We start from the raw sequence: 57,671 nt of genomic DNA, 5'->3' as shown, positions 1-57,671 counted from the left end.
CGCCGGTGTGGATAAAAGCGTAATCCTCAATAGCTTCTTCAACCAGATACTGGGTCATTCTATCTCTCTCAACATCACTTTACTGGCCCAGACCTCAATAGTATTAGTACCACCGGATTCCAGGCGAAATTGGCAGAGGATAATATCACTTTCCGGGCACTGAAGGATAATCGCTTTTGCACCGCTGTTTGCCTTGAAACAGCCTTCTGTTGGCGGTTTTCCAACGCCGTAGAGTGAAAAGTTTAGTAATTGGCGATAGAGCTGTTCAGAGAGGCATACCTGATAGCTGTCATCGATTACCTCGTATTGAGGGATGTTATGTAGATTTTGCCTTGTTTTGTCTGCAAGCAGAGGAATAGGCTGTAGCAAAAAGCTTATTGTTAATAACTGAATCAGGTATTTCATCCAGAGTCCAGGTGAGTGATCAGTCAGCTGAGGAGTGGATCAGTCTGATGAGTTGTCTGGTGACGGTTATGTGGCAAAAGGCCTCTATGCGCCATCCTTTGGTCTGAGTATAAGGCATTTTTTAAAGCGCATATCTATTTATGCCATAGGTTGAGACTGAAAAATCCCTTACAATATCAGTTCTCATATATAAGTAATCTGGAGTATCACCTTGGAACCGCTGATTCTGTTTCTTTTTTCCGGTTTTGTGTCTATGTCTTTGGCGTTGAGTGCCGGGCAGCTGAATAAACAGGCCGATGAAGATAAATCCGCTTTTTTGCAAAGCAAGAATGGCATGGTGGTGGTGATTATGGCCGGTAATATAGGCGCCCTGACACTGATTGGTGCCTTAGCTTACGGTTTTCGTTTGCTGGAGTGGTGGATTCCGCTGAGTAGCATTTTTCTTACCTTCCCGGCGCTGTCGGTTGGTATTGCCCAGCGTATGTTTGGTAATAAAGTAAACCTGTTTATCATGCTGCCATTAACGCTTATTTCGGCTGGATTGCTGTTTCGTTTCTGGTAAGTAAACACATAGTGACACTCTCTGTTGGGGATGCCGATGACTTCTGCTCAGCTGACTGAATTACTCAATGACCCGCTTATAGGTTCCATTATTGGTGCGGGACTAGGCTTGTTGTTTGGTCTGATGTTGATGCAGTTAATGAAACTGAAGCTTAAAAATCGGCATGAAACATTACTGCAGCAACAGGATGCAGAGATTCTGAAAATACAGGATCGGCTGGAGCGCTATCAGGCAGAGGAAAGTATCGCTAGCGACAAAAATCAGTATATGGAGCAGAAAGTACAGCAGATTAGCGTTCAGGTACGTGAGTTGGAGCTGGATCAGGTACGATTGCAACAAGTGGAATGCCAGAAGTTTGATCAGGATGAACAACTGGCAGAGCAGCAGGAGCAACTGGATAACCTGCAACGGCTGCTAAGCCAGCGGCAGGCACGTATTGCTGAACTGGAAAGTCGATTAGAAAGCGAGCGCGAATCGCAGTCAGAAAAACTACAACTGTTGACGGAAGCGCGTGATCAGCTGAAATCTGAATTCCAGAATCTGGCGAATAAAATCTTTGAAGAGAAATCAGCCAAGTTTACTTCTGCGAATAGAGACTCTTTGGGCTCTTTGTTAACCCCTCTGAAAGATCAGCTGGGTGAGTTCAAACGTAAAGTTGAAGATGTTTACGATAAAGAAGCGAAAGACCGCCGCTCTTTGTACGAGCAGATCAGCCACCTGAAAGAGCTGAATCAGCAGATGAGTGTTGATGCGGTAAATCTGACCAATGCGCTTAAAGGTGAAAGCAAGACTCAGGGCAACTGGGGCGAGGTCATACTCGAACGAGTGCTTGAACAATCAGGTCTGCGTAAAGGTTATGAGTATGAAACACAGGTCTCTCTGAATGAAGAGGGGCAGCGCTATATGCCAGATGTCATTATCCGGCTGCCAGATGATAAAGATGTCATTGTTGATGCGAAAGTATCGCTGACGGCCTATGAGCAGTATTGCTCCACTGATGAAGTTGCAGAGCAAGAGCGCGCATTGGCGGAACACCTGCAATCGATTCGCAACCATGTGCGAGGTTTGAGCGATAAAGCCTATCAAAACCTGGAAGGTGTTCGTTCACTGGATTTCGTGTTGATGTTTATTCCAGTTGAAGGGGCGTTCTTATTGGCCTTGCAACAAGATAAAGATCTGTTTAGTTCTGCATATGACCGCAATATTATTCTGGTGAGTCCCTCTACACTGTTAGTGACCCTGCGTACGATCAATAATATCTGGCGTTACGAACGACAGAACCGTTTTGCCCAGGAGATCGCCCACCGCGGTGGTGAGCTACACGATAAGTTTGTTGGCTTTGTCGAATCACTTGATGACGTGGGTCGTCATCTGGGAAGAACCCAGAATGCCTTTGATACGGCGCATAAGCGACTTAGTAGTGGTCGGGGTAATCTGGTCAACCAGGCTGCCTCACTGCATAAGCTCGGCGTGAAGAATAAGAAAGAACTCGATAAAACCCTGGTTCAGCGTGCCTCTGAATCAGACCCGGATGCGGAACAGCTTGAGATCCTCGACTGATGATCTCGGTGATTGGTTATGGTTCTTTATTATCTGAGGCGTCTGCCAGACAGACTGTGCCAGCGTTGCAAAACTTTCGTTTAGTTAGAGTTCCCGGTTATCGACGTATCTTTAATAAAGTAGGTGTTGTGTTTCTGAGTCGTCATGGCGCTGATCAGACGAGTCGGGAACTGGCTTCCTGTTCTACTGAGCCTGCTGATCACTGTGAGATTATCTGTAGTCAGTTCGAGTGTTCCCCGGAAGACTTTGTTGAACTCTATGAGCGTGAGCATCGGTTTCGCTGGATAGAGGTCGACACTTTGCCGCTCGAAAGCGTAGTAACAGAGGGTGGTGTTTCCAATAAAATCCGGGGGCGTGGCCGTATGTGTACCGGCTATGATGATACGGAGTATCGTCTGAATAAATGCATAACCCCTGCTGAGTATGAATTGAGAGTAGGGCGCTACTATACCGGTGCGCTCTGGCGCAACGATATCCTGCCATTTCCCCGTTACCTTGCCTTTTGTCTTCAGGCAGCCTCCTCTCAGGGGGATGAGGTGCTGAATAACTTTCTTGATAGTAGTTACCTGGCAGATGGTACTACCTGCATTAGAGACTACCTGGAGCAGTCAGAAACGTTGCAGAACTGGCGTAGCGTTGATGCGGGTTATAGTTACTCTACTGACCGTTGAGTCAATTTATTTCCTGCGTTAATTGTCTTCTGATCTCTCAGTAGTTAGAAATAATTTATATCAATATTCGCATTTGATTTTTTTTGAAAAATCAAAAATAGATTTTGAAATTTCTAAAAAACATCAAAATTAAATATTGAAAAATCTTAAAAACGTCAAAATTAAATATTGAAGTGTATATTAATAATCAAAACTTAATATTGATTTTTGTATATTTTTTGTACAAAAAAGTTGCGAAATATGATAAAAATAGAGGGGTAAGTAAATAAATGGTATATTTGCCGCAAAGTCAGAAGCGGCAAGGGTATTTAGCGCTAAAGGTGGCAAATATTTGCCGATATAGATAAATAGAGCGTTTTTTAATAAATTATTTAATTGCTAAAGCGTTGTCTTAAAAGAAATACCGATTTTTAGTAATTATTTGGTTTATTTTTTGCTTTAGTTGTAAATAATATCGGTTGCGGCAAACAAAGCGTACTGATCGGATGAAAAACATCCGTAATTGACTAGATAATGTGCAGAGCTGGTAAGAAAGGGTCTGCCAATTCCGTTTTTGAGACTAAAACGGAAATTTAAGGTGAAACTGGTTGGATATGGCAATGACGAGCAATATGATCGTGGCACTGGATATAGGCACCTCAAAGGTGGTGTGTCTGGTGGGCGAAGTTGGCCTTGATGGCACGATCGATATCGTTGGCATTGGTTCCCATGAATCGCGCGGCTTAAAACGAGGCGTGGTGGTAAATATTGAATCCACGGTCCACTCGATTCAACGGGCGGTGGAAGAAGCCGAGCTAATGGCAGGCTGCAAGATTCATTCGGTCACGGTGGGTGTGGCCGGTAGCCATATCAACAGTATGAATTCCCACGGAATTGTCGCGGTGCGTGATGGTGAAGTGATGGAGCATGATCTGGAACGGGTGATTGATGCTGCCCGTGCGGTGGCTATTCCCGCAGATCAGAAAATCCTGCATATATTACCGCAGGAATATGTGATTGATAATCAGGAAGGCATCCGAGAACCACTGGGTATGTCCGGTGTGCGACTGGAGGCTAAAGTGCATTTGGTAACCGGCGCCGTTAATGCCGTACAAAATATTGAAAAGTGCGTACAGCGTTGTGGTCTGGCGGTGGACAGCTCCGTACTGGAACAGCTGGCTTCCAGCTATTCGGTACTGACAGAAGATGAGAAAGAGTTAGGCGTATGTATGGTTGATATGGGTGGTGGTACCACCGATATCGCAATCTTTACCGGTGGTGCGATTCGCCATACGGCGGTGATCCCGATTGCCGGTGATCAAGTAACCAATGATATCGCTATGGCGCTGCGAACTCCGACGCCGCACGCGGAAGATATTAAAATTAAGTACGCTTGTGCTTTGGCTCAGCTGGCCAGCGCTGAAGATACTATCAAGGTTCCCAGTGTTGGAGACCGGCCAGCCAGAGACTTGTCTCGACAAGCATTGGCTGAAGTTGTTGAGCCGCGCTATGACGAACTGTTTACCCTGGTTCAGGCAGAGTTGCGCCGTAGCGGATTTGAAGATTTAGCCGCGGCGGGTATTGTCCTGACGGGCGGTACCGCAAAGATGGAAGGGGCGGTAGAGCTGGCGGAAGAAATTTTTCATATGCCGGTTCGATTGGCGTTACCAAAAGGGGTTAGGGGGATGGAAGATATCCTTTGTAGCCCTATTTACGCTACGGGCATTGGTTTGTTGCAGTATGCCAAACAGGATAATCAGCATGTGGGCGAGGCGGTTGTTGTAGAAGACGACAGTGCCGAGCGTCCAAATGTATTGAACCGGATGAAATCCTGGTTCCAGGGGAATTTCTAAAGCTTTTAGAAAGGCTCCTCTTTAAAAGAATAAAAGGTTCTGACAAGTTGGCGAATGACAGTTTCGCTGGGTGTGACAGAAAATAGATGAATAAAACGCAATACAACAGGTGCGGGTTGGGCACTGAACCTGGAGGAAAGGGACATGTTTGAATTAGTTAATAACATAGCGCAGAACGCGGTCATCAAGGTGATCGGCGTTGGCGGTGGTGGCGGTAATGCCGTACAGCACATGGTATCCAGTGATGTGGACGGAGTGGAATTTCTCTGTGCCAATACAGATGCTCAGGCATTGAATCATATGGATTCACGCAACGTTTTGCAGTTGGGTGGTGAGATCACCAAAGGGCTGGGTGCGGGCGCGAATCCGGATATTGGCCGGCAGGCTGCATTGGAAGACCGGGATCAGATCGTTGAGATGCTCAGCGGTGCGGATATGGTTTTCATTACGGCAGGCATGGGTGGCGGTACCGGTACCGGTGCTGCACCTATTGTGGCTGAAGTTGCTAAAGAGCTGGGTATTCTGACTGTTGCGGTCGTGACTAAGCCTTTTCCGTTTGAAGGAAAGAAACGGATGCTGATCGCCGATGAGGGGATCAAAGAGCTATCTGAGAATGTCGATTCCCTGATTATCGTGCCCAACGAAAAGCTTCTCCAGGTGCTGGGTAAAAACTGCACCCTGATGAAGGCGTTTGATGAAGCAAATGATGTTTTGAAAGGCGCGGTACAGGGCATTTCTGACCTGATTATTCGTCCGGGTATGATCAACGTCGACTTTGCCGATGTACGTACTGTGATGTCTGAAATGGGTACCTCAATGATGGGTACCGGTTCAGCTCGCGGTGATAATCGCGCGATTGAAGCGGCCGAAGCGGCTGTACGCAGCCCTCTGTTGGAAGATGTTGATCTGATGGGTGCTCGCGGTATTTTGGTGAACATCACTGCAGGTCTTGATTTGGGGCTGGGTGAATTCAGCGATGTAGGTCAGGTGATTGAAGAGTTTGCTTCGGATAATGCGACCGTTGTTGTAGGTACGGTTATCGATCCTGAAATGACGGAAGAGATTAAAGTGACGGTTGTTGCAACTGGTCTGGGCGGTGTTGCTGAACAGGATATCCGGGTAGTGAGTAATGCCACTACAGCGGCTGTCGGTTCTCGCCGGGCGGCCAGTGCTGTGAGTGATTACAGCCAGCTGGAACTGCCAACGGTTATGCGTAATCGTAACGAATCTGTGCGCGCACAGGATAACCCGGTTGTAGAACCGGAGCCTGTTGTTGAAACACAGAAAACCGGTACCGACGATATGGAATTCCTGGATATTCCAGCGTTTCTGCGTCGTCAGGCTGACTAAAAAGGTAGCCCTTAGGGATATGTCCCATCCCTTACCTTTTTAAAGCCAAACTTACCCCGCCAGTGGAGAGATCCGCGGCGGGGTTTTCTTTTTTCTCCTTTAGATTCTGTGCTCAGTTAATGTTTTTAACGAAACCTAAAAAAGTCGTTAAAAAGCTTTCCATATGTTTGATTTAAGCCCCGAATTCCATTAAAGTACGCGGCCTCTGATATCCGTATCGGAGAGCTGGTGAGGTGTCCGAGTGGCCGAAGGAGCACGCCTGGAAAGTGTGTATACCGCAAGGTATCGAGGGTTCGAATCCCTCCCTCACCGCCATCAAATTTAAAACGAAAAAGCCTGGTCTGACGACTGGGCTTTTTTGTGTCTGAGATTTGAGGTGAGGGTGAGAGCCGAACGTAGTGAGACAGCATCGGAGCTTGCAACGATGGCCTCGAAGGGGTGAGGAGTGAAACGACGAGCAATCCCTCCCTCAGCGTTACCTTTCTGGTTTGTTTTTTAAATCCTATAGTTATCTTTTATTTCTATATTCAATAATGCGCAAGTGTGACACTTAACTCTGACAGTTGAGAGATTCCACGTATTTACTACGCGGAATTGATTTACAGAATATGCTAATCCATACCCTGAATAGTACCTATCAATTGAAAGGTGCAGGATCATTTAGTTATGATCATCCACAACGCTATGATTATGAGGTGGGTATCTCAATCGTGCGGGCTGCTGGGTTGACGAGAAAAACCACTATTCATTGATTCTTTAAAGGTTGCACTCAATTAGCGACTCGCTGAGCCGCGCCCGTCATTTCAATATCTGTTTCAAGCATCAAGCATCAAGCATCAAGCTCTACTCAAAATTACTGTGTAATTTTTCCGTTCCAGCTTGACCCTTCCCACAGCCATTTTCATTAAGGGCAGGGGGGCTCACCCCTCTCCGCTCCTTCGTCGTTACGGGGGATTCCGTCGCCGGTACCCGTCGAACACCCCCAGACTTGCAATGGCAAGTCTGGGGGGAAGGTGTAGGTGCAAGTATGCCTAAGGTTTGGATTAATATACTTAACTAGCATATTTGTTATTAGAAGTATCTTCCGAGGATTCCCTAAACTGAGTGGGAGTTTTATCACTCCATATCTTGAAAGCTTTACTGAAATTCGATGAATCACTGTACCCTAGTTTGTATGCAATCTGGTCTATGGAATCTGAGCTGTTCTTCAGTAAGTCGCGAGCAACAGAGTATCGTACCTCAGCAACAATATCAGAAAATGATGTGCCAAAACTTTTCAGACGACGATTTAATGTTCTTGAAGATATATTGAAGCGTTGAGCAACTTTTTCGTTCGATATCATCTCCCCCTCACTCTCCAGAATCATCTGTCGGATAGGTAGTGTGATAGCTAGTCTTTTATCATGAATTCTAAGAATTTGTTTTTCTAAAATTTTCTCAGCCTGTTCAACCGTTTGTGGATTAAAAGTAGGTAAGCTCCGTTGACTAGAATCAAGAGGTAGACTGAAACTGTTAGTATTTGTCTCAAACTGGATTGTTGCATCGGGTAGGTTGATTTGGTAATAAGAAGGAGGCGCCTGTACGGGGTGCATGAAGTTGAATTTCATTTGCTGGATTATGAGAGGGTCTAGCAAATTGATAATGCTAGCAAGTACGGCAAAAGCGGTATCCACCATAAAGTGCCCAGTATCCCCCCAAGGTAGTCGCTCAATGATCTCCAGGGTGAGGCAGCTACCTTTTGGTTTTATTACAAAGGAAACAGACGGATTAATGACCTCCGTGGTGCGCTCACAAAATAGCAGTGCATCATGAATGTTACTTGCCGCCATAATTCCCATATTAATAACTCCCGAGCCTGAAATATTCAGGCGATGCCCGAATTCTAATCCCAAGGCTGGGTTGTTGGTAAGCGAGATAGCATTTTGTATAAGCTGTCGGTATTGACTATACGTTATTTGGTGGTTTGCACTTTTTAGAAGTTCTGGATTAATGCTTGTCAATGCCAGTATCTGGGAGAGACCAAATCCCTTCTCCTTCAAGAGACCTACTAAAGCGATTGGATGGATAGTATTGAGTCGTCGGTTCAGAAAGTTCTCAGTATCCAAGATTTAGACCTCTTTGATTATTACTAATATCTACCCTAGCGTAACTATGAATTCGATAATATAGCTTCTTTTTACATAGTTTATTATCGGCATGTATCTCTAAATTATCAATTTCACAAAAATGACTAATTGATTCCAGGGAGCGGCAGGGGTAATGATTTTTCGGTTTCATCTGTTGTGTACTAGCAGTGCTGCTTTCGGTCAATGAAGGTGCATCTAATAGTTATGCAACGGAATCAACTGGGAAGCGCTTGGTAGCATGGTCTTTATAAAGTGAAGTAATATTTATAACAGATGTTTTTCCAATTGATTAGTTATTTATTTGTAGATTCATGTATAGGGGCGCCGGTATTTATCGGCAATGCTTTTGTTAAGAAGATAGGCTACGGATTCTTATGTTCGCTAAGTCTTCTCGGTGTATGCATTCAACTATCGTTGCACCACGGCCTCATAAAAAGGCTGAATTTTGTTAATTGAAAGGGCGATTATCAAAATAAAACTCTGGATAGGAAATGGTTGTATCTGGCACCACTCATAGTGCCATTCTCTTTGTCGAGAGGTGACAACACGATAATCAAGCATCCAAATTCACTATGACGCTACACGGAAATACATGCAGATCAGATACAAAATAAGGAAAAGCTGAGGCTGACATAGGAAATCAGGCCTAGTGACGCATCGCTTTTGTTACAGAGCGATGCGCTACTAATCATGCCAGCGCATGCCGGTCTTAAATTAACTCGATTGCCATAGCTGTCGCTTCACCTCCACCGATACATAGCGCAGCAACTCCTTTAGATTTTCCTTTGACTTTAAGGGCATTAATCAAGGTAACAAGTAATCTGGAACCGGTCGACCCAACAGGATGGCCCTGAGCACATGCACCACCAAAGATGTTTACTGTTTCAGGATCTAAATCTAGATCAGTAATAGGCATCATTGCTACCATGGCGAATGCTTCGTTGATTTCATAAAGATCGACATCTTTCTTGGTCCAGCCTGTTTTATCAAACAGATTTTGAATGGCCCCAACAGGGGCTATGGTGAACTCTTTAGGGTGTTGAGACTGGGTAGCATGACCTACAATGCGTGCAACAGGTTTCAGTCCACGAGCTTCTGCTTCACTTTCTCTCATCAACAATAAGGCTGATGCACCGTCCGAAATGGATGAGGCATTTGCAGCCGTGATTGTTCCGTCTTTAGTAAATGCTGGACGAAGACTTGGAATTTTTTCGATATTGGCATTGAAGGGTTGTTCATCATCTTTAACAACGACTTCGCCACGACGGGATTTAATAGTAACGGGAATAATTTCAGCTTTTAGCTGACCTGCTTCAATTGCTGCTTTAGCTCGAGTGAGAGATTGAATCGCATAGTTATCCATCTCCTCCCTGCTGATGTTCCTTTTATCAGCAACTTCCTGTGCATATGAACCCATCAGGTCACCGGTTTCTGGATCCTCTAGCGCATCAAGGAACATATGATCCATTACCTTATCACCATGTCCCATTCTGTAGCCCTTACGAGCATTAGATAAGATGTATGGAGCATTAGACATAGACTCCATGCCACCAGAAATCATTATGTCATTCGTGCCAGCTTTAATGAGGTCATGAGCTAGCATAGTTGCTTTCATGCCGGAGCCGCATAGCTTGTTTATCGATGAGGCGCCGGTAGCATCAGACAAGCCTGCTTTTCGCATCGCCTGACGTGCTGGCCCCTGCTTTAGACCTGCAGGTAAGACGTTCCCCATGATGACTTCTTGCACATCTTCAGGCTTAAGGCCTGCTCGTTCAACGACTTCCTTAATAACGATTGCGCCCAGTTCAGGTGCGGAAACAGCCGCCAGGCTTCCATGAAATCCACCCATTGGTGTGCGTACACCGCTTACAATAACAACTGAATCTTGCTTAGACATAAAGACCTCTTTTATCGCTTGTAGCATTTGTTTTTCTTAGAAATTTTTAATTGAACCTGAATCGAACCTTTCGATTGTGTAATCTGAAAGTACTCAGTTTCTCTTGTGCTTGTCTGGCACCCACTTGCTCCTCAAACTTCAACCGCTACCGCAGTGATGACTAGTGGGTTTTTTTGTCTTGGTGCGCCGTGAACTCCATACCGTGTTCGTGTGATAGCAGCAAAATCTACCCTATAGCGAGGTTGAAACGACACTATGAGATATCGTAAGAACGTATTATGGATCAGTGATAACAGTGAGCTTCATGCACTATGTGTTGTTCACGTAAACATCAGGGCATCTATAAGAGTGTGTATTCGAACAGGAGTCGCCTACGCAAAAACTTCTTACAGAACAAGTCATTCTAAATACCTTTGAGGTCGTTCGAGAGCTGAATTGAGACAGTTTCTGGTGATTAATAGACGTCTTTGCAAAAAATGACTCGAAGATGACAGGTAAACGATTGCAATTAATAGATAGAAGAAAGCTGCACAAAGTCGATTTCAGCGGCTACTTCTTTCTATTCTGCTATTACGCTGTCTAAAGATAGTGATGGTGCGCCCACAGATAAAAATGCCTGAAAATACGATAATAAATAAGTAAAACTAAATATAGGAGAATGCATTCAAGCTAAGATCTGTCTTGAGATCACTGATATCTGTCTTGATCACGTAGCCATTTCTTGCATATCTAGTGATAGAGTCAAAACCTCTGAGTTTTAATGAACTTGAGGACATTGGCTGAAATACCCAATGCGGCCTGATTTTAGGGTTTCTGTGTCAGTTTAGGACCTGAGATGCGAGTTTTCTTCAGCATCGGGCCTCTACAATATGTATTCATCAGATATAAATAAAACATCTAAGCGTAAGTGCTAAATCGTTCCTTAAGTATAAAAAAATTACCTATATTGCTTGTTTGCTGAGGCACTCAGGGGTGTTTACGCATTTTTTATAGAAATCAGGAGTCACTATGACGGTTTATGAAAATATTAAATTCGAGATCAGTGATGGTGTGGCTACTGTTACGCTGAATCGTCCGGATAATGTCAATGGTATTGATATTCCTCTTGCAAAGGAACTGCTAAACGCGGCTATTGTATGTGAGAGTTCAGAGGCGGTTCGGGTGGTCATTATCACCGGTCAGGGGCGTTTTTTCTGTGGTGGAGGAGATATAAATAGTTTTGCAGAGTCCCGTAACAATATCAGTGAAATGCTTACAGAACTTACCGGCTACCTACACTCTGCCATTACCCGTCTTCGACATATGAGAGCGCCTGTGATCGTGGCGGTTAATGGCACTGCAGCGGGAGCTGGCCTGAGTTTGTCGATGATTGGCGATTACGTTGTGGCCTCTGAAAAGGCTAAGTTCACAATGGCTTATTCTGGTATTGGTCTGTCACCGGATGGCAGTGCCAGTCACTTTCTACCTCGTCTTATCGGTTTACGTAAGACTCAGGAACTGATGATTACCAATCGATTACTGTCTGCCCAAGAGGCATTAGAGTGGGGATTGGTGAATAAACTGGTTGCGCCTGAGGATGTCTTGAGTGAAGCCCAGTCGCTGGCAGCGGGTCTTGCTAAAGGGCCAACCAATGCTTACGGCGCTATTAAGGAGCTGTTGAATCAGACCTATCTCAATGGTCTAGAAACTCAGATGGACCTGGAGACACGTCTTATTGCTAAAATGGGCCGTTCAGTGGACGGTGTAGAAGGGGTTGCTGCTTACTTGGAAAATCGGCCTCCACAGTATAAAGGCTAATTTGATAAACGATCTGATCAGCACAATAACGAGTCACATGGGGGGGTTATGTACATAGGAAGCAAGCTTAACGTTAAGGCATTGGATAATGGGTTGATTGAACTGAGTTTTGATGTTCGTGATGGAAGTGTCAATGTTTTCAATAATGAAACAGTAGTAGAGCTGAGTGCTGCGCTGGAGGTTATTGAGAAAGCTGAAGGCATCAAGGGAATGCTGGTGACTAGCGCTAAATCAGATTTTATCGTTGGCGCGGATATAAGTGAATTTAAAGAAATTTTTAGTCTGTCTGAAGAGCAGATAAAATCACGCATTGCTATAAATAATACCAACTTTTCTCGTTTAGAATCTCTATCTTTTCCTGTAGTGGTAGCTATTAATGGCTTTGCTTTAGGTGGCGGGTTGGAGTTCTGTCTGGCTTGTGATTATCGTGTCATGTCCGATAAGGCAGTAATCAGTCTACCGGAAACAGGGTTGGGTATTCTTCCTGGATGGGGTGGAACTGTTCGTACTCCACGTCTGGTAGGTTTGGAGACTGCATTGCAGTGGGTAGCTAGTGGAGCCCCGCAAAAAGCGCCAGTAGCTCTGGAATCTGGATTAGTCTCCAAAGTCGCGGAAGTTAATGAGCTTCGCCAAGTAGCATTGGAGCTCCTCAATTATGCTATTGACCATTCTGAAGAGGTACAGATCGGTCGTATTGCTAAAGCCAGCGCTCTTTCCATATCCTCTGAAGAGGCTCAGCAGCTAGCTCAGGCAGTTAAAGGTAAGGTTTGCGCCCGAAATCCTCAATTACTTGCACCTGCTGCTGCAATTGATCTTATTGCCGAAGCGTCTCAGCTAAGTTCTGATAAGGCTTTGGAGAAAGAAGCTAATGTATGTGCAGCTCTTGCAACGACTTCCCAGTCACGTGCTTTGATTGGAAACTTTATGAACGACCAGTACATTAAGAAGGTCGCCAGGGCTTATGCTAAAGATGCTAAGTTAACGTTAGATAAGACCACTGTTGTTGGGGCTGGAATTATGGGCGGTGGAATTGCTTATCAGAATGCACTTAAGGGTATTAAGGTTGTCATGAAGGATATTGGCGAATCAGCTTTGGATTTAGGGATGACTGAAGCAGATAAGCTATTGTCAAAACGTGTTCGCCTAGGACGGATGACTGAAGGGAAAAAGGCTGACATTCTAAAAGCAATTACACCGACCCTAGAAGCTTCAGATATGGATAGAAGCAAGGTGATCGTAGAGGCGGTTGTAGAGAATCCTAAAGTTAAAGAGGCGGTATTAGCAGAGTTGGAGAATAACCTTGCTGAAGGGGGGGTGTTGGTCAGTAATACCTCTACTATTTCGATCACTCGCTTGGCACGTGCATTAAAACGACCTGATCAATTTGCAGGTTTGCATTTCTTCAATCCGGTACACGCTATGCCCTTGGTAGAAGTCGTACGTGCAGAGCAAAGCTCAGATCAAACGATCTCTGATTTGGTGGCTTATACATTGGCGTTGGGCAAGCAGCCTATTGTTGTCAATGATTGTCCTGCGTTTCTTGTTAATCGTGTGCTCTTTCCCTATTTTCGAGGATTTGAACAGCTCATCAACGATGGTGGTGATTTTCAGCGTATTGATCAAGTTATGCAGGCTTGGGGTTGGCCAATGGGCCCAGCTTATCTGTCGGATGTAATCGGTATCGATACTCTGTGTCACTGTATAGATGTACTTGCTCAAGACTTTCCGGATCGTATGGCTCAATTGGATAAGTCAATTCTGAATGATATGAATACCGCTGAGCGGTTCGGTCAGAAAAATGGGAAAGGATTCTATCAGTACCTACCAGATGCCAAAGGGCGACCACAGAAAAGTGTTGACGATACTACTTCATCAATGATCGCTCAGTGCCAGTCTGCGAAGGTTGATCTGACAGATGAGGAAATTGAATTCCGCTGTATGCTTCCTATGGCAATTGAAATGGCGCGCTGTTTGGAAGAGGGTATCGTGGATTCACCTGCAGAGGCTGATATGGCTCTGCTGATGGGATTGGGATTCCCTGCGTTTCGTGGTGGAGTAGTGCGATGGATGGATGAGGTTGGTATGACTGCTTTGTGCCAGTGGGGTGATCGACTCGCATCTACTCTAGGTGAAGCTTACCGCCCAACGGCTAATATGCGAATCATGGCAGCGGATAGCATAAGCTACTACTAATCACCATTTTTAGAGGCATCAGAACCCTATAGTCCATGACTCTACGGAGTTGAGCGGTTGGCTGCCGCAATATTTTAAGGAATATGCCGATAATGTCGAAGACATTATCGGCATACACTCTATTCAGAGGCGTAGTTAGCTTCGAAGTTTTTTTGATCTGGGCTAGTATTTATTGAGTTACTTAGCTGCGATGGTTTTCTAGGAATAAATAAATTGTAAGATTTTTTGTTTCTTGCTTATTGCGTTCTTGCAATTATAAATTGCTATTTTACGTATATAAAAGCATTTGTGCAAAATGTATTCTTATTAAAGACATCACCCGAGCTATCGACATATTTCAGATATATATTTTTATGAAATTTGTTGAGCTGATAAGTAATGAAATTCAAATCAACTAATTAACTTACATAAATGAAATGAGGATTAATAATGACCCAATTTCTTCCAGGACAAGCCGAAGCTATTGCAGAAGTAAATGCCTTGCGTGAGAGAATCACTGTCGCGGATATCGATACTATGTCTTTAATTCTAGGGCAAGCTCATACTCATAATGCATGGACTGACAAGCAAGTATCTAATGAATTATTAAAAAAAGCCTATGACCTAGCCAAAATGGGGCCAACAGGCATGAATATGCAGCCTATGCGGCTCGTATTTTTACGTGGTGAAGAAAAGGAAAACCGACTTGTACCACACATGCTTGACAGTAATAGAGAAAAGACTAGCGCAGCACCATTAACGGCTATTTTAGCGAATGATCTGGATTTTTATAAGAATATGGACCGTGTTTTTCCTATCTTTCCAGATGCCGCGTCTATGTTTTCTAGTAACCCAGAAATGGCTCGTGAAAACGCAGAGCGTAATGGTACATTGCAAGCCGCTTACTTCATGATGGCACTTCGTTCGGTTGGGTTAGATGTAGCACCTATGTCAGGTTTTGATCCAAAAGGTGTTAACGAGGAATTCTTTGGCGGTACGAATTCAACTGTGAATTTTATAATTAACATTGGTCATGGTGATAGTGTTGGCGTTTATCCTCGTTTACCGCGACTCGACTTTGAAGCAGTTTCTGAGTTCAAGTAATAAAAAATTATTAGACTATCAATCTATTACCAATTTTTTGTTCGTATCAAAATTATCTTTTTGCTTATGACTTTTGTTCGAGATTTGCATCTTTGATAGGTGATATCAAAGATGTAGCCCTTTAAGATATTATTAATATAAATAATAATGTTTATACTAATGATCATTATCATTGTTGTATTAGGGTTAATGGCTTATTGATTGTGTAGGGTTTTAAGTTGGTAATGTAGTTATTGTTAATAAGGAAGTATATGAATAAAGTATATCATGTTTCAAAAAGCTTATTAGCATTTGCTTTTACTAGTACAGGTATAGCTAATCTAGCAGGACTAATGGAAGGAGATATGTCTAGATTAGGTTATCAAAATTACTTCTCAATAATTATTGGTGTTGCCTTTATAATTGCTGTTATTTGTATTTATCAAACAAAAGTTAAGTTTCTTCAAGAGTGGGCTTACGGAGGCATTGCTATTACAATAGTCGGAGCGTTTGCATCGCATTTCTTTTTAGGTGATCCTCTTTCAAAAAATATTCCAGCATTGCTCTTAATGATAATATTTATAATATCTTACTACTCTCGTTATAAGATAAATAACGAAAGTTAGGGGGCGTTTTTTCTTGTTTATAGTGGGTATGTTGTAGGTGGTTTTATAAATTATGAGTTGATAAAAATCCAAAAAAGGAAGTAATGGTTATTATATTGAGGACGTTATGGCGTTATTTGAAACAAAAATCACATCTAAATCAGAGCAAGTTGGTAATCTAATTGTAAATAGAGTGATGCCCCAACAAAAATTAACACCAGTAGGATATTGGGTGTTATTAGACCATTTTGATCAGTTTATAACACCTGACTCTCTACCAAAACCAGACGGTACTTTTGCTCATCCGCATAGAGGTATTTCTACACTAACCTACCTGATTCAAGGCGAGATTACTCACTTAGACAGTCGTGCCCACCAGGGGCATGTTGGGTCAGGAGGAGTGCAATGGATGAAATCAGGCAATGGAATTGTTCACGATGAATGGGCGAAACCAGTTCAGGGTCGGTTTGTTGGAGCGCAATTTTGGCTAAATCTCAGCTCAAAAGAAAAGGGGGAACGACCTGATTATCGAGCGGTCCAAAATGAAGAGTTGCCAAAGCGTAACTTAAAATCAAGTCAAGGTTACCTGAAAGTAATAGTAGGTGAATATGAAGGTTTAACGTCGCCGATTGCAACTGAGAGTCGTCAGCTACTTTTACATCTTCACCTGGATGCTGGCGATACAATCAATATAAATCTTGTGAAAAGTGATCAGTACGCCGTGTATGTAGCCTCTGGTTTAGTTGATATCTCAGGTGAATCTTTGCAAGCAAATCAACAGGGATTCCTGTCCGATAATTTAAGTGCAGTCAACATTGTAGCTAGTGAAGAAACCGATCTATTTTTGTACGGTGGAGAGGCTTACTTAGAAACGATTATCCCAAGAGGGCCTTTTATTATGAATACCCAAAAAGAAATTTTCACTGCTTTCAATGATTACCAGAAAGGTAAGTATGGAGATATTAATTACAGTGCTATTGAGTAGTGATACAGCTGAATATTGGACTTTTTCATTTATTTAACTGACAATGCTTACTTAATGTAATAAATAATTGACGCTGTTAATGTGGTTTAGGTTATATCGAAGGCTGCCATTGTTGAACTTAGTGATAAATTCTAGTGTGCTACAATTATGACCATTCACTCCTTTTTTCTGCTTTACTGTGGCTAATTTTAGCCTCTTGGTGCTATACATAGCCCAGACAATATTAAAGTTAGGTGTTAGATAGAACCTGCAGAGGCTTATATTAAAATAGGGAATATGTGGAGAGCGTTTCGTTTTCAAAGGAACTGTTTTAACGGATATCGGTTAAGCTGTTTATTGCCATTTTTAATATGTTACTTTCCTTGTGTTTTTTTAAAATGAAATCCCAGAATGCTTTTATTCTAGCTGAGGTTCTTAAGTCCCTGTGGGTTAAGAGCCACATCTTAATGTCAAAGTGTGAAGGGAGTTTATATAAACAAGTTAAAGATGACTCATATGGAATAGGCAGAAGAGCGACTCCTAAACCTTCTCTAGCGCAAGTAAGTGCGTGGGAAACATCGTTACATGATACGACCTTGATGGACTCTTTAAATGTAGCCTCAAACCATTGTGCAGCCGTCGGATCAAAATTAATATATCCAATCATTGGCCATTTTTTTAATTCCTCTAAAGTTAATTTTTCCCCTTGATAAAGCTCTTTTTTAATCATTAACGACCAACATGTCACGCCAAGTTCGTGAGCTATTGCATTATCAGGAATGTTATTTGTAGACCTGAACGCAATGTCTGCTTCACGCTTATCCAAGCTCAATGAAGCACTTTCTACGAGTAATTCAAATGTAATTTCAGGATGCTCTTTTCTAAATTCTTTTATTAATTTAGGTAATATTCCATCTGCTATAATTGCCGGTGCTGTTAATTTTATAAGTCCTTTCAATTCTTTGTTTTGGCCTGAAATTACTCTTTCTATTGCATCCATGTTAGCTGACATAGCTATCGCATGTTCGATAACATTTTCCCCTGCTTCAGTCAGTTTATATCCATTTCTGTCGACCAAAAAAATCTGAGTTGAAAAGGTTTTTTCTAATGACTGTATGCGCCGCCATACAGTTGAATGGTTTACTTTTAAATTGATAGCTGCTTCGTGCAACGTACCGTGATTTGCTATAGCTAAAATAAACCGTATGTCATTCCATTTCATTATTTTCGCCCGTATAACTTTTAATTGATATTTTATGTATATAAAAGAATATTTTCAAAGCATGTGTTTGTGGTTCGATTCATCTTTGATTAAAAATTATATGATAAAGAGGTATTCAACATTATTAATCGAATTAGAAGGAAAAAGAGAGAGGAAAACGTTATGAATACTTGCGTTATGTGTCGTTAGGAATGATTATCCGGTCATGTGAATGACCTCTTCGCTATGTTAACAAGCCAGCCATCTGCTTGGGTTATTGTATATGAACCTTTGAATAGAACAGTAAAGGTCAAATATCTGAAATATGGCAAGATTTTCTTGTGTTTTTTGCCAATATTGACACATCCTTGTGTCATTCTATCAATCGAAAAGGTGAAAAATCTGATGTTTTCTGGCTGTAGCTGATATTTTCTAGGCAAGTTATCCATTCAGTAATAATGTATGATATAGCCAAAAAATTTCAGATTATTATGAGTCGATATAAGTTGCTCTAAGTTCGCGTTTAAGAATCTTGCCACTCGCGTTCTTCGGTAGTGATTCAGCTAAGAATATATTCCGAGGGCGCTTATAGCTAGTGAGGTTCTCTCGACAGAAACTAGCTATCTCATCACGAGTTAAGCTTTCCCCTTCACGAGGTACAATAACCGCGGATACCGCCTCAATCCATTTCTCATGTGGCAAACCAAAGACAGCTACTTCTGCTATTTTTGGATGTTGAAATAATTTTTCTTCAACTTCACGGCTGGCGACGTTTTCACCGCCGGATTTAATCATATCTTTCTTTCTATCAACGACAAAGATATAACCTTCTTCGTCCATATAGCCGAGATCCCCGCTATGAAACCAGCCATTACAGAATGCCTCTGCAGTTTTCTCTTCATTACCTAGGTATCCAAGTGTGGCTTGAGGGCTTTGGTGGACAATTTCACCAACAGTATTACGAGGAACTTCGTTATCTTCATCGTCGACAATACGAGTATTGATGTTCAGTCCTGGTTTTCCTGCGGATCCGAGTTTACTCAATTGGTCTTCTGGCTGGAGAATAGTGGCAACGGGAGCCAGTTCTGTCTGCCCATAAAAGTTCCAGAGCCTCATATTTGGTAGACGTTCAGACAGTTCTTCAATTATTGCAGTTGGCATAATGGATGCCCCATAATAGCCTTTGTTCAAAGAACTAAGATCGCGTTTATCAAAGTCAGGATGGCGTAGTAGCGCTATCCATACTGTCGGTGGGCAGAAGAGTTTATTGATCTTTTCTTTTTCTATCTGTTCGAGCATAGCACCAGGATCAGCGCCAGGCATTAATATGCTGGTTGCACCTAGGTATAAGTCTACGGTAAGAAAGCAATCAAGTTGAGCGCAATGGAATAACGGTAAGCAATGTAGCTCGATATCACTTTGTTCCATTTTGCCATCAACTATGCAGGTAACGTATTGAGCAATTAATGCACGAGAAGAAAGGATGACGCCTTTAGGATGAGACTCAGTTCCACTGGTATACATAATCTGTACGGGATCATCCTCGCCGGTTTCACAAACGACAGGGGAATCATCTTCGAATGTGATCCAGTCGTTAGAATTCAGCCAGCTATCGGCAACCTGTGTACCCGAAAAGTTAATGTAAGCCTTAACTTTTGGTTTAGATTCCATTTGAGCTATGGCCTGATCAGCTACTTCACAAAGGGTATCTTCTGCAATAATTGCTACAGCACCAGAGTTTTCCAAAATATAAGTAATATCTGTTGCATTAAGCATAAAATTAATAGGGGTGAATATGGCGCCAGCTCTAATTGCAGCAAAGCGGAATATTACAAACGATCTATTGTTATGCGATAGACAGGCTACCCTTTCTCCCGGTGTAATGCCGGCTGCTTTGAGAGCATTGGCTGCACGGTCAATGCAATTATTTAATTCTTCAAATGTATCTGAATGACCGTCGTATTTTAGCGCTATTTTTGAAGGGTTCTTGAGTGCTTGCAGTGTAACAAGGTCGCTGATATTTCGGTTTCTGGTTGTGTTTATCAGAGATGTGGTTGAGGCTGTGTACATGTGCTCCTCTCCTTAGTTTGAGTTTTCTTATTATTTTGTGCGGTAAACTACGCAAAAAAGGCTATTTGATAGCGACGAATAGTTGGCGTGACTTAATCCACTTTTTGAAGCTGATTTATCAACCCTATTATTTTTTAGCTTAGATTGAATCTATTTAAGATGTGTAGAATAAAGAATAATTATTAGACCAAAAACGATTTATGATTTTGTATATTTATCTGCTTATGGATAGAGCACGTTTCTAAGTTGTCTTTTACTGGGGCACAAAAATGTATCGATCGGTACACCGTATTCAAGAAAGAATCTGATGTAGTTCTTAATTGTAATTCGCAACAATAGCGATGTACCGATCACAGGGTTAGCTACTCTAAATTTAACCGTTATTCATAATTTGTAGCTGGCTATTACCCTTCAAGGCCTTTGCCTATTCGCTCAGAGAGTTGCTCGCCTTTATTCGCATCTTCAGGACTGATTTCAGTCGGTGGGACATTGTCTTTCAGGAGGTCTACCAGTAAATCATCAGGTGTTGTCATGAACATGTCATAAGCTTCTGGCCAGTGCATGCGGAACTCTGTGTTACCTTCTTTAAGTGAAGGATTTTGAACAGGCTCAGAAGGTCGGGTATAAGGCGTTGGGTTACGTAACTCTTCCAGCTCTTGCTTGCTGATGTTTAGATATTCCACTACAGCTGGATCGATCCATTTTGATGGGTCCTCACCTGTGAGATAAGCGATTTCCAGAGTCATGCTATCTGGTCCAGCAAAATAGATGGACTGCATCATACCGTGGTCCATTGGTCCCATGCAGTGAAGGCCCTTTGAACGAATACGGTCTCGGACAGCCAGAAGGTCCTCAAGGCTATTAACATTTAAAGCTAAATGCTGCATGGTGCCGCCTACACAAGGATCTCCAGGGTTACCTGAGTGAGTTACGCCGTATTCAACATCATTACTAATTTTTGGGCTTCCAACGAAAGCCAGAAGACAGTTCTCGTTAAGCACAAGGAAACCATGGACTGTTTCTTCAACACCATGCATCCAGTATAGGGATGCTAGAGGCATGCCTAGTACTTCATTAAAATATTGCAAAGTCTTTTTTATGTCGCTGGATGCCAGCGCAAGATGGTTAATGCCGTTCGGGCTCATTACAGGAGTATTTGTCATTTTGGTACCTCAGTATGGATTGTTATTTTGTAAGTCTGGGTATTTCTTCTATGACAAGAACATTAACAGTGTTTTCTGCAATTCCATCGGTGATGGTAGACCTGATTGCAGTGAATTCGAGACAAGCTGATTGTAGAGCTACTGGTAGACGAAGAAATGGAGTATTACTCAGCCCCAAACCACCTGTAAGGTGATAGCGACTTATTACAATCTAAAATAATTGGTGAATTAAAGAAAACTGAGATTGAGATTTTTTGAAAAAATATAAGACCTAATCGCCACCGGTTGTGGCGATTAGGGGGAGAGCGGTGGGTAGTACCGTGATGAGGAAGTTGAGCCTGTTATCCTCAATGTCAATTTAGCAGGTATGATTTTACTAAACTCGTAGGTCTAATTGAGAAGTCTTACATCAACCCTTTTTCTTTGGCCATAGTTAACGCTAGATCTTCGATCATATCTTCCTGCCCACCAACGGTTCCACGACGGCCCAACTCTATCAGAAGGTCTCGCGCCTGAACCTTATACATACCTTCTGCCCGTTTCGCAAACAGCAGGAACGACGAATAAACACCGGCGTAACCCAGTGTCAGGGCATCTCGATCGAGACGTATCGGTTGGTCCATCATCGGTACCACAAGATCTTCTGCAACATCCATAATCTTATACAGATCGATGCCGTGGTCTGCTTCTAACCGCATCAGTGTCGCTACCAGTACTTCCAATGGCGTATTACCCGCCCCCGCCCCCAAGCCCGCAACTGAACCGTCAATACGGATTGCACCGGCGTCGATCGCAGCCAATGAATTGGCTACCGACATTCCCATATTGTGGTGACCATGAAAACCGATCTCCGTGTCGGGATTCAGCTCTGCCCGCAGCAGACCTATCTTCTCTGTTACTTCATCCGGTAGCATATAACCAGCAGAGTCCGTGCAGTAGATACAGTTCGCCCCGTAGGACTCCATCAGCCGTGCCTGTTCTACAATCTTTTCCGGGCTGGCCATATGCGCCATCATCAGGAAGCCGACGGTATCCATCTCCAGCTTAGCGGCCAGACCGATATGCTGTTCCGTTACATCCGCTTCGGTACAGTGAGCGGCTACACGGATAGTGTTTACACCTAAATCTTTCGCCATGCGTAGATGATCAACGGTGCCAATTCCCGGTATTAATAGAGCAGAGACTTTGGCGTTTTTCATTTTTGGAATCACAGCGCCGAGATACTCTTCATCACTGTGAGCCGGAAAACCGTAGTTTACTGAGGTGCCACCTAAACCATCGCCGTGGGTGACTTCGATAAGTGGCATACCGGCTTCATCTAAACCCGTAGCCACAGTGACCATCTGATCTAATGAGATCAGGTGACGCTTGGCATGCATGCCATCCCGCAAGCTCATATCGTGAAGTATTACTTTTTTATCTTTAAGGTTCATTGTTTTATTCCTTCACTTAGCCGCGTGCTGGCAGGGTAATGTTGCCGTTGTTAGTTTCTTCAGCAAACATCTCTGCCGTGCGCAGGCCCGCTGCGGTCATAATATCCAGATTGCCAGAGTACTTTGGTAGGTAATCACCCAAACCTTCCACTTCCATAAACATGGAGACCCTATTGTCATCAAACACAGGGCCGTTGACCAAACGATAACCTGGTACATATTTCTGTACTTCTTTCACCATGGCGTGAACCGACTCGGTGATAGCCGCCTGATCTGGTTTTCCTTCGGTAAGGCAGTGAACCGTGTCACGCATTAGTAGTGGTGGCTCAGCCGGGTTGATAATGATAATCGCTTTACCCTTTTTAGCGCCGCCCACTTTTTCGACTGCGCTCGCAGTGGTCCGGGTGAACTCATCGATGTTCTTACGGGTACCAGGACCGGCTGATTTAGAGGAAACCGTCGCGATGATTTCGCCATATTCCACGGGTTGAACTTGAGAGACCGCAGCCACCATCGGGATCGTCGCTTGGCCACCACAGGTCACCATATTGACGTTCATCTCCAGCTCTTTCGCATGCTGTACCAGGTTAACCGGCGGCACACAGAAGGGGCCTATCGCCGCAGGCGTCAGATCAATCATGATTACACCGAGTTCGTTCAGCTTGCGGCTATTCTCTGCATGAACATAAGCAGAGGTAGCATCAAAAGCCACACGGATATCGTCTTCCACTACATGGGCCAGCAATCCATCAACGCCATCAGCTGTGGCTTTTATCCCCATCTCACGCGCCCGTGTCAGGCCATCGGATTCTGGATCGATACCCACCATCCAAACCGGTTCAATCCACTCTGAACGTTTCATTTTCATCAACAGATCAGTACCAATATTACCCGGCCCGATAATCACTGCTTTTAATTTCTTGCTCATGATTTGTCTCTTCCTTCAAATGGAATAAAGTGTGTGCCGCCATAGGTTTGCTCGGTTGGCAATATTTCCATCTGACTAACGTTGACTCGCCAAGGGGCGCTGACGCAGTAAATGATTGCATCTGCAATATCTTCAGCTGTTAGATCGTCACACTGAGTTTCTACAGCCTTTTTAAGCTGGTGTTCATCATCAATGGCAACATTGTAGAACTCACTGGTGACTCGACCGGGGCTCATTTCAGTCACACGTATACCTGTCCCCTGCAATTCCATTCGCAAGTCACGAGAGAGTTTATGGATTGCGCTTTTAGTTGCCCCGTATAGTGCTGCAGGAAGAGGATAAATAGCTGTTACTGAGCTCATATTGACTATATGGCCTTTACCTCGCTTGATCATGCCCGGTAGTACCGACTTGATCATCAAGATTGCAGAAGTGACATTGGTATCAACAGTCATTTCTATATCTTCTATTTCAGCATCCCACATTGATCCCAATGCACGACCCAAGCCTGCATTATTGATTAGGATATCTATAGGGTATTTCTCGCCAAACTCTTTAACTGCTTGGCGATCTCTAACATCCAGATGGATAGGAATACAACCAGTTTCACTGGCGAGTTTTTCCAGACGGTCAATTCGGCGCGCTGCAGCATAGACCTTTACACCCTGTAGTCGAAGAGCACGAGCGGTGGCCTCACCAATACCGCTGGAAGCACCGGTAACCAATGCTGTTATGTTATGATCAAGAGCCATATCATTTCTCACTTATTCGTTCGTTATTGTTTTGTAGTACTTGCGTTTGGACATTTTCCCTACACCAGCGTTGAAACTATTGGTGGGGTCCAGGTTTTGATAAAAATTTGCCAGGTCAGGTTCTGCTTGATAGAGGTGTCCGACGTTATGTTCCGCTGGGTACTTTGCGCCGCGACTATCGAGTTCATTAAGGATTTGTCTTTTTAATGCAGGAATATCCACACCTTTTTTGACTACAAAGTCCCAGTGAAAGACCATGCAAAAAAAGTGACTGAGCTGAAATGGAGCCGCTAGCTTATCCAGCACCTCTTGGGAGAGTAATTGATGCCAGTCTTCGGTATTACGTGGCAATGCGACATCCAAAGGCATAAGGCCTTCGACCTCGTCTGCATGTACGATTGCATAACGGGCAGAGGCGCCACCAGCTACAAAGCGGTGTAGCTGTGCTGCGTCACCTTCTTTATCGGTGCAGGTAAACCATTCGCCATTACGCTTTGAGTTGCTGCTCGAATCTGCACCATAATACTCTTGTAGTAATTGCCGGGTTTCCGCTATCGCCCCGTCATTGGCCTTTACCATTAAATGGTGCTCAAAACGCTTTCTGTATTCTCTCAAACGTTTGGGCAGATGATCGGGATAGAGCTTGCCCGTTAGCTGTAAAAACCGATCACTTAAATTGTTGGGTAGAAAAGGAATTCGTCCTAAGAAACTATCAACTTTGGCTTTAAAGGAGAAAAGCTTGGGTAAGAATGAACTGCCTAGTAAGTTGATAAAGAGAAAAGTGTCTTTGCAGTATTTGTCAGCACCATCGAAGTAGCTTCGGTGCATGTACTCCCCCATTTCCGGCAGCTCTTTGAACTGGGTCAGGATACGCTTACGCAATTCTGTAAACTCTTCTGGGTTATTTGTACCTATGTAAAAGACTTGATCTTGTTGGGGCTCAGTAAAGGTATCCAGGCGTACAGCAAATACTGCCAACTTGCCCGCACAGCCACTAGCGTCATGTAGTCGCCGTTTGTCTGCGTTAAATCGAGCTGGAGTCTTGGCGTTCACGTCTCGAACTCGCTGCTGATATTCATAGTCCGATGCGTTTGCGCTTGTGGCGAGAATGGGCACTTTTTTCAAAGTGCCATTTTCTAAATTGCTGAGGATTTGCTCCGGGCTACCGCCCAGAGTTATACCCAGATTGTTGATCAGCTGTAGTTTGCCCTCTGTTGTGATTTCAGCAAATAGTGCCATCTCTGTATAAGCTGGGCCTCTGTTTACTAAATTACCACCAGAGTTGTTACAAACTCCTCCTACTATAGAAGCGCCGATACAAGAGGAACCAATGATTGAGTGAGGGCTGCGCTTGAGTGGTTTGAGTTTATCTTCTAGCTGAAATAAAGTGGCTCCGGCGAGGGCGATTACCTGTTTACCCTGATCAAGCAAAATGAGTTTATCCAGGCGGCGCGTATTAATAATTACTACATCTCGGTCGTAGTCGTCGCCATCTGGGGTGGATCCTCCGGTCAAACCAGTATTGGCAGCCTGAACAAGAATAATTTTGTTGTGAGCAACGCAAGCTTCTAATGCGTGCCAAAACTCGACTAAGGTGTTGGGTAATGCTACAGCGCAAGCGGCGCCATTGCCGACCCGAATTCCCTTACGATAACGGCGTGTAGAGCGTTCGTCTGTGAGCACTCGCCCGGCAGTTAGTGCGTCGCGCAGAGTATTGAAAAAAATATTGTCTTTAGTTTGATTCATATAGTGTAGCCGTTGTAATGTCGTTGAGAGAGGGGCCTAAGGTGGCCTCTGGAATCAACCTTGCCAATCAATCATGAATTCAAGTAGTTCGGCATTGACTAAGTCTGGACGCTCTTCTTGGCAAAGGTGGCCGCACTCCGGCAGTGGAACTGCTTTTACATCATCGCCCATAGTTTTCCAGACAGCTTCTACATCAAACCACTGGCCAACCAAATCGAAATCAGCTCCCCACATGGTCAGAATTGGGCACTTGATTTTGACGTGCGCATCCTCCATGTCTTGTGCGGTATCAACAGGAGCTGCACGATAATCATTAAAGGATCCACGCAGTGCGCCGGGGCGAGAATAGGCTTTTACGTATTCAGCCACTTCTTCATCGGAAAATAGTTCACGATTGTACGACCAACTGGAAAGCCAATGACGCAACCAAATTTCCTCGCGGCCGGTGATCAATGCCTCGGGTAAATCCACCAGTTGATTGAAATTAAAGAACCAGTAGCCTTTAGCCATTTGTCCCGGGCTGATATCAGTGCCTATGGGGCGGCCACTCATTGTCTCAAACACGATGCGGGTAGGGATGTTGTCCATGGTGCAAATTCGATCCACCATCTCGGGATAATCTTTGGCAAAGCGAGTCGTTACTCGCGCCCCCCGATCATGACCTACCATTACCACTTTGCTATAGCCGAGGTGCTCGATTAGCTCCTTGATGTCTTTCGCCATATTGCGTTTGTCGTAATTATCTGCGGGCTTGTCGGTTTCGCCATAACCACGCAGATCAGGGACTATCAGGCGATATTTCTCCGCCAAAACGGGAATCTGTTTACGCCAGCCATACCAGGTCTCAGGCCAGCCATGTAGCAATACAACTGGTGGAGCATCTTCCGGTCCTGCTAAGACATAGTGCATGTGTATGCCGTTAACTAAGGCTCGATGATGTTCTGCATTTGAAGTGGTCATTGTGTCCAATCCTTATCTGCCGGTTCTTATTTTTTTTACTCTAGCATTGGGGATGTAGGAGGAGGTCGTGTGTTCGAGACAGATATCAGTTAAATCAAGACAGATTATTATTTGAATGCATCTCCCTTCTATGTACCGGCGTACTTAATATTCTGCAGAATGCATCAGCAATATTTTATTGATATGTACCGTTAGAAGGAGTGCTACTTCTTTGCTTTGGCGAAGCGCAGTATGCGTAGGAATAGGGAATGAGCATCAATTATAAATTTGTATTTAGTTAACCTGGGTATCTTTTGTTTTGGTGAAATTCATTCTAGAAGCCAGGGTTATTGAGGTGATTCTAAGCAGCTTGAGCACCTGCTATTTGTCTCGAAAAGTTTCCTGTCTTATAGACGTTACGGTTTTAAAGGTGTCTGTAAATCACTGAATGCTGTCGTAATTCCTCTCTCGGCTAATCGCTGAAGACATCTAGAATGATTAACTCGGTGGGCAGCTTGAGTAATAGATTGCTGCTTTTTGAATATGCGTTATTAAAGGTGTCCTTATGTTGCGTGAACAACACATATTGAATGAAACTCACTGTTATCGCTATCGAGGGAAGGATCCCAAATACGCACTTGTTATTTCTCATGGTATTGCTTCGCACGCTGGTATTTACGATAAGTTTTGCTGTTATCACGCGGAGCGCGGTGCGGATATATGGTCCTATGATGCGCCGGGGCATGGAAAATCTACAACTAATCGTGCTCGTGGTCAGTTTACGTTAGCTGAGTGGGTAGATGCTGGTGTGGCTGTTGCCGAACACGTTAAAGAGAAAACAGGCCTTCCAGTGTTTACATTGGGCTCCAGTTTGGGAGTAGCGGCAGCTTTTAGTGCACTTCATTCTGAAGCTATAAGTGGTGCTATTTTAATGGGAGCGCCAGTTGTACCCGGAACTCCGCCCATGCTTAAGATGGGAGAGTACTGGCAATCGGAAGATGTTAGAAAGATGGCTGCCCACCTGGGACGTGCTGCCCGGCTAGATATAGGTATCTTCTTCAACTTTGACGAAGACTATGGTTACGATGGCGCTTACGCTCAGAAACAGCTAGATCCTTGGAATACTTGGTCTTACGACCTGGGTTCATGGGGTTCTGTATTCCACTACAAGCCTGAGATTACCGCTGATCAAAATGAAAAGCCGGTGCTCGTAGCATCCGGTGAAAAAGATCCCACGTTCCCTCCTGAAGTAATGAAAAGTGTTGCTGACCATATTGCTGGGCCAGTGGAACTCTATTGTTTAAAAGAAGGCAGTCATCAGCTGATGTTGTTTCATACCAAAGAGTTCTCCGACAAAGTGCATGAGTGGGTAGGCCTACAAGTGAAATGATTTTGAGTGTGATGTTGATATTACCTCAATGTCACGTTTTAGACCGGTTTTCGGGCTCTTGTCACGGGGAAAGGATTGTCCGTTGTCCGATTTTTTATTGGATTTATGTTGTTGTTATATCAACGAAATAAATACTTAAGGTGGGTGAGTTTTGTGCTGTTTTAAAAACTCATTTGTTAGCTTCTTTTATATTGGAGAAAGATAGCTATAAGAAAAATTTGATAGAAGCGAGCATTGTGATGCTTGCGCCTGGATAGTACCTCAGTCATCTAACCAGCTCTTAATGTTAGAGAGTGATAGTTGGTTCTATGAAAGATTATAAAAAAATAAAATCATTTGAGAGGGTTGTTAATGATGAATAAAAACTGCCGAAGTGCATTGCCCCGTTGTGTTATGAGATCTAGATCCTGTGCGATCAAAACAGTTGTATCTGGTCTTCTATTGGCTATTACACCACAAGTCCATGCCTTAAACTGGGAACTGGAAAATGGGGTCACGGTCGATCTGGATACAAGTATTACCTATGATGCTCAATGGCGTCAGGAAAAACAAAATGCAACGTTACTTGCTTTTAACGGACAAGGACCTCTTGTAGATGATGGAAATAAGGCCTTTGATAAAGGTGATATGACCCAGAATCGGGTTAGTTTTAGCTCTGATTTAGATATTAATTATGGCGATGGTGGTGTTTTTCTCCGGGGTCGTGGTTGGTATGACGAAATTTACGATACAGACGCTACAAAATCTTTCCAACAGGATGGCTTCGATTTACATGCCTCTGAAATTGAGCTGCTGGATGCCTTCGTCTACCATACTTTCGATTTTGAAGAACGCAGTGCCAGTGTGCGATTAGGTAAACAGGTTGTTAACTGGGGTGAAAGCCTTTTCCTCTATGGCGGTATTTCTTCTGCCCAGGCGCCACTGGATGTAACTAAAGCTAATGCGCCAGGTGTTGAGCTTAAAGATATCTTTATGCCTTTAGGCCAAGCGAATGTTCAGTTTGATCTCACCGATAAACTCTCAATGTCAGCATACTATCAGTATGATTGGGAGTCTCACCGTATTGATGCGCCGGGTACCTTTTTTGGTTGGGACTTCATGGGGCAAGGATCTACTGGTGATACTCTAGATGTACCATTCCCTTCAACTGTACTTGAAAATAAACCTGACGCAGGGCAGTACGGTATTGCTGTTTATTACTTAGCTGAAGAACTTAACAACACAGAGTTTGGTTTATATTATCTGCGTTACAATGATTTCATTAATTCAGTACGCTTCTTACCTCCTGCTTTTGGTCCTCAATTAACAAATGAATTTTTTGAAGATATTAACCTGATTGGCTTAAGTTTCGGCACTGTGTTTGGTGATACGAATGTGAGTGGTGAGGTCAGCTATCGTGATGGCCAGCCGGTGCAATTGGGACAAGGGCCGACCGCGGGCTTCTACTTCTCGGAAGCTGAAACTCTTCAGGCACAGATATCTATCATCCACCTGCTTGGCGATACCCCTATCGCTGACAACCTGGCCCTAGTGGGTGAGCTAGGTTACAACCGAGTGTTAAGTATTGATAGCGATGCCACAGCCGCAGGTTTGGGTATCGATGTCTCTAATGTAAGTGCTGCACTGAACGAAGACCGTTCAGCTGCAGGTGCAATTATTAGTCTGTCAGCTGATTACTATGCACTTGCTGAAGGTTTGGATCTTAAGGTCACAGGCACCTACCGAAATGATTTTGATGGTGTCTCCGCTGTTCCTTTGACCTTTGCAAAAGGTCTAGAGCAATTTTCCCTGAAAGGCGATTTTAACTACCTCAATAACCATAGTTTTGGTGTGAGCTATGTTTGGAATTTAACCGATCCTGACGAAGTAACTGCAGATATTGGCCGGCTTGAACTGGGCCACCTGCAGGCTGACAAAGACTATCTGGCTGCCTACTACAAGTACCGTTTCTAAGTACTTAGACAAGAACAATAACGAGTCGCGATTCTACGTGACCTGGGAGTAAAATATGAAAAAGACAATTCTTACATTGTTTATCAGCTGCTTGGCCTTAAATTCAGGTGGCACATTAGCAGCGGTCTCTGAGCAGAAGGCTGCGCAACTAGCTAATGAGTTAACACCTGTTGGTGCTGAACGTTCCGGTAATATGGATGGGAGTATTCCAGAATGGACTGGTGGTATGTCCACCCCGCCAGCTGGCTATAAGCCTGGTGGCACACGGGTAGATCCCTTTGCCGATGAAAAACCGTTATTTACTATTAATGCTAGTAATTATCAGCAGTACGCCGAAAAATTGTCAGCAGGCCAGAAAGCACTCTTTGAGAAGTATCCTGAGACCTTTCAGATGCCGATCTATCCTACCCATCGAACTGCAGCAGCGCCTCAATGGGTCTACGACAATACAAAACAGAATGCGCTGACAGGTCAGCTGTCTGATGAGGGTAATAGTGTTGAACAAGCATATGGTGGTTACCCATTTCCGATTCCTGCAACCGGTCATGAGGTAATTTGGAACCATCTTCTTCGTTGGAATGCACCGGGGAATCATAAGACGCTTCGGCATATTTCAGTGTATCCCAATGGTGATAAGACTATTGGTGGTAGTACCGCACGAGAAGCATTTCCTTTCTACGATACGAGCAAAGATGCATCATCCTACAATGGGAATATGTTGCAACTTCTAGTTCAATATGAAGAGCCTGTACGTCGTAAAGGGGAAGTGATTTTGCTACGTGACCCGGTGAATGCTGAGGCAGGTCGTCAGGCCTGGCAGTATATTCCTGGACAGCGGAGGGTCCGCAGAGCACCTACTATCGGTTTTGATACACCTAACACAGAGTTTTCTGGGCTGACGACCTACGATGATGCGTTCATGTTTAATGGCTCACCGGAACGGTTCGACTGGAAACTTGTGGGTAAGAAGGAACTGTATGTTGCTTATAACAACAACGGTTTATTGGTTGCGTTTGAGAATGGTAAAACAGAAGAGATTGAAACGCCTAACCACCTAAATCCGGCGTTTACCCGCTGGGAATTACACCGAGTTTGGGAGGTTGAAGCTACGGTCAAGGAAGGTCAGCGTCATGTCTACGGTAAACGTACTTTTTATCTCGACGAAGATACCTGGAATATTACCGCGACTGATATCTATGACGGACGTGGTGAGCTTTGGCGTGTAGGTTTAGCTAATCAGCTAAACGCCTATGATATTCCTGCAACAGTTATACGCAGCTACTACCACATTGATCTTCAGAGTGGTGCTTACGCGCTTAATGAGGTGGATCGTAAACCGATCAAACTTTATGCAGGTGAAGATGACAAATTCTTCACTCCGGCGCAGGTGCGCAAGATGAGCCGTCGTTAATCGAGATCCATGTTAACAAGGGAGCCAGCTCTTTCCTCGGTCGGCTCCCTTTTTTCTGTTGAGCCTATTAATTTAGTGCTTAACGTCGGGGGGATTCATCCCTGTCGGGGCTATATTTCACTTATTCTTGGTTTTCTCTGACTATGACCTATTTAAACCGTTTCCAGTTTCATCACTTGCGGGGAATTTGCTTCATGCTTATGTTCCTCGCGGGTTTTCAGTGTTCCTCTGCTTTGGCCCAGGGTGATGCGCTTGAAGAAGCGGCCACTCCTAGTGCTTTAGTTCCTCGCAGCCTTTTGTTGGATATTGAGCGGGTAGGTAATAAATTGGTTGCGGTCGGCGAGCGTGGACATATTATGCTTTCTAATGACCAGGCTGCTAGTTGGACTCAGGCTCTCGTTCCGGTACGGTCCACCCTAACCTCTAGTTTCTTTGTCGATGAGCAGCAAGGCTGGGTCGTCGGACATGATGGAGTGGTGTTGCACTCCCGTGACGGTGGTTTAAATTGGACAAAACAGTTGGATGGTCACGAGGCTAACCGTTTAATGCGTGATCATGGTCAGGTGCTGCTTACCAAAATAGAGTCTGTATTGGCGACAATGACAGAGCAACATGAGCAGTTGGAAGCGATGCAGCTGAAGCTTGAGGATCTCACCATTGCGGTTGAGGATTCAGAGAGTTTTTTATCCGAAGGTGCTAGTCGCCCCTTTCTTGATATATGGTTCAAGAATTCCCGTGAGGGCTTTATTGTAGGTGCTTTTGGTCTTATTTTGCGCACTAACGATGGTGGTGATCACTGGACCCCTTGGTTCGACAAGCTTGATAATCCTGACGCCTTTCATCTAAATGCAATCCAGCATATAGGCGATGCTCTCTATATTGCTGCTGAGGCTGGAGATATTTTTCGCTCCGATGACTGGGGGCAGAGCTGGCTAAGGCTTGAAAGTCCCTATGAAGGTACTTTCTTTGGTGTGGTTGAGGCGGGTGAAGGTAATTTGATCGCTTACGGACTACGGGGTAACGCCTTTATCTCCGCTGATAAGGGTGCATCTTGGGCTGCAATTGATACCGGTACTGATGCTGGCCTGTTTGGCGGGGCGCGTCTTGCGGGTGGGGCGGTGGTTTTGGTGGGTGCTGGCGGTACTGTGTTGCAGCTAAGCTCACAAGGCAAGTTAATACAACGTTCCCGGTCACCTTACAAACTTCCTCTTAGCGCTGTGCTAGATAACGATGCCGATATACTGACAGTGGGCTTTGGTGGCGTCCAGTCTTTGATCTTGAAGAAAAAGCAAAATGGAGCACGCCCATGAGTCATCTAAGTTCTCAAATGGTAAAGACGCTGTTGAAACCTGGCAATGTAGGTGAGCCTTTTGTCGAGCGTCTGTTTTTTAACCATCGGCCAGTTCTGATGTTCCTTTTTCTTGCGGCGACTCTCTTTTTTGGTTATCAAGCCAGTCAAGTGCGCCCGGACGCTAATTTCGAAAAAATGATCCCTACCTACCACCCCTATATCGCCAACTATCTCAATCATAAGGACGATCTCAAGGGCTTAGGTAATGTGGTTCGTATTTCCGTAGAATCTACTGAGGGTGATATTTATACCGCAGAGTTCCAAAGTTTATTTAAGCAGATTCATGATGAACTGTTTTATATTCCTGGTATTGATCGTGCAGCACTGAAGTCAATCTGGTCTCCGTCGGTGCGCTGGACAGAAGTTACCGAGGAGGGACTGGCTGGCGGACCGGTGATCGCAGCTACTTACAATGGCTCTGATGAAGAACTTGAAAAACTCAGGAGTAGTGTTCGTAAATCTGGTCAGGTAGGTGCGCTGGTCGCAAATAATTTTCGATCGGCACTGATCTACGCCCCGTTGTTGGACATCAATCCGGAAACCGGTGAGCCTATCGACTACCAAGTGTTCTCTGAGCGTCTGGAAACTCTTGTGCGAGACAAGTATCAGAGCGAGTCGGTAAAGATTCATATTACGGGCTTTGTTAAGGTGGTTGGTGATTTGATTGATGGCGCGGGAAAGGTGGTGGTGTTTTTCGCCATGGCGCTAGTCATTACTTTGATATTGCTCTATGCATATTCACGCTGTGTTCGTAGTACTTTGGTTCCGCTTTTTTGTTCGGTGATTGCCGTGGTTTGGCAATTGGGATTGCTCAAAACCCTGGGCTACGGTTTAGATCCTTATTCCATGCTGATGCCTTTCCTGGTATTTGCTATTGGTGTGAGTCACGGTGTGCAGATCATCAATGCTATAGCTCATGAAAGCACCACAGGTGCAGGTAAAGAACTGGCCGCTCGCCGCGCCTTTAGGGCTCTTTATATCCCAGGCATCATTGCCCTTGTTTCTGACGGGGCAGGGTTTGCCTCTCTAATGGTAATTGAAATTGCGGTAATACAGGATTTAGCAGTTGCTGCATCACTGGGTGTGGCAGTGATTATCTTGACGAACCTGATTTTGTTGCCGGTGTTGATGTCCTATGTCGGTGTTCGGCAACGCTCGGGGAATACAGAGCCGCAGGCCGGTGACGAGCAGAGCAATGCTCGAATCTGGCATCTTCTGTCAGGCTGTACACAGAAGCCACAAGCGTTGGTGCTTATAGTGCTGGCCTTGGGGTTGAGTGTCTTAGGCCTGTACGAAAGTAAGGGGCTTAAGATTGGTGATCTGGATGCCGGTGCTCCAGAGCTTCGCCCCGATTCCCGTTACAATTTAGATAATGCCTTTATCTCTGAAAACTACGCTACTAGCACTGATATTTTTGTGGTGATGGTGCAGACTGCTAAGGATAAGTGCTCTGACTATCGCACACTGGATGCCATTGACCAGCTGCAATGGCGACTGCAGCAGATCCCCGGTGTACAGTCGGCCCGCTCCTTGGTAGATGAGACCAAGCAGATTATGGCTGGTTACAATGAGGGTAATATCAAGTGGTACAGCCTCAACCGAAATCAGGCGCTGCTTGATCAGGCTTCAGTCTACGCATCCCCCAGCAGTTTCAACGCCGACTGTAGCTTGACGCCGGTTATGATATACCTCAATGATCATAAGGCTGTAACTCTACAGTCTGTAGTGACTGAGGCAGAAAGCTTTATCAACGAATTTAAAGACGTTGAGGATATTACTTTTAAGTTAGCCGCAGGGAACGCTGGTATCACAGCTGCCACTAATATTGTTATTGAGAAGGCGCAGTACCAGATGCTGTTCTGGGTATACAGTGTGGTAGGTATACTCTGCCTACTAACTTTCCGCTCGTTCCGTACGGTTCTTTGTATCCTGTTACCCTTGGCTTTGACTTCGTTGTTGTGTCAAGCACTCATGGCTAGGCTTGGTATTGGTGTCAAGGTGGCGACCCTGCCGGTGATCGCTCTGGGAGTTGGTATTGGGGTCGATTACGGTATCTATATTTATTCTAAGTTACAGGCTTACCTTAATGCAGGTCAGGACTTGAGAGAAGCTTATTTTAATACGCTCAAGACGACTGGTAAGGCGGTTGCTTTCACTGGGCTTACTCTGGGTATTGGTGTTGGGACCTGGGTTTTGTCACCGATCAAGTTCCAGGCTGATATGGGGATACTGCTTACCTTTATGTTCGTCTGGAACATGGTGGGGGCATTGGTATTGTTACCTGCTTTGGCTGCTATGTTGATAAAACGTACGCCGATGGATAGGGCATAGCATAGGCTACAGACCATAAAGCAACAAACGCTGCATACAAACTGTAAATGACCAAGAAGAGGTAAATCATAATGCCGTTTAATGAGCAGATCCTAGTTGTGATCAACCCAGAAAAAGATGAGCAGGTAGCATTAGACAGAGCTATCCGAATCAGTGAAAGCTTGGGTGCTTGCATTACTGTGTTGGTACGAAAGAAGCATGCGATACCTAAGCTAATGGAGACGCTAGATCAGAAGCTTAATACCGCTGTTAAGAAGGGGATCGCTGTTTCAGTGGTGATAAGTAATGAACGTAATTGGCTCGGAGCGTTGACGTGCACCTTGCGGGAGAAAAACTTTGGGCTAGTGATCAAAGAGCTGCATGCACCAAGTCTCAGCGATCATGTTTTTTTACCGGATGATTGGAAATTGATGCGAAACACTAATCAGCCAGTGTTGCTAGTACGTGCAGGTAATATTATGGATCAACAGCCAGTATTACTCTGCGTAAATGCTGCAGCGTCAGATGCCGAACACCTGTTGCTAAATGAACGAATCCTGAAAGAGGGGAGATTTATTGCTGAGGCGGTTAATGCTCCTATGCATCTGGTTAGCGCGTTCCCATCTCAAATGCAGGATGGTGATAAGAGTTTACAGGTACCCGCATTGCAAGAGGCTCAGTATCGGGCAGGCTGTCGCCGTCTCTTGGGTGAGATGGAGTTGCCAGAGAGTCAAATCCATGTTGATCAAGGCCCGGCTGAGCTCCTCATCCCACAAGTGGTGGAAGAGATCGGTGCCCATTTGGTGGTGATTGGTACGGTGGCACGTCTGGGGCTCCAGGGATTTTTGTTGGGAAATACCGCAGAACAGGTCTTACACCGTCTCCGCACAGATGTATTAGTAGACGTATTGGTGTTGCCTCAATCTTAGCGAAACTGCAAACACGTCCTTATTTCATATGGGGCTTCAGGTAGCAGGGTGCTCACTTGTTCGTACCCTCCCTAGGGAACATGCGAATAAGTCCCTCACCATGACAATCCATGCCTCTAATGTGCTGAGGGTTACCCATGGATCACCAACTTTCTTTCGCTGACAGCGAGTTCAACAGTAAACGCCGCCAAACCCGCAAAGAAAAGTTTCTCGGTCGCATGGAAAAGCTGATTCCCTGGCAGCGACTGGAATCAGTGATTGAGCCTTACTATCCAAAGGCTGGAAATGGTCGAAAGCCTTATCCATTATCTACTATGCTCCGCATCCACTGCTTGCAGCAGTGGTATAGCATGAGTGATCCTGCCATGGAGGATGCGCTTTATGAGATCGCATCCATGCGTTTATTCGCAGGCCTCTCATTGGATGGCGCAATACCCGATCACACCACTATCATGAACTTCCGTCACTTATTGGAGCGGTATGGCTTGGCCCGCAAGATTTTCCAAGAGGTTAGCATTTGGTTGAACGAAGCTGGTGTGTTGGTAAAAGAAGGTACGTTACTGGATGCGATGATCATTGAAACGCCTACTTCCACTAAGAACAAAGCGGGTGAACGTGATCCTGAAATGCACCAAACCAAGAAGGGCAATCAATGGTACTTCGGAATGAAAGCGCATATTGGTGTTGATGCCAGAACAGGACTTACACATAGCTTCACGACGACTGCTGCTAATGAGCTCGATCTCAACCAAGCCGAACATCTTCTTCATGGCAAAGAGCAATTTATTTTCGCTGACAGTGGTTATCGTGGCGCTGAGAAGCGTGAAGAACTCAAAGCAACGAAGGCCGACTGGCAGATTGCTGAAATCCCCAGCAAGGTTAAAGCACTGAAGAAACATCCACGCATCAATAAGATTCCATTAAAAACAGAGTACCTTAAAGCCAGCATACGGGCCAAGGTTGAGCATCCGTTTCGGATCATCAAATGCCAATTCGGTTTTACCAAGGCTCGTTATCGTGGGCTGATGAAGAACGATAGCAAACTGGCAATACTATTTGCTCTGGCCAACATTGCTCGTGTGGATCAAATGATGCGAGCGTAGGATAAATCCGTCTGCATTCTGTAAACGGTATGTAGGCGGTAGACAAGGGTTGCAAATAGGCTGGTTTAGGCCGTTATCTGGGTATGAATATCAAAATGACTCAGGAAGCAGGACTTATTCGCATACTCCCTAAGCTCTTACGACAGTTTCAGCTACGGCTGATTGAAATAATATCTCCAAACGTCATATATTCAGAGCCACCTAGGCGTGTAATAGGGTCGATTTTATCAGCAGCGATCTTCATGCGATCTTTAGAGTCAAGTTCAACAGCACAGTCATCAATATAGAGGTTTTTGATTCGACCAAATACTAAATGGTGTGGTCCATTACCTATCTCTTTGACATCGTAAAGCTCACAATCCATCGCGATGCGTGCTCCTTCGACTCGGGGTAGCGAACTATTGTTGAAAGGTACGAGTGACAGCCCTGAGTGTTCTACTTCGGATTCGTTTACTGGTAACTCTTTTGAAGTCTGAGTCAGCTGTTCTGCTTGCTCGCTATGGGCCAGATGAACCACAAACCTGTTTCGTGAGATTATATTGTTATAGGTGTCTTTATTGGTGCCATCGGTCTTTTTACCAATGGAAAACATTAAAATGGGCGGGTCATTGCAAACCGCGGTAAAAAAGGAAAAGGGGGCAAGGTTGTGGCCCCCATCAGCGTTCTCACTCAATACCCAGGCAACGGGCCGGGGTATTATTGACTGAGTCATAGTGAAGTATGCTTTATTAGCAGACAGCTCAGAGTAATCAATATCCATGGAAGAGTCTCGGTATAGGGGGAAGAGAACTGAGTAATTAAAGATACAGGAAATTGAAGCGGTTTGATGCTTCAGGTCTTTTCCCGCTTTCTCATAGAAATGAAGTTCAACAAAAAGCTAGCCCGCTCTCTGAGAGAGTTCATTTTCAAACTTATTAAAGAAATCCTGTCTGACCAGGTTAGTTCGGGTCCAGCCGTCCATGGAGACGGAGAAATCCAGAGCCCCTTTAAGCTCAGCTAATAGTTTTTGCCAACCTGCTGGCGACCATTGTTGCTCGGGAGGCAGGGCTGCTTTGCTAGGTACACCGTCCATTTGTATCCCGTAGGTTGCGATATGCATGTGTAGCTGCAGGGTCATCTTGTCACCTTCGGACATGTTCTCGGTGGCGGAATCCCACGCCTTATGTACTGAGGGCGGGGCGTTGACCGGTGGGAAGGTAACCATTCTGCCTATCCCGATCTCGACGATACCATCATTATTAAGATCAACCATGCCTGTCTTGTCGGGCTGGGCCAGTAAGTTTGTAGCGCCTTCATCACTTAATGAATCTATCTGAATGGGTTTGGCAAGGCTGGTGGCCTGCTGCAGCAGATTTAGCTCATCGGAGGACATATCCGTTAACACTTGTTTGGCTGATCTGCTCCCTTCCAGCTGATTATTGGCTTTATCCAGTAGCGCTGCAAAATCACCCACTTGCTGCTCTGATAAGCCCCTAAGGTTCAATAGCTTGAGTGACTCGCCAGTTAGATTAACAGATGTCAGCATGTTGAAAGCTCCTGTTGTTTATAGCGAATTGATATGCAGTTTTCAGACCACTATTTTTATAGTTGTTGGCCATATGAAGCATTACTTCGATTAGCCGCTCTTATCAGGGCGTAAAGGGTCATAGATTATAAACTTGGGCGATTGAATGATGGCTGGTTATGGCAAGTGATTGCCATCAACATGAAAAAGGTTGCCGTAACGGAGAGCAAATACTATAGCCTGCTGCAGTTTATTGATGAGCGTTGTTGGCTGATCTTGAGTATCCTTAAGAAGTTATTGATCATATTCGCTAAAAATCTGCTCTATTTGCTCGTAAACTGATTTTTTAAGTGTGTTTAGATGCAGAAAAAGCCGGTCAGTTTTCTCAAAAAAATGCAGCATGGGCCTCTGAATATGGTATATCGACCAATTAAAAATAAGTATCTTATATGCTGACAATTCTGAGTATTACTGCGCCGATTTTTCTGCTGATTTTAATCGGTTTTGTTTCGACACGGGGCGGTATTATTCCTCGCGAAGCCTTGCCGGGGATGAGTCGATTTGTGCTTTATCTGGCGCTGCCAGTATTAATGTTCCAGAAGATATCGCAACTGGATATCAGTCAGATAATCGATTTAGATTACATCCTGGTGTATGCAGCAGGAGGCTTGTTTTCGTTTGTCTCAGTGTTTGCTATCAGCCGCTGGATGTTGAAGGACAGTATTAGTTTTTCGGGCCTTAAAGGCTTTGGCAGTGCCTGCCCTAATAGTGCGTTCATCGGCCTGCCGGTTATGTTGCAATATTTTGTTGATGATGCGCCGACTCAGGCGTTTGCGATGGTGTTAATAGTGGAGAATATTATTCTATTTCCTGTCGCGTTTGCATTGATGGAAACCCAGGGTGAAGCCGGTTCCGGGTTGAGAAAAGTAGTGAAAACAGTCATCAGTCGGTTAGCCAAAAATCCGATTATCATTGCTGTGCTTTTAGGGGTGTTGGCGGTATTAACAGGATTCCATGCGCCCGGTTTTCTGGGGCGGGGGATGGACCTTCTGGCAGGGGCTGCAGCACCGGTCGCATTGATCATTATTGGTGGGTCCCTGGCAGGAGTCGCCTTCAGTGCGACTTTCAAAGATATTCTTATGATCTCTGGTTTTAAACTGTTGCTTCAGCCGCTACTAGTACTGTGTTTAGTGATATTTGTCGTACCTGATATGGATTTGGTGCTGAAACAGGCCGCGGTTATTTTTTCTGCTTCCCCGATGCTTAGTATCTATCCCATTGTGGGTGGCCAGTACGGTCAACAAAGTTATTGCTCGGGTGTGCTAATGGTGACGACTATTCTTGCCTTCTTTAGCATCAGTATCGTGTTGAGCTTGCTATACCTGATATAACAAGTGCCAACTGTTTTTAAGTAGTGCCGATCTGAATGACATGATCGGGCAGAACGACGAATCAGCGCTGCGATCGAATTATTTTTCGTGCTCTGTCTGCTAACCCCTATTGCCCATCGTTATCTGGCGTTACTATGTCCCTCTTATCTGGCTCAGAGAGAACAGAATGCCATCAATTATCCGTATCAGTGGCCTGACTAAAACTTATCAATCCGGTTTCACTGCGCTTCAGGGGGTGGACCTGGATATTCACCGGGGTGAAATATTTGCTTTGTTAGGGCCCAATGGCGCAGGTAAAACTACTTTGATTAGTATTATCTGCGGCATTAGTAGTCCTTCGGAAGGGACTGTTCTGGCGGATGGTTTTGATATTGTTAAAGATTACCGAGCGGCTCGCAGTAAGATCGGTTTGGTACCTCAGGAACTGTGCAGTGATGCGTTTGAGAATGTCTGGTCTGCAGTCAGCTTCAGTCGAGGTTTATTTGGTAAACCTTCGAATCCTGAATACATTGAAAAACTCCTGCGCCAGCTCTCGCTATGGGATAAAAAAGATGCCCAGATGCGTGAGTTGTCAGGTGGCATGAAGCGCCGGGTGATGATTGCTAAAGCGCTGTCTCATGAACCTGAAATTCTCTTTCTTGACGAACCGACCGCCGGTGTCGATGTTGAGCTGCGTAAGGATATGTGGGAGATGGTTCGTGAACTGCGGGAGCAGGGTGTCACTATTATTCTGACGACTCACTATATAGAAGAAGCGGAAGAGATGGCTGATCGGATTGGTGTTATCCGGAAAGGTCAGATTTTGCTGGTAGAAGAGAAGCAGGCTCTGATGGATAAGCTTGGCAGTAAGCAGCTGAGTGTTCGCCTGCAGCAGCCTATTACTGAAATACCAGATGAACTGTCAGAGTTTAATTTAAAGCTGGATCAGGATGGCAGTAACCTTTCCTATTGTTATGACTCTCGACATGAGAGTGATGGTATCGCTCGCTTGTTACGTAAACTGACTAAGCTGGGACTGGAGATTCGTGATTTGAATTCAAGTGAAAGTTCTCTGGAAGATATCTTTGTCAGCCTGGTTCAGGAGGGGCAGTAATATGAATTTCTATGCTATTCGAGCGATCTATAAGTTTGAAATGTCCCGAACTTTCCGGACGCTGATGCAAAGTATTGCCTCGCCGGTGTTATCGACTTCGCTGTACTTTATTGTTTTTGGCACCGCTATCGGTTCACGCATGGGGAATATTGAGGGTATCAGCTATGGAGCATTTATCATTCCGGGGCTGGTGATGCTGTCACTGCTGAGTGAGAGTATTTCAAACGCTTCTTTTGGCATTTTCTTTCCCAAATTTTCAGGCACTATCTATGAAGTTCTATCGGCCCCGGTATCGGCGATGGAGATTGTAATTGGATATGTCGGCGCGGCGGCGACTAAGTCAGTTACCCTGGGATTACTGATTCTGTTTACTGCCCAGTTGTTTGTTGATTACCATATAGAGCACCCGTTCTGGATGTTGGCCTTCCTCATTCTGACAGCCATCACGTTCAGTCTGTTTGGTTTTATCATCGGTATCTGGGCGGATGACTTTCAAAAACTACAGGTGATTCCGTTGATGGTCGTTACGCCACTGACTTTCCTCGGGGGAGCGTTCTATTCTATCAGTATGTTACCTGAGCCCTGGCAAACCCTGACGCTGTTTAATCCGGTTGTCTATCTGATTAGTGGCTTTCGTTGGGCGTTTTATGGGGTGGCCGACGTGAATGTAGCGGTTAGCCTGGGGATGACTATGGTCTTTCTACTGATCTGTCTGACGACTGTCTGGTGGATCTTCCGTTCCGGGTATCGCCTTAGAACTTAGAGTAGTACAGGTGCGAGCTATCACAACCTATTGAGAAGACCTGCGTAAAAAAGGAACAGGCTTGTTGCAAGGGTAGGCTGATACGCATTTTAGTATCAGGTTTTGTTCGGTGTCTTTAATGATTGGCTGGCTATATGTAGCGAGCCTGATGTGGTTGATTGATCAGGCTTTACTACATAATGAGTGGCATTGCCTTATCGTCCGTAGATGGACTCAAGACTTTCGGTACGCTTAAATTTGAGCTGGCTAAATACAGCAGCAAAAGCCGCTTTTATCTTCTGGTTTCTGGCTTCGCGCTTTTCAGTTGTACGGGTAACTTTTAGTTCACGCATCATGCGCATAAAGTATTCGTGCTCGGTTTCTGGAAAGTTTCTTTTTTGTAGGTTGTGCATCGCAATGTAATCGTAAGTGGTCAACATGATGTTTATCCAATTTAGTGCACTTGCATCGTGCGGCATAAATACTGTTTTCTCTATTGCTTTAAAATAGAGCGTTTTTCTATATGCGCGCAGATTATCCATAATTGTTATCAATGACAAAGGATGCTTTTTCATCTGATTGATGAATTATTCTATTCGATTCTAAGCAGGTATTGGCGGAAGATATGTCGGTATTACGTCTGCTTCAGCTATTTGTTGAATGGGCCTGAAGGGCAGAGCCCTGCTCAAACTAAACAAACGATCAGCCACAGCAAAAAGTCCTTGATACATTTCGTTATTTCTCAGAAAGATTACAGCAAAACTTCTGTTGTTTAATGTTAGCTCAACAACAGTGCCTGCTAATGAAGTTGGTTGTGCAGGCGAGTAATTGCGACGTTTTTTGCGGGGTGAAAAACTGAGGGTAATTATCTGTATGAATAATGGTGCAGCTAACCAGGCCAGAGTTTGGTGCTGTACATTTAGATTGAGTGTCTGAAGCCGGTGGTAAGCGTATTCACCACTCAATCTGAAAAGGTTTAAGAAGGAGGTTGTGGTCTCTTTCTCTTGATCTGTTAGCTGAGCTTCCCCCTTAGTAAGTTCTGTCAGTCAGATCCCCAGCCCGGCGTATTCGCCGGGTTTTTTTATTCTTTTGGTTTAAAGCCAGGCTTAGTGTGGGGCGGTTTAGCTGTTCCAGCTGACATCGGTTGTTAGAATATAACCGACACCGTAAATGGTTTTGATGATTTCCGGGTTCTTAGGGTCAAGCTCAATTTTTTTTCGTACCCGAGACATCCGGACATCGATACTGCGGTCAAACGGGCCTGCGCTTTCTCCCATAAGCTGGTCTCTTGAGAGGATTGTTTTGGGCGCTTTAAGTAGTTTTATCAGCAGGTCATTCTCAGCGGAGCTAAGTTCTGCCTGTATGCCATCTGCAGTAGTCAGCGTCAGGGTGGAAGGCTCGTAACAGAGTCCTGCAAAACTCGCGCTGCGTGTTTCTGATCGTGTGTCAGTGCCTGTGTTTTCCAGTCGACGCACTAAGCTATTCACCCGGGCGACCAGCTCTCTAGGGATAAACGGCTTGACTATGTAATCATCGGCGCCCAGTTCCAGTCCAAGCACTTTATCAGGCACACTGTTTCGCCCGGAGAGAATCATTACGCCGACATTGTGTTTATCGCATAGCTGCTTAACCAGCTCCATACCGTCCATGTCTGGCAGACCAAGATCGATAATGCATATTTCTGGAGGCCGGGTACGAATGGCGTGACCTGCTTGTGTGCCCGTCGTAAACGTACGTACCGAGTAGCCGAACAGTTCCAGCTCCTGGCTGACTAGCTGGCAGATGTCGCTTTCGTCATCGATAACGTAGATCATTTTATTATTATTCAAAGTTGTCTCCGACAAGAGTGCCTGAATTCAGGATTGTGAGGGGCTTCATTAACTATCATGTAATGCCTGCTTCAATTCGGTAAGGCCAAAGGGTTTGTTTAGCAACGGGAAAGCGGGGTTTATAGGTTTGCCACCGCTTTGTTGATACGAATAGCCGCTCATCAGAATGATTCTACACAGATTATTTTCACTATGTAGCCAGTCGGCGAGTTCGATACCGTTCATCGTTCCCGGTAGCATAACATCTGAAACCAGGCCGTATAGCTCGGGTAGTAAGGGGATTAGACGTTGCGCTTCATCTGCACTGTGAGTATCGATGACATCAAACCCAAGGTCGATTAGTTGTTGGCGCACTACTGAACGTACATCCGGATCATCCTCTACCAGACAGACCAGTCTTCCAGCTTGTTCCTGTGAGGGTTCTGGTTTGGTCTCGGCGACAGTTACAGGCATTGTTTCAGCTTCTTTTGCTGGCAGTAGCAGGGTTATAGTTGCACCTTTATTGTGTGCGTTCTGGATACTGATATAGCCTTTTGACTGCTTCACAAAACCATACACCATACTCAAGCCAAGGCCAGAGCCTGCACCGTTCCGTTTGCTGGTAAAAAAGGGTTCAAAGCATTGTATTAACGCCTGATCTGAGAAGCCTGAGCCGGTATCAGTAATGCAGATCTCGCAATAGGTTCCCGGCAGGACGGTCTCATCCATAACGAGGATGCTTTCGATCTCCACCGTTCTACTGTTAAAGCTCAGATCACCACCCTCAGGCATAGCATCTCTGGCATTGAATGCCAGGTTGACCAGAGCGTCTTCAAGTCGACCAGGGTCGACAAAGGGCTGGAGGTCAGACGAATTGTTATCGATATGGATATTGATATGGTCGGGTAATGAATTAGATAGCAGTTCCGTCGTGTCGTGCAGCAGCTTATCCAGGTCGAATAGCGTTGGTGAGAGGGGTTGGCGACGGGAGAACGCGAGTAAGCGACTGGTGATATCCGCCCCGCGTCGGGTTGCCCGGATAGCGGGCTCCAGGTAGCGCTGCAATTCTTCTTCCTTGGAGTACCTATCCCCCACCGAGTACAGATTGCCGAGAATAATTGTCAGTAGGTTATTGAAATCATGGGCCAGTCCACCGGACATCTGGCCAACCGCATTCATTCGCTGGGCTTCATTTAATTGTCGTTCTGCATCTTTTTCTGCGGTGATGTCAAACGTCATAATCAGGATGCCGTTAACATCCTGGTCGGGATTGAAACAGGGGATCACTATTCGCTTACGAACTTTGCTTTTTGAAGAGTGATCAGTGTCGTTGCTCGGTTCAGTGTATTCTGAGGTGGATTGTTTGCCTTGAAGGGCTTCATTCAGCGGTGATGCGAATAGAGAAAACGTACTCTCACCTATGACCTGCCGTAAAGGTTGATTGATTATGCTGGCTTTATCTTGTTGCAGTATGTTGGCAAACCCCTGATTGACGAACAGGATGTTGAAGTGGGTATCCAGGTAAGTGATAAAAGCCGGTAGTGCATCAAGAATTAAGCGCTGGCGTTGTTCTGCATGAGAGAGCGCTTCTTTGGTGCTGGCCATTGACTCTGATGCGATGATGAGCTGCTGGTTTTTTTCAGCGAGTGCGTGGGTGCGCTGTTCAACTTTGCTATCCAGGTTCTGAATTGAGTCACGTAAGCGCTCCACCATAGTGTCAAACGTATTTGCCAGAAGGCCTACTTCATCATCTCGTCGGATACCGCTTTTCGCGGTCAGTTCGCCGGCAGAAATTCTTACCGCTGTGTCAGCCAATCGTTTTATGGGTTGGGTTATCCACTGGCTAAATAGCAGCATCAACAGTAGTGCTACCAGCAGAGCAATAGCGGCGATAGTAATAATACGCTCTGTCAGTAGTTCAGAACTACTGCGCAGTTCGTCGACATAAACCGTCGAGCATATATACCAGTCAAAGCCTGGCAGATAACGTACCAGCGATAATTTTTCGTACTTGTAATTACCGGGGTCATTGGGCCGGTCCCACTTGTAATACAGTTCTTTTCCAGTATCGGCGACTTGTATCAGCTCGTCCGCTATTTCCCGGCCGGTTACCGGGTTGGTTAGCCCAAGAAAGTTCGTTCCATCAATGTTTGAGTTTGGATGGATAAGCATGTTTTTGTTGCCATCAAAGACAAACAGGTAGCCGGTAGATGCAATTTTTATATCTTTGATACCTTCACGTAACTCGTCTAACGCTTCCGTTCTAATCTGATCAATGTCAGCCTTAAGGTCATTAAGGTAGATACCAGAGCCTATGATAAAGCCCCATTGTGGATAGTTTTTGACAAAAGAGACCTTGTCCAGCGGGCTCTCTGCATTCAGACGATTCCATTGGTACTGATAAAATCCTTCACCCTGATTCAGTGCCAGATCAACGAGTGCGGGAATGGCAGCCTGGCCTTCAAAGTTGAAGAGGCTGGAGGCATCTTTTCCGTGATACCTGGGATCGGGATGGGAGAGGAGAACGCCGTTGTAATCTGATATCCAGATATAGTCGTTCTCACCATATTTGAGATCACGGATTTTTTCAAAGATAGCTTGCCGGGTCAGTGCTTCGCTCTGACCATTACGGTCGGCATCAGAAAAGCTACTCGCGATATAAGATTCCGTGAGTCGAACAACCGACTGTAATCGTTTTTTATGCGAGTCCAGTGCCTGGCTCCGGTACTTTTCAGTGTCGGAATACATCTTGCCGGCAAGTGAAAATACACTGTTGATGGCGATGTGGCTGGCGTTACGCTCAATCTCAAAGACTTTTTTCTGGATGACGGGTACTGAGTAAAAGTAAACCGTGACAAATATCATCGAGATGATAATCAGCAGGGTAAGGAAGAAGCGTTGCATCAGTTTGGGTCTGAAATGCATGTTGAAGTCGTCTGGTACGTTCAGTTATTAGGACTTAACTATTCTATAGTAAACGGGTTCGTGCCATATAGCTTGTTACATTTTGTAAGAATTCAGACAACTTACGGCAAAGATTATAGGGTCTACTGGTCTGGCAACATAGAAAAACTAAGACTCAGAATAATAAAAATACTGACCGGAATTTATGGTCGGAAGCGAGTTAAAATGCCTTCTCTGTATACGTTCAAAGACTATCACGCTGAACTGAATCGTTACGGTTCGGCGACCTTCCTCTGTTACTGGTTAATGTTACTGAATAGCCGCGCTATTTCTGTACAAACATTATCAGATTGAATTCTGCTTCTTAAGTTTAGCCCAATCCAGCAACCGCACGCCGGTCACATATTTTGTACAGGAACCCCTAATGTCTGAACATCATAATGTTTATAACCAGTCCCTCGATAAAAATCAGGCAAACTTTACTGCGCTGACTCCGCTTACTTTCCTTGAGCGTAGTGCTAAGGTTTATCCTGAGCGGATTGCAACGGTGCACGGGGCTGTTCGGCGTACCTGGGCTGAAACCTATCAACGTTGCTGTAAGCTTGCCAGTGCGCTGAAACAGCGTGGAATAGGTCAGGGAGATACTGTCTCTATTATAGCGCCGAACCTGCCGGAACACTTTGAAGCTCACTTTGGTGTGCCGATGAGCGGTGCGATTCTGAACTCTATCAATACTCGTCTGGATTCAGAGGCGATTGCTTTTGTTTTGCAGCATGCCGAGTCAAAAGTGCTGATCACCGAACGGGAGTTTTCTGCGGTCGTTAAGAAAGCGCTGAAGATGATTGGCAAGAAAATTCTGGTTATAGATATTGATGACCCCTCTTATGAAGAAGGGGAGTTGGTGGGTGATCTGACTTACGATGCTTTCCTGAACGAGGGTGATAGTGCGTTTACTGGATTGATGCCGGAAGACGAATGGGATGCAATCACGCTGAACTACACTTCGGGTACGACCGGTGATCCAAAAGGTGTGGTTTACCACCATCGCGGTGCTTATCTAAATGCAGTGAGTAATATTGTTTCCTGGGATATGGGACAGCACCCTGTTTATCTATGGACGCTGCCAATGTTTCATTGCAATGGCTGGTGTTTCCCTTGGTCAATTGCTGCTGCTTCAGGCACCAGTGTAAGTTTGCGCCATGTTCGGGCTGATAAAATATTTGAAGAGATTAAAGAGCAGAAAGTAAATCACTTCTGCGGTGCGCCGATTGTCTTGAATATGCTTAATTCAGCGCCTGAGGAAATGAAATCTGGTATTGATCATCAGGTGAAAGTGATGACTGCCGGCGCTGCGCCACCGGCATCTGTGATTCAGGGAATGGAAGATCTTGGCTTTAAAGTGACTCATGTGTATGGCCTCACGGAAACTTATGGGCCCTCTGTTGTTTGTGCCTGGCATGAAGAGTGGGATGCCTATGATGATGAGAAAAAGTCTCGCTTAAAATCCCGTCAGGGAGTGCGTGCGCCGATGCTTGATGGGCTGATGGTGGCTGATCCTGATACGTTGGAGCCGGTGCCACAAGACGGTGAAACCATCGGTGAGATCTTTATGCAGGGTAATTTGGTGATGAAAGGTTACCTGAAGAACCCTTCAACAACCGATGATGCGTTTAGCGGTGGGTGGTTCCATTCTGGTGATTTGGCTGTTTGGCATACCGATGGCTATATCGAGATTAAGGACCGTTCTAAAGACGTTATTATCTCCGGCGGTGAAAATATCTCCAGTATTGAAGTTGAGGATGTGCTGTATCGGCATCCAAAAATTCAGGATGCCGCTGTTGTTGCTCGTCCCGATGAAAAGTGGGGGGAAACGCCGTGCGCCTTTATCACAACGACGGAAGGTGAAACGGTTACCGAAGCCGAAATAATCGAGTTTTGCCGGGCTAATATGGCGCACTTTAAAACGCCAAGGCGAGTGGTTGTTGGTGATCTGCCAAAAACCTCAACCGGTAAGATTCAGAAGTTTGTACTGCGGCAGACAGCGAAAGAGTTAGATTGATTCGATACATGGAATTATCGCTGTTATAGAGACAAGAAGAGATAGCTCTTCTTGTTTCATAAAAGTGTCAGACGGGAGAATAATAATGAAAGTAACCGTAATACTGACACCCGGTTCTTCAGGTGTGAAACAGAAGAGCTCGGGAGAAATTATCCTGGACCCCCAGGCATTAGAAAGTATAAATGAAGCGCTGCAGCTCAAGCGGAGTGGTCGCGCAACTGAAGTAACAGTTGTTACTTTAGGACAGTCGCTTACGCTGGAGCAGAGCGAGAGTTTGCTGCAGCAAGGCATCGATCGTAAGCGCTTTGTTCCTTGCGAAGTTATACCTAATGCGATGGAATTAGCCGAAGTGCTGCTGGCTGTCGTTCATCTGGAAAAGCCAGATCTTATTTTGATCGGTCGTCGGCAAGATAAACTGCAGTGTCAGTTGGGGAATCTTCTGGCTGAGTTGTTGGAGTTCAGGTCGTCACAGACTGAAAAAGAAGGAAGTCAGTTTTACCGAACGCTGGTGATTCGGGAGATTGGTAGTGGTGTTAATGTCGTTACATTGCCTGCTATGTCGGCCGATAAGGGGTTGGTTAAAGATAAATTGAGTCGTCTTCAAGTTGCCTGAAAAAGGCGTTGCTGAGAAGCGATACCCTGATTAGGGGATCGGGCAAGATTCGTTTTGCTGGTACAGTTTAAGGTGGCTATGAAAATATTGTCAGCTGAGGTGGTATTAGAAAAAAATTCCGACCGCTGCAGAGCAGGGCCGGTAGGTAAATACCACTTAGAGTGCAAGGCTCGCAGTGCAAGAAACTGTGAGCTAATAGGCATCGAAACAGTATTCATTCTGGCCTGTTTAAGACAAGATAACGATAGCTATTAGAGTCAATTAATTGATTTAATCGGACAGTTATCCTTTAGACTTACGATAGGTGCTGGGTGAGATTCCGGTCCAGTGTTTGAACGCCCGAGTGAATGCAGCGGCTTCAGCAAAGCCGAGCAAACGAGCGATTTTTGAGATAGGCAGGTTGGGTTGGCTGAGAAGGTGAATCGCCTCATCGCGGCGCACACCATCCTTAATATCCTGAAAACTGGTGCCTTCTTCATCAAGCTTTCGGCGCAGGGTTCGGGTAGTGGTGTGTAATTGGCTGGCGATATCCTCCATACTGGTATCGACCATCGATTCGGCGTTCTCCAGATAGTCCATTACCTTGCGGGTATAGACGGGGTAATAGGATTGGCGTTTAAACCAATCGAGAGGGGCGCGAGTGAGGTAGCTGCTGAGGTTTTGCAACGTTTGTACGACCGGAGCGTCCATAATCGCCCGGTCAAATATAATACTATTGTTTGCTTGATCGAACACTGCGGGGCATGGAAACATGAGTCGATACTCCTCAAAGTGTTCCGGCTTGGAATGAGCAAAACGCACCTGTTTAAGCGGGATGCGCTGGCCGATTAGCCAGCTGGGAAAGCGGTGCCAGAGGGTCATCAGTAGATCGATCAGGGCGTGATCCGGATCTTTTGCAGGGTCGGTCAGGTTGATGGTGAAAATGGCGCTGTCTCCCTCTTCTGTGATACTAAGATGAGAGGCGGGCACGAGTAAGTTATAAAAGAAGACGGCTTGCTTAAAGACCTGGCGCAGGTCAGTGCAGTGGACTACTTGTCGGGCCATGAGCCCGAATACCCCATAACGACAGGGGTGACTGCCCAGGCCAAGGTAGTCGTCATCGCCATGCCGCAGGATCGACTGAACCAGTCGGCTCAGCTGCATCGGTGTAATGCGAACCTCGTGGTTGCTGAGTAGCTCGGTGTTGAGCCCGGATTCCAGCAACAGTTGCTGTTCATTCAGCCCGTTGATTCGTGCGCCTTTGAGCATTGCGTTGGCAAAATGGATCGAGATGGAGTGATGGTTATAACTCATAACTGGATTCCGAAAATATTAAGTACGTTGTCCTATAATGGAGCTGTTTGTCCGATAGTATCAGATTTTTCCGAAATTAAATGGTCTGATGTGTCCGAAAATATCAATTATAAGGCTTTTTTCGTTATTGTTGTCCTAAGCAAGAGAAGGCAAACTAGGTCATCATATAAACCTCAAATAAGAAGTGAGTGCTATGAAAATTCTTGTACCGGTAAAACGTGTTATCGACTACAACGTTAAAGTTCGGGTTAAGTCCGATAATAGCGATGTAGATCTGGCCAACGTAAAGATGGCGATGAACCCATTCTGTGAGATCGCTGTTGAAGAAGCGGTTCGTCTTAAAGAGGCGGGCGTTGCCAGTGAAATTATTGCTGTGTCTATCGGTGATAAAGCGTGTCAGGAACAGATTCGTACAGCGTTGGCACTGGGTGCTGACCGCGGAATTCAAATCGATACAGAATCTGCACCTGATGCTTTGTCTGCAGCCAAACTACTGAAAGCAGTGGTACAGGAAGAGCAGCCTACTCTGGTCATTATGGGTAAGCAGTCAATCGATTCTGATAATAACCAGACCGGTCAGATGCTGGCTGCGTTGCTGGATTATCCTCAGGCGACCTTTGCGTCTGAAGTTAAAGTCGAAGGCGATAAAGTTCAGGTAACCCGCGAGATTGATGGTGGTTTACAAACAATTGAGCTGAACTTGCCTGCGGTTGTTACAACTGACTTGCGTTTGAACGAACCTCGCTATGCATCTCTGCCAAACATCATGAAAGCTAAGCGTAAGCCGCTGGATGTTAAGACCCCGGCTGATCTGGGTGTTGAAGTAGGCAATAAAGTTACACTGATGGCGGTGAATCCACCTGCAGAGCGTCAGGCCGGTATTAAAGTGGCCTCTGTTGACGAGCTGATGGATAAACTGAAAAACGAAGCCAAGGTTATTTGAGGAGAAAATTTATGACTATTCTGGTAATTGCAGAACATGATAACCAGGCGCTTAAGCCTGCAACCCTGAATACCCTGGCAGCAGCACAGCAGATTGGCGGTGATATTGAACTGCTGGTTGCGGGTCATAACTGTCAGACAGTTGCAGATGCTGCGGCGGCTATCCCTTCTGTTTCTAAGGTATTGCTGGCGGATAACGCTGCGTACGAACACCAGCTGGCAGAGAATGTTTCCAAGCTGATCGTTGCTTTGGTTAGTGGTCACAGCCATGTGCTGGCACCTGCAACCACCAATGGTAAGAACTTCTTGCCACGGGCTGCTGCATTGTTAGATGTTAACCAGTTGTCTGATGTCATCGCGGTTGAGTCTGCTGACACTTTCCAGCGTCCTATCTACGCGGGTAACGCAATTGCAACCGTGAAGACAGAAGATACGGTTAAGTTGCTAACCATCCGTGGTACTGCATTTGATGCTGTTGCTGACACCGGTGGCAGCGCAGCGGTTGAAGCTGTTTCTGAAGTCTGCGATGCAGGTACTTCAAGCTTTGTCGGTGAAGAACTGGCGAAGTCTGACCGTCCTGAACTGACAGCGGCTTCTATTATTGTGTCCGGTGGTCGTGGTATGGGCAACGGTGATAATTTTGAAATGCTATACGGTCTGGCAGATAAGCTGGGTGCCGCGGTAGGTGCTTCCCGTGCAGCGGTAGATGCCGGCTTTGTACCTAACGATATGCAGGTAGGTCAAACCGGTAAGGTAGTTGCGCCTGACCTGTATATTGCTGTGGGTATCTCCGGTGCGATTCAGCATTTGGCTGGTATGAAAGACTCCAAAGTGATCGTAGCGATCAACAAAGATGAAGAAGCGCCAATCTTCTCTGTTGCTGATTACGGACTGGTAGCGGATCTGTTTGAAGCCGTTCCTGAGCTGTCTGGTCAGATCTGAAAGTAGCCTTATAAAGCTGAAAAAATAAGAATAAAGGTAATATCATGAGTGATTACAAGCATCCCCTAAAAGACGCAGAGTTTATTCTCAACGAACTGGTTCAGTTTGATCAGCTTTGTGCTGATGCAGGAATAGACGATGTTAACAGCGAACTGGCATCGGTTATTCTGACCGAAGCCGGTAAGTTGGGTTCCGGTGTACTGGCGCCATTGAATGTCGTAGGGGACTTGAATCATCCGACTCTGGGTGAAAACGGTGTGCAGCAAACAGAAGGCTTTTCTGAAGCATACCGTGAATACCTGGAAGGGGGCTGGGCAACGCTGACAGCAGATGAGGCCTACGGTGGCCAGAATCTGCCAAACGTGCTGGGAACGGCGGTTAATGAAGTGTGGCAGTCCGCTAACATCTCATTTGCTCTGTGCCCATTACTCAGTCAGGGTGCGATCGAATCGATCAGTCATCATGGAAGCGATAGCCTGAAAGAGAACTTTTTGACTAAGCTGGTCAGCGGTGAGTGGACAGGTACCATGAACCTGACCGAGTCTGATGCGGGTACAGATCTGGCGGCGGTGAAAACCAAAGCGGTACCTAACGGGGATCATTATCTGATCACCGGGCAGAAGATCTTTATCACCTGGGGTGATCATCAAATGACCGATAATATCGTTCATCTGGTGTTGGCCCGTCTTCCCGGTGCACCGGCAGGTGTCAAAGGTATATCGCTGTTTATCGTGCCTAAATTCTTATTGGATGAAAATGGCAATCCGGCTGAGCGTAACGATGCTTACGCTGTTTCTCTTGAACATAAACTGGGTATCCATGGTAGCCCTACCTGCGTCATGAGTTTTGGTGATAACGGTGGTGCAATTGGTTATCTGGTAGGTGAAGAGAATAACGGCCTGGCGTATATGTTTACGATGATGAATCACGCTCGCCAGGGCGTTGGTTTACAGGGTCTTGCGGTATCTGAAGCCGCTTATCAGCATGCATTGCAGTATGCTAAAGATCGAATTCAGGGTTCCAACAGGGACGGTAGTCGGTACCCGATTATTCGTTTCCCTGATGTGCGTCGTATGTTGATGCAGATGAAATCCGGTACGGAAGCGATGCGGGCTTTGTGCCTTGTTGCTGCGGCAGAAGCTGATCGTGGTAACCAGAGCCGTGTTGATCTGTTAACCCCTATTGTTAAAGGCTGGGTGACTGAGTTTGCTCAGGAGCTTACCTCACTGGGTGTTCAGGTGCATGGCGGTATGGGCTTTATCGAGGAAACCGGCGCTGCTCAGTTCTATCGCGATGCGCGAATTCTGACAATATATGAAGGCACTACCGGTATTCAGGCGCTGGATCTGGTTGGGCGTAAAACACTGGTCAATGGGGGTGAGTCCCTGGGTGCGCTGCTGGATGAAATGTCAGCAGATATTACCCGTTTTGAAGCCCTGGGTGGTCAGTTCACGCTGGCAGCTCAGCAGTGCCGTACTTCTTTGGACAATGGTATTGCTGCACGTCAGTGGCTGCTTGATAGCAAAGAAGATAAGAGTGCAGCAGGTAGTTCAAGTGTTAACTTTATGATGCTGTTCGGTTATCTTTGTGGTGGCTGGTTGATGGCTAAAAGCGCGATGCAGGCACAGGCACAACTTGATGCAGGTGCGAGCGATAGTGAGTTCCTACAGTCTAAACTGGTGACAGCCCAGTTCTTCTGTGAGCATATGATGACACGCACGCAGTCATGTCTGGCTTCTGTTGTGGCTGGTAGTGATAGCATTATGGCGTTAGATGAAGAACAGTTTTAATACCGGTAACCGAGGATAAAAGAACAATGCAAAGAGAGTCGATGGAATTTGATGTAGTGATCGTCGGTGCCGGCCCGGCCGGCCTGTCTACCGCTTGCCGCCTGATGCAACAGGCGAACGAAGCGGATCAGGAGCTGATGGTCTGTGTGGTTGAGAAGTCTGCTGAGGTTGGCGGCCACATCCTTTCTGGTGCAGTGGTTGAGCCCCGTGCGTTGGATGAGCTATTTCCTGAGTGGAAAGAGCAGGGTGCACCCCTCAAGACCGAAGTCACAGAGGATCAGATCTACCTGCTGAAAAGCGGAGAGAAAGCGACCAAAATTCCTAATGGCTTAGTCCCTAAAACCATGCACAACCACGGTAACTACGTTGCCAGTGTGGGTAACCTGTGCCGTTGGTTAGGTGAGCAGGCAGAACAACTGGGTGTTGAAATCTTCCCGGGGTTCCCTGCTTCCCATATTATCTACGGCGATGACGGCCGGGTTGCGGGTATCGGTACCGGTGACATGGGTCTGGATGAAAGTGGTGAACAGAAAGATACCTATATGCCGGGTATGGATCTGTTAGCTAAATACACTATCTTTACTGAGGGCTGTCGTGGTCACCTGGGTAAAGAGCTGCAGGCTAAGTTTGAGCTTGATAAAGATGCGGATGCCCAGCACTATGGCGTCGGTATTAAAGAGTTGTGGGATATCCCTGCCGATAAGCACCAGCCGGGTCTGGTGTTACACGGTGCGGGCTGGCCTCTGAGCGAAGCCGGTGCGAGTGGTGGTTTCTTCCTTTACCATGCGGAAGATAATCAGGTTGTTGTTGGTCTGATCACTGATCTTAACTACGATAATCCACACCTGAGCCCATTCGATGAGTTCCAGCGGATGAAACATCACCCTTTGATTTCCCAATATCTGGAAGGCGGCAAACGTGTGTCTTACGGTGCGCGTGCGATCACTAAAGGTGGTTTTAACGCTTTGCCTAAAATGACAATGCCTGGCGCTCTGATACTAGGCTGTGATGCCGGTACATTGAACTTTGCCAAGATCAAAGGTACCCACACCGCGATGAAGTCCGGTATGGTGGCTGCAGAAACCTTGTTTGCTGCGCTGAGCAGTGGTGATGAAGGCGGCAATGATCTGACTGCTTATACCGATAACTTCAAAGAGTCATGGGTTTACGAAGAGCTGTATAAGAGCCGTAACTTCGGTCCGGCTCTACATAAATATGGCACTATCATCGGTGGTGCCCTGAACTTTGTTGATCAGAATATCTTCAGCCTGCCGTTCACTATCCGTGATAACAATCCAGACTACGCCCAAATGAAACCGGCTAGCGAATGCGATGTGATTAACTATGCAAAACCGGATGGTGTACTGAGTTTTGATAAGCCTTCTTCTGTGTTTATTTCAAACACTAACCATGAAGAGAGTCAGCCTTGTCATCTTAAATTGACTGACAGCAGCATACCGCTAGGCCAGAATCTACCAAAGTTCGACGAGCCCGCTCAGCGCTATTGTCCTGCGGGCGTATACGAAGTGCTGGAGAACGATGCGGGAGAGAAAGTCTTCCAGATCAACTCTCAGAACTGTGTACACTGTAAAACCTGTGATATTAAAGATCCTGCTCAGAATATTACCTGGGTTGCGCCTGAAGGTGGCGGTGGACCAAACTATCCAAATATGTAATTGAAAACTATTGTGCTAGCTTAATCTGCGCGCATAGTTTTTCAGACTAAACAACGGAGCCTATTGGCTCCGTTTTTGGTTTAGACGGTCGATAAGTGCTTTCGTCGTTCGATAGGCTGGGTGCTGTTTATAGGCAGACTCTATTTCGTAACTTGCTTGCGATTAGGGCAACCTGAGAATAGGTCAGTGCCCTAATGTGTGAAAAGTTAACGCGCCTTAGGGGGCGTTTTTTTGTATTTAAATTATTCAGAGCGTAGTTTTCCTAATGCGCGAAGTTAATTTGGCAGTTATGTCATTCTGGCACGTTAAAATCTTGCTAAGCCGTCTATTGTTTGGCCTACTAAAGTTCTAAATTAAATGGAAATAAGTTATGAGCTTCATTAAGCGTTTATCGTTCAAGCAGAAAATATTATTGATCCTATTACCTGCTTTGCTTGGTCTGATTGCTTTTGCCAGTATGAATATTATCGAGCAGTCTAATCAGAGGGCGAGTGCTGTATCTATCGAGCCTCTGGTTAAGCTGAGTGCTCAAAACAGTCTGCTGGTGCATGAGCTCCAGAAAGAGCGTGGAATTACGGCCGGCTTTCTTGGCTCGAAAGGCGTTAAGTTTGGTGCGCTTCTTCGTGATCAGAGGGGAAAAACCAACAAGGTTTCCACTTCAAGGCGCAGCTTTCTTCAGGCTTCGTCTGATAGCGATGATATCGTGACAATTTTAAGAGGTATTGATGGTCAGTTAGCTCGATTACAGAGTATTCGGAGCAGGGTTGATAATCAGGAGATAACATTAAAAGAAGCCTTAGGTTATTACACTAAGCTTAACGGGCTTTTGCTCTCGGTTAGTTCCAGGGTGGCAGGTTTAGCTGAAAATGGAATGCTGGCAAATCAATTACAGGCTTATTATAACTTCTTGCAAGGAAAAGAACGGGCGGGTATAGAAAGAGCCGTTCTGAGTGGAACCTTTGTAACAAACCAGTTTGCACCCGGAATGTATCCGCGATTCATCCAGTTGGTTACCGAGCAGTCTACTTATTTAAGTAATTTCTTCATAACCGCAACGTCTGAACAGCAGCAGTTCTATACCGATAGCATGAACCACAATGCCGTAAAACAGGTAGAGAGTATGCGAAAAGTTGCGCTGGAGTATGCTGCTATAGGTGGTTTTGGTATTGATGCCGCAAACTGGTTTCAGCGGGCGACAGAACGAATTGATC

General features: G+C 45.3%; 46 protein-coding genes and 1 tRNA gene (2 of these 47 running past the window's edge). 29 read left to right on the top strand and 18 right to left on the bottom strand.

Annotated elements, in window-relative coordinates; all coding sequences use genetic code 11:
* Positions 1 to 58, bottom strand: the 5' portion of a protein-coding gene (locus AMJAP_RS13240) for an O-methyltransferase (protein ID WP_019620060.1). The gene continues 584 nt to the left of window position 1, outside the view; only the first 58 of its 642 coding nucleotides appear in the window; the start codon lies at positions 56 to 58; its stop codon lies off the left edge, out of view.
* Positions 55 to 405 (bottom strand): hypothetical protein, encoded by a 351-nt coding sequence (locus AMJAP_RS13235; RefSeq protein ID WP_019620061.1) that lies wholly within the window; start codon positions 403 to 405, stop codon positions 55 to 57. The genes AMJAP_RS13240 and AMJAP_RS13235 overlap by 4 nt, the downstream gene beginning before the upstream one ends.
* 211 nt (positions 406 to 616) lie before the next feature.
* On the opposite strand from AMJAP_RS13235, the gene AMJAP_RS13230 reads away from it, so the two are divergent.
* From AMJAP_RS13230 to AMJAP_RS13200, 7 genes are all read left to right on the top strand, one after another.
* Positions 617 to 967, top strand: a complete 351-nt coding sequence (locus AMJAP_RS13230) for a hypothetical protein (protein ID WP_019620062.1) — start codon at positions 617 to 619, stop codon at positions 965 to 967.
* Between the two features lie 36 nt (positions 968 to 1,003).
* On the top strand, positions 1,004 to 2,527 hold the full coding sequence (locus tag AMJAP_RS13225) for a DNA recombination protein RmuC (protein WP_236588725.1): 1,524 nt from the start codon (positions 1,004 to 1,006) through the stop codon (positions 2,525 to 2,527).
* A complete protein-coding gene (locus tag AMJAP_RS13220) occupies positions 2,527 to 3,198 on the top strand; it encodes a hypothetical protein (protein ID WP_019620064.1) in 672 nt (223 codons plus the stop codon). Before AMJAP_RS13225 ends, AMJAP_RS13220 begins: the two co-directional genes overlap by 1 nt.
* A gap of 593 nt (positions 3,199 to 3,791) precedes the next feature.
* Complete coding sequence (ftsA, locus tag AMJAP_RS13215; protein ID WP_019620065.1) at positions 3,792 to 5,030, top strand: cell division protein FtsA; 1,239 nt, start codon at positions 3,792 to 3,794, stop codon at positions 5,028 to 5,030.
* Between the two features lie 144 nt (positions 5,031 to 5,174).
* Positions 5,175 to 6,380, top strand: a complete 1,206-nt coding sequence (gene ftsZ, locus AMJAP_RS13210) for a cell division protein FtsZ (RefSeq protein WP_019620066.1) — start codon at positions 5,175 to 5,177, stop codon at positions 6,378 to 6,380.
* 227 nt (positions 6,381 to 6,607) lie between these two features.
* Positions 6,608 to 6,695 (top strand) — tRNA-Ser (locus AMJAP_RS13205).
* Between the two features lie 293 nt (positions 6,696 to 6,988).
* Positions 6,989 to 7,132 carry a hypothetical protein gene (locus AMJAP_RS13200; protein WP_156815092.1) on the top strand — a complete coding sequence of 48 codons (144 nt, stop codon included), beginning with the start codon at positions 6,989 to 6,991 and terminating at the stop codon, positions 7,130 to 7,132.
* A gap of 300 nt (positions 7,133 to 7,432) precedes the next feature.
* Here the strand turns inward: AMJAP_RS13200 and AMJAP_RS13195 are convergent, their stop codons facing one another.
* Both AMJAP_RS13195 and AMJAP_RS13190 read right to left on the bottom strand, forming a co-directional pair.
* On the bottom strand, positions 7,433 to 8,485 hold the full coding sequence (locus tag AMJAP_RS13195) for an AraC family transcriptional regulator (RefSeq protein WP_019620067.1): 1,053 nt from the start codon (positions 8,483 to 8,485) through the stop codon (positions 7,433 to 7,435).
* 730 nt (positions 8,486 to 9,215) lie between these two features.
* Entirely contained in the window at positions 9,216 to 10,403 is a 1,188-nt protein-coding gene (locus tag AMJAP_RS13190) for a thiolase family protein (RefSeq protein ID WP_026339929.1), read from the bottom strand.
* A gap of 1,008 nt (positions 10,404 to 11,411) precedes the next feature.
* On the opposite strand from AMJAP_RS13190, the gene AMJAP_RS13185 reads away from it, so the two are divergent.
* The 5 genes from AMJAP_RS13185 to AMJAP_RS13165 all read left to right on the top strand — a co-directional run bounded on the left by AMJAP_RS13185 (position 11,412) and on the right by AMJAP_RS13165 (position 17,045).
* Entirely contained in the window at positions 11,412 to 12,200 is a 789-nt protein-coding gene (locus AMJAP_RS13185) for an enoyl-CoA hydratase/isomerase family protein (protein ID WP_019620069.1), read from the top strand.
* Positions 12,201 to 12,248: 48 nt separating this feature from the next.
* The gene (gene fadB / locus AMJAP_RS13180; RefSeq protein ID WP_019620070.1) at positions 12,249 to 14,393 is read left to right on the top strand and encodes a fatty acid oxidation complex subunit alpha FadB; all 2,145 of its coding nucleotides are present in this window, start codon (positions 12,249 to 12,251) and stop codon (positions 14,391 to 14,393) included.
* A gap of 429 nt (positions 14,394 to 14,822) precedes the next feature.
* Entirely contained in the window at positions 14,823 to 15,476 is a 654-nt protein-coding gene (locus AMJAP_RS13175) for a malonic semialdehyde reductase (RefSeq protein ID WP_019620071.1), read from the top strand.
* Positions 15,477 to 15,727: 251 nt separating this feature from the next.
* Positions 15,728 to 16,081 (top strand): DoxX family protein, encoded by a 354-nt coding sequence (locus AMJAP_RS13170; protein ID WP_019620072.1) that lies wholly within the window; start codon positions 15,728 to 15,730, stop codon positions 16,079 to 16,081.
* Between the two features lie 106 nt (positions 16,082 to 16,187).
* Complete coding sequence (locus AMJAP_RS13165; protein WP_019620073.1) at positions 16,188 to 17,045, top strand: pirin family protein; 858 nt, start codon at positions 16,188 to 16,190, stop codon at positions 17,043 to 17,045.
* A 310-nt stretch (positions 17,046 to 17,355) separates the two neighbouring features.
* Here the strand turns inward: AMJAP_RS13165 and AMJAP_RS13160 are convergent, their stop codons facing one another.
* From AMJAP_RS13160 to AMJAP_RS13125, 8 genes are all read right to left on the bottom strand, one after another.
* Positions 17,356 to 18,246, bottom strand: coding sequence for a LysR family transcriptional regulator (locus AMJAP_RS13160; RefSeq protein ID WP_019620074.1), 891 nt, complete (start codon positions 18,244 to 18,246; stop codon positions 17,356 to 17,358).
* 468 nt (positions 18,247 to 18,714) lie between these two features.
* Positions 18,715 to 20,295, bottom strand: a complete 1,581-nt coding sequence (locus AMJAP_RS13155; RefSeq protein WP_019620075.1) for a fatty acyl-CoA synthetase — start codon at positions 20,293 to 20,295, stop codon at positions 18,715 to 18,717.
* Between the two features lie 404 nt (positions 20,296 to 20,699).
* The gene (locus tag AMJAP_RS13150; RefSeq protein ID WP_236588772.1) at positions 20,700 to 21,440 is read right to left on the bottom strand and encodes a VOC family protein; all 741 of its coding nucleotides are present in this window, start codon (positions 21,438 to 21,440) and stop codon (positions 20,700 to 20,702) included.
* 422 nt (positions 21,441 to 21,862) lie between these two features.
* Complete coding sequence (gene dmpG / locus AMJAP_RS13145) at positions 21,863 to 22,891, bottom strand: 4-hydroxy-2-oxovalerate aldolase (RefSeq protein WP_019620077.1); 1,029 nt, start codon at positions 22,889 to 22,891, stop codon at positions 21,863 to 21,865.
* Between the two features lie 16 nt (positions 22,892 to 22,907).
* Entirely contained in the window at positions 22,908 to 23,819 is a 912-nt protein-coding gene (locus AMJAP_RS13140) for an acetaldehyde dehydrogenase (acetylating) (protein ID WP_019620078.1), read from the bottom strand.
* Positions 23,816 to 24,571 (bottom strand): SDR family oxidoreductase, encoded by a 756-nt coding sequence (locus AMJAP_RS13135; protein ID WP_019620079.1) that lies wholly within the window; start codon positions 24,569 to 24,571, stop codon positions 23,816 to 23,818. The genes AMJAP_RS13140 and AMJAP_RS13135 overlap by 4 nt, the downstream gene beginning before the upstream one ends.
* 12 nt (positions 24,572 to 24,583) lie before the next feature.
* The gene (dld, locus tag AMJAP_RS13130; RefSeq protein WP_019620080.1) at positions 24,584 to 26,317 is read right to left on the bottom strand and encodes a D-lactate dehydrogenase; all 1,734 of its coding nucleotides are present in this window, start codon (positions 26,315 to 26,317) and stop codon (positions 24,584 to 24,586) included.
* Positions 26,318 to 26,371: 54 nt separating this feature from the next.
* Positions 26,372 to 27,277, bottom strand: coding sequence for an alpha/beta fold hydrolase (locus AMJAP_RS13125; RefSeq protein WP_019620081.1), 906 nt, complete (start codon positions 27,275 to 27,277; stop codon positions 26,372 to 26,374).
* A 544-nt stretch (positions 27,278 to 27,821) separates the two neighbouring features.
* Here AMJAP_RS13125 and AMJAP_RS13120 point away from each other — a divergent pair.
* The 7 genes from AMJAP_RS13120 to AMJAP_RS13090 all read left to right on the top strand — a co-directional run bounded on the left by AMJAP_RS13120 (position 27,822) and on the right by AMJAP_RS13090 (position 37,703).
* Complete coding sequence (locus AMJAP_RS13120) at positions 27,822 to 28,646, top strand: alpha/beta hydrolase (protein WP_019620082.1); 825 nt, start codon at positions 27,822 to 27,824, stop codon at positions 28,644 to 28,646.
* 351 nt (positions 28,647 to 28,997) lie between these two features.
* Entirely contained in the window at positions 28,998 to 30,599 is a 1,602-nt protein-coding gene (locus AMJAP_RS13115) for a DUF1302 domain-containing protein (protein WP_019620083.1), read from the top strand.
* Between the two features lie 55 nt (positions 30,600 to 30,654).
* On the top strand, positions 30,655 to 32,010 hold the full coding sequence (locus AMJAP_RS13110) for a DUF1329 domain-containing protein (protein WP_019620084.1): 1,356 nt from the start codon (positions 30,655 to 30,657) through the stop codon (positions 32,008 to 32,010).
* A 194-nt stretch (positions 32,011 to 32,204) separates the two neighbouring features.
* Positions 32,205 to 33,320 carry a WD40/YVTN/BNR-like repeat-containing protein gene (locus tag AMJAP_RS13105; protein ID WP_019620085.1) on the top strand — a complete coding sequence of 372 codons (1,116 nt, stop codon included), beginning with the start codon at positions 32,205 to 32,207 and terminating at the stop codon, positions 33,318 to 33,320.
* Complete coding sequence (locus tag AMJAP_RS13100; RefSeq protein WP_019620086.1) at positions 33,317 to 35,692, top strand: efflux RND transporter permease subunit; 2,376 nt, start codon at positions 33,317 to 33,319, stop codon at positions 35,690 to 35,692. Before AMJAP_RS13105 ends, AMJAP_RS13100 begins: the two co-directional genes overlap by 4 nt.
* A 71-nt stretch (positions 35,693 to 35,763) precedes the next feature.
* Entirely contained in the window at positions 35,764 to 36,600 is an 837-nt protein-coding gene (locus tag AMJAP_RS13095) for a universal stress protein (protein ID WP_019620087.1), read from the top strand.
* A 137-nt stretch (positions 36,601 to 36,737) separates the two neighbouring features.
* Entirely contained in the window at positions 36,738 to 37,703 is a 966-nt protein-coding gene (locus tag AMJAP_RS13090; RefSeq protein ID WP_019620088.1) for an IS5 family transposase, read from the top strand.
* 148 nt (positions 37,704 to 37,851) lie between these two features.
* On the opposite strand, the gene AMJAP_RS13085 is transcribed toward AMJAP_RS13090, so the two are convergent.
* Together AMJAP_RS13085 and AMJAP_RS13080 are read right to left on the bottom strand one after the other, a co-directional pair.
* Complete coding sequence (locus AMJAP_RS13085) at positions 37,852 to 38,463, bottom strand: flavin reductase family protein (protein ID WP_019620089.1); 612 nt, start codon at positions 38,461 to 38,463, stop codon at positions 37,852 to 37,854.
* A gap of 117 nt (positions 38,464 to 38,580) precedes the next feature.
* Positions 38,581 to 39,228 (bottom strand): hypothetical protein, encoded by a 648-nt coding sequence (locus tag AMJAP_RS13080; RefSeq protein WP_019620090.1) that lies wholly within the window; start codon positions 39,226 to 39,228, stop codon positions 38,581 to 38,583.
* 428 nt (positions 39,229 to 39,656) lie between these two features.
* On the opposite strand from AMJAP_RS13080, the gene AMJAP_RS13075 reads away from it, so the two are divergent.
* The 3 genes from AMJAP_RS13075 (at position 39,657) to AMJAP_RS13065 (ending at position 42,454) form a co-directional block, all read left to right on the top strand.
* Positions 39,657 to 40,598 carry an AEC family transporter gene (locus AMJAP_RS13075; protein WP_019620092.1) on the top strand — a complete coding sequence of 314 codons (942 nt, stop codon included), beginning with the start codon at positions 39,657 to 39,659 and terminating at the stop codon, positions 40,596 to 40,598.
* A gap of 166 nt (positions 40,599 to 40,764) precedes the next feature.
* Positions 40,765 to 41,691 (top strand): ABC transporter ATP-binding protein, encoded by a 927-nt coding sequence (locus tag AMJAP_RS13070; RefSeq protein WP_019620093.1) that lies wholly within the window; start codon positions 40,765 to 40,767, stop codon positions 41,689 to 41,691.
* A 1-nt stretch (position 41,692) separates the two neighbouring features.
* Positions 41,693 to 42,454, top strand: a complete 762-nt coding sequence (locus AMJAP_RS13065; RefSeq protein WP_019620094.1) for an ABC transporter permease — start codon at positions 41,693 to 41,695, stop codon at positions 42,452 to 42,454.
* Positions 42,455 to 42,648: 194 nt separating this feature from the next.
* On the opposite strand, the gene AMJAP_RS13060 is transcribed toward AMJAP_RS13065, so the two are convergent.
* From AMJAP_RS13060 to AMJAP_RS13050, 3 genes are all read right to left on the bottom strand, one after another.
* Positions 42,649 to 42,975, bottom strand: coding sequence for a hypothetical protein (locus tag AMJAP_RS13060; protein WP_156815093.1), 327 nt, complete (start codon positions 42,973 to 42,975; stop codon positions 42,649 to 42,651).
* Between the two features lie 579 nt (positions 42,976 to 43,554).
* Positions 43,555 to 44,262, bottom strand: coding sequence for a response regulator transcription factor (locus AMJAP_RS13055; RefSeq protein WP_156815094.1), 708 nt, complete (start codon positions 44,260 to 44,262; stop codon positions 43,555 to 43,557).
* Between the two features lie 48 nt (positions 44,263 to 44,310).
* Positions 44,311 to 47,166, bottom strand: a complete 2,856-nt coding sequence (locus AMJAP_RS13050; RefSeq protein WP_040403837.1) for a cache domain-containing protein — start codon at positions 47,164 to 47,166, stop codon at positions 44,311 to 44,313.
* Positions 47,167 to 47,569: 403 nt separating this feature from the next.
* On the opposite strand from AMJAP_RS13050, the gene AMJAP_RS13045 reads away from it, so the two are divergent.
* Complete coding sequence (locus AMJAP_RS13045) at positions 47,570 to 49,204, top strand: acyl-CoA synthetase (protein WP_019620099.1); 1,635 nt, start codon at positions 47,570 to 47,572, stop codon at positions 49,202 to 49,204.
* Between the two features lie 85 nt (positions 49,205 to 49,289).
* Complete coding sequence (locus tag AMJAP_RS13040) at positions 49,290 to 49,817, top strand: adenine nucleotide alpha hydrolase family protein (RefSeq protein WP_019620100.1); 528 nt, start codon at positions 49,290 to 49,292, stop codon at positions 49,815 to 49,817.
* A 282-nt stretch (positions 49,818 to 50,099) separates the two neighbouring features.
* Here AMJAP_RS13040 and AMJAP_RS13035 read toward each other — a convergent pair whose 3' ends face one another.
* Complete coding sequence (locus AMJAP_RS13035; protein ID WP_019620102.1) at positions 50,100 to 51,110, bottom strand: AraC family transcriptional regulator; 1,011 nt, start codon at positions 51,108 to 51,110, stop codon at positions 50,100 to 50,102.
* A gap of 193 nt (positions 51,111 to 51,303) precedes the next feature.
* Between AMJAP_RS13035 and AMJAP_RS13030 the strand changes: the two genes are divergently transcribed.
* The 5 genes from AMJAP_RS13030 to AMJAP_RS13010 all read left to right on the top strand — a co-directional run.
* Entirely contained in the window at positions 51,304 to 52,053 is a 750-nt protein-coding gene (locus AMJAP_RS13030; RefSeq protein WP_019620103.1) for an electron transfer flavoprotein subunit beta/FixA family protein, read from the top strand.
* 11 nt (positions 52,054 to 52,064) lie between these two features.
* Positions 52,065 to 52,994, top strand: a complete 930-nt coding sequence (locus AMJAP_RS13025; protein WP_019620104.1) for an electron transfer flavoprotein subunit alpha/FixB family protein — start codon at positions 52,065 to 52,067, stop codon at positions 52,992 to 52,994.
* A gap of 44 nt (positions 52,995 to 53,038) precedes the next feature.
* Positions 53,039 to 54,784 carry an acyl-CoA dehydrogenase gene (locus AMJAP_RS13020; protein WP_019620105.1) on the top strand — a complete coding sequence of 582 codons (1,746 nt, stop codon included), beginning with the start codon at positions 53,039 to 53,041 and terminating at the stop codon, positions 54,782 to 54,784.
* Between the two features lie 26 nt (positions 54,785 to 54,810).
* Positions 54,811 to 56,460 carry an electron transfer flavoprotein-ubiquinone oxidoreductase gene (locus AMJAP_RS13015; protein ID WP_026339933.1) on the top strand — a complete coding sequence of 550 codons (1,650 nt, stop codon included), beginning with the start codon at positions 54,811 to 54,813 and terminating at the stop codon, positions 56,458 to 56,460.
* 370 nt (positions 56,461 to 56,830) lie between these two features.
* A protein-coding gene (locus AMJAP_RS13010; RefSeq protein ID WP_019620107.1) for a methyl-accepting chemotaxis protein crosses the window boundary here: on the top strand, positions 56,831 to 57,671 show its beginning. 1,148 nt of this gene lie beyond the right edge of the window; only the first 841 of its 1,989 coding nucleotides appear in the window; it begins with the start codon at positions 56,831 to 56,833; its stop codon lies beyond the right edge, outside the window.

Source organism: Amphritea japonica ATCC BAA-1530 (assembly GCF_016592435.1).
Lineage (GTDB): Bacteria > Pseudomonadota > Gammaproteobacteria > Pseudomonadales > Balneatricaceae > Amphritea > Amphritea japonica.
The sequence above is the reverse complement of the archived record's forward strand: the minus strand, read 5'-3'. Positions and strand labels throughout refer to the sequence as shown.

Excerpts from the sequence above, each read along its gene's own strand:
- AMJAP_RS13065 (WP_019620094.1), top strand. The coding sequence starts at position 41,693 with ATGAATTTCTATGCTATTCGAGCGATCTATAAGTTTGAAATGTCCCGA.
- AMJAP_RS13030 (WP_019620103.1), top strand. The coding sequence starts at position 51,304 with ATGAAAATTCTTGTACCGGTAAAACGTGTTATCGACTACAACGTTAAA.
- AMJAP_RS13090 (WP_019620088.1), top strand. The coding sequence starts at position 36,738 with ATGGATCACCAACTTTCTTTCGCTGACAGCGAGTTCAACAGTAAACGC.
- AMJAP_RS13175 (WP_019620071.1), top strand. The coding sequence starts at position 14,823 with ATGACCCAATTTCTTCCAGGACAAGCCGAAGCTATTGCAGAAGTAAAT.
- AMJAP_RS13150 (WP_236588772.1), bottom strand. The coding sequence starts at position 21,440 with ATGAGCCCGAACGGCATTAACCATCTTGCGCTGGCATCCAGCGACATA.
- ftsA (WP_019620065.1), top strand. The coding sequence starts at position 3,792 with ATGGCAATGACGAGCAATATGATCGTGGCACTGGATATAGGCACCTCA.
- AMJAP_RS13115 (WP_019620083.1), top strand. The coding sequence starts at position 28,998 with ATGATGAATAAAAACTGCCGAAGTGCATTGCCCCGTTGTGTTATGAGA.
- fadB (WP_019620070.1), top strand. The coding sequence starts at position 12,249 with ATGTACATAGGAAGCAAGCTTAACGTTAAGGCATTGGATAATGGGTTG.
- AMJAP_RS13050 (WP_040403837.1), bottom strand. The coding sequence starts at position 47,166 with ATGCATTTCAGACCCAAACTGATGCAACGCTTCTTCCTTACCCTGCTG.
- AMJAP_RS13105 (WP_019620085.1), top strand. The coding sequence starts at position 32,205 with ATGCTTATGTTCCTCGCGGGTTTTCAGTGTTCCTCTGCTTTGGCCCAG.
- AMJAP_RS13040 (WP_019620100.1), top strand. The coding sequence starts at position 49,290 with ATGAAAGTAACCGTAATACTGACACCCGGTTCTTCAGGTGTGAAACAG.
- AMJAP_RS13015 (WP_026339933.1), top strand. The coding sequence starts at position 54,811 with ATGCAAAGAGAGTCGATGGAATTTGATGTAGTGATCGTCGGTGCCGGC.
- AMJAP_RS13135 (WP_019620079.1), bottom strand. The coding sequence starts at position 24,571 with ATGGCTCTTGATCATAACATAACAGCATTGGTTACCGGTGCTTCCAGC.
- AMJAP_RS13220 (WP_019620064.1), top strand. The coding sequence starts at position 2,527 with ATGATCTCGGTGATTGGTTATGGTTCTTTATTATCTGAGGCGTCTGCC.
- AMJAP_RS13185 (WP_019620069.1), top strand. The coding sequence starts at position 11,412 with ATGACGGTTTATGAAAATATTAAATTCGAGATCAGTGATGGTGTGGCT.
- AMJAP_RS13235 (WP_019620061.1), bottom strand. The coding sequence starts at position 405 with ATGAAATACCTGATTCAGTTATTAACAATAAGCTTTTTGCTACAGCCT.
- AMJAP_RS13200 (WP_156815092.1), top strand. The coding sequence starts at position 6,989 with ATGCTAATCCATACCCTGAATAGTACCTATCAATTGAAAGGTGCAGGA.
- AMJAP_RS13110 (WP_019620084.1), top strand. The coding sequence starts at position 30,655 with ATGAAAAAGACAATTCTTACATTGTTTATCAGCTGCTTGGCCTTAAAT.
- AMJAP_RS13100 (WP_019620086.1), top strand. The coding sequence starts at position 33,317 with ATGAGTCATCTAAGTTCTCAAATGGTAAAGACGCTGTTGAAACCTGGC.
- AMJAP_RS13035 (WP_019620102.1), bottom strand. The coding sequence starts at position 51,110 with ATGAGTTATAACCATCACTCCATCTCGATCCATTTTGCCAACGCAATG.
- AMJAP_RS13085 (WP_019620089.1), bottom strand. The coding sequence starts at position 38,463 with ATGGATATTGATTACTCTGAGCTGTCTGCTAATAAAGCATACTTCACT.
- AMJAP_RS13165 (WP_019620073.1), top strand. The coding sequence starts at position 16,188 with ATGGCGTTATTTGAAACAAAAATCACATCTAAATCAGAGCAAGTTGGT.
- AMJAP_RS13045 (WP_019620099.1), top strand. The coding sequence starts at position 47,570 with ATGTCTGAACATCATAATGTTTATAACCAGTCCCTCGATAAAAATCAG.
- AMJAP_RS13160 (WP_019620074.1), bottom strand. The coding sequence starts at position 18,246 with ATGAAATGGAATGACATACGGTTTATTTTAGCTATAGCAAATCACGGT.
- ftsZ (WP_019620066.1), top strand. The coding sequence starts at position 5,175 with ATGTTTGAATTAGTTAATAACATAGCGCAGAACGCGGTCATCAAGGTG.
- AMJAP_RS13060 (WP_156815093.1), bottom strand. The coding sequence starts at position 42,975 with ATGGATAATCTGCGCGCATATAGAAAAACGCTCTATTTTAAAGCAATA.
- AMJAP_RS13225 (WP_236588725.1), top strand. The coding sequence starts at position 1,004 with ATGACTTCTGCTCAGCTGACTGAATTACTCAATGACCCGCTTATAGGT.
- AMJAP_RS13025 (WP_019620104.1), top strand. The coding sequence starts at position 52,065 with ATGACTATTCTGGTAATTGCAGAACATGATAACCAGGCGCTTAAGCCT.
- AMJAP_RS13190 (WP_026339929.1), bottom strand. The coding sequence starts at position 10,403 with ATGTCTAAGCAAGATTCAGTTGTTATTGTAAGCGGTGTACGCACACCA.
- AMJAP_RS13080 (WP_019620090.1), bottom strand. The coding sequence starts at position 39,228 with ATGCTGACATCTGTTAATCTAACTGGCGAGTCACTCAAGCTATTGAAC.
- AMJAP_RS13140 (WP_019620078.1), bottom strand. The coding sequence starts at position 23,819 with ATGAGCAAGAAATTAAAAGCAGTGATTATCGGGCCGGGTAATATTGGT.
- AMJAP_RS13155 (WP_019620075.1), bottom strand. The coding sequence starts at position 20,295 with ATGTACACAGCCTCAACCACATCTCTGATAAACACAACCAGAAACCGA.
- dld (WP_019620080.1), bottom strand. The coding sequence starts at position 26,317 with ATGAATCAAACTAAAGACAATATTTTTTTCAATACTCTGCGCGACGCA.
- AMJAP_RS13070 (WP_019620093.1), top strand. The coding sequence starts at position 40,765 with ATGCCATCAATTATCCGTATCAGTGGCCTGACTAAAACTTATCAATCC.
- AMJAP_RS13120 (WP_019620082.1), top strand. The coding sequence starts at position 27,822 with ATGTTGCGTGAACAACACATATTGAATGAAACTCACTGTTATCGCTAT.
- dmpG (WP_019620077.1), bottom strand. The coding sequence starts at position 22,891 with ATGAACCTTAAAGATAAAAAAGTAATACTTCACGATATGAGCTTGCGG.
- AMJAP_RS13095 (WP_019620087.1), top strand. The coding sequence starts at position 35,764 with ATGCCGTTTAATGAGCAGATCCTAGTTGTGATCAACCCAGAAAAAGAT.
- AMJAP_RS13125 (WP_019620081.1), bottom strand. The coding sequence starts at position 27,277 with ATGACCACTTCAAATGCAGAACATCATCGAGCCTTAGTTAACGGCATA.
- AMJAP_RS13075 (WP_019620092.1), top strand. The coding sequence starts at position 39,657 with ATGCTGACAATTCTGAGTATTACTGCGCCGATTTTTCTGCTGATTTTA.
- AMJAP_RS13170 (WP_019620072.1), top strand. The coding sequence starts at position 15,728 with ATGAATAAAGTATATCATGTTTCAAAAAGCTTATTAGCATTTGCTTTT.
- AMJAP_RS13020 (WP_019620105.1), top strand. The coding sequence starts at position 53,039 with ATGAGTGATTACAAGCATCCCCTAAAAGACGCAGAGTTTATTCTCAAC.